Genomic DNA, 47,668 nt, shown 5'->3' with positions numbered 1-47,668 from the left:
TTCGCATAATCTATATTATGTTAAATCAATTATCTGGAAAGAAGCCTAGCCTTGAGGTTTGCTGATTTCATGCTGCTCCTCCGCCGCGCTGTCTATCTCGACAACGCGGCTTCTTTTCCGCTGGCTATTTGTTTTGTAGCACCACACTACGGATGTCGACGGCCAGCTGGCGTACCCGCTCTTCGCTGGTATCCCAAGAGCACATGAAGCGTGCGCCGCCGACACCGATGAATGTGTAGAACATCCAGCCGCGGTTCCTCAACGCTTCTAGCGCCAAGGGCGGAATGCTTACGAAGACGCCGTTCGCTTCAACGGGAAACATCAGTTCTACGCCCGGCACGTCGCTGATCAGTTTTGCGAGCAGTTGCGCGCTGTGATTGGCGTGCTCGGCATATTTGATCCAGGCGTTGCTCTCCAATAACCCAACCCATGGTGCGGACAGAAAGCGCATCTTGGACGCCAGCTGGCCGGCTTGCTTGCAACGGTATTCGAAGTCTTCGGCCAGGTCCCGGTTGAAGAACAGGATCGCTTCGCCCACGGCCATACCATTCTTGGTACCACCGAAACAGAGCACGTCTACGCCCGATTTCCAGCTCAAGTCGGCCGGCGACAGGCCGAGAAACGCACAGGCATTAGCGAACCGTGCACCATCGATATGCAGATGCAGCCCAAGCTCTTTGCAGGTATCGCTGATCGCACGGAGTTCGTCGGGCCGGTAAACGGTGCCGATTTCGGTGGCTTGCGTAATGCTGACCACACGCGGCTTGGGGTAATGGATGTCCTTTCGCTTGAGTGCGACTTCTCGAATCGCCGCCGGGGTCAGCTTGCCCTCCTCGGTCCGCGCCACCAGCAATTTGGAGCCGTTGGAGAAGAACTCCGGCGCGCCGCATTCGTCGGTTTCGATGTGTGCAATGTCCCCGCAGATAACGCTGTGATAGCTCTGGCACAAGGATGACAGCGCCAGGGAATTAGCCGCCGTGCCGTTGAATGCGAAGAACACTTCGCAATCGGTTTCGAACAGCTGGCGGAAATGATCAGCGGCACGCGCCGTCCACTGATCATCGCCGTAAGCCCGGTCGTGCCCTTGGTTCGCCCGGGCCATGGCATCCCAAGCCTCAGGACAGATCCCCGAATAGTTGTCGCTGGCGAATTGCTGATTGGCGGTGGTCATTTAAGCCTCTTTTGGGTTGCTGCCTCAGCGAGTGATCGGCAAGAAAATAATGGTGTAAAGCCCCAGAACGCCAAGCATAAAAACCGAAGCGCCCAGCCACAGAATCGAGGCCGCATCGGCATGAATGCGCCCACTCTTCAGCCCGCTGGCACTACGTGTGTAGCGACGTTGCTGAGTGGCCCAGATGTACAGTGCCGTAATCAGCGATACCGCTAACAGCATGCCGACGAAGGCTCCGTGATAGGGCATCCAGCGCAAGAAAAGCGCGCTGACGGCGAGCATGGTGAGCAAGGTCCGCCCCCATGCCAACGATGTGCGTTCCGGCTGCAGGCCGGGGTCTTCGTGCAGTGGCGGACGTGGCAGTTTGGGCTTCAGGCGTCGACGAACGGATATGTACATGTTCAGCCGCGAAGCGCGATGAAACTGATCAGCGTCAACGTGACGAGCGTGCCGCCAATCGACAGTATCGGAATCAGCAGCGGAAACGGCAAAGGCTTGTTGTGGCGCATGGCGCGCTCGATGCTCAGCCAGCGGATGCAAGCCGTTGAGCTGATGAACATGGCCAGCAGCAACAGCGAGATCGACAGGAGCTTGCGTATCTCAAGGGAAAAGACGTCGCCGGTAAAGGCCTCGACTGCCACACCGCCAGCCAGTAGCGCCAGCGATGTGCGGATCCAGGCGAGAAAGGTTCGCTCGTTTGCCAGGGTGAACCGGGGATCGGGCTCCCTTCCGCCAGATAGCAACCGGTGGCTCCAGCGACTTCGTTCCGTCAAGTGATGTGTCTCCCATGGGATTTGGACCAGGCTCATTCAAACAGAAACGTTACCGCCCTGCAGGTTCAATTGTGGTGATTTGAACAACGTGCCAGCCACATCCAGTCACAGCGAAGGCGCGAGTTCTCATGCTACTGTGCGCCATCGAAAACCGCCTTGGAGAGATTCATGCTGCTTCGTCTGGTCACCGCTTTCGTACTCGGCACCGCCGCCCTGCCCGCCATGGCAAACGACCATGCCCACACCCACCATGCAATGACCGGTGCGCCTGCCGTTACGCAAGCATGGTCCCGCGCCATGCCGCCGAGCGCGCCAACTGGCGCCGTGTATTTCACGTTGCGCAATCCGGGCGATAAGCCGGATCGGCTCATCGGCGTGCAGACCCCCCGTGCGGAGAAAGCCGAATTGCATACCCATGTCCATAAAGGCGAGGTCATGCGTATGGAGCGTATCGACGCGGTAGACGTACCTGCCGACGGCGAAGTTGAGTTCAAGCCGGGCGGCAATCACGTCATGCTGTTCAAGCTGAGCGAACCGCTGGTAGCTGGCGAGCAGTTTCCTCTTACGCTGATATTCGAAAACGCTGGTGAGGTGGCCGTCGAGGTTAGCATTCAGCACCAGGCCCCGGAGTCGAACGACAACGGGCACATGCATCACTAAAGCCTTGGCGAATCGGCGCGGCGGGTTTCGGTCCTGCCGCGTCCGTCGATAGAACCACCCTCTTCTCTTTGTCCGTTAGAAATCGGCTGAAGTTGATTGCGGACGACGCAGCATCCCGATCAGAAACCCGTTGGCGTACGCATGGTGACGAACTCTTCGGCTGCCGTCGGGTGAATGCCGACGGTATCGTCAAAGATGCGCTTGGTGGCGCCCGCCTTCAGCGCTACAGCCATGCCTTGCATGATTTCGCCCGCGTCCGGCCCGGCCATGTGGCAGCCCAGTACCTTGTCGGTGTCGGCATCGACCACCAGCTTCATCAAGCTGCGCTCGAGGCTGCCGGTCATCGTCAGCTTCATTGGACGGAAGCGACTTTCGAATAACACGACCTTATGGCCCTGTTCGCGGGCCTCTTCTTCTGTCAGCCCGACCGTTGCCATGTTCGGCAGGCTGAAGACCGCCGTGGCGATGGTGTTGTAGTTGACCGGCCGGTATTCATCGGGCTTGAACAGTTGACGCGCCACCGCCATGCCTTCGGCCAGCGCGACGGGGGTCAGTTGGATTCGCCCGATTACATCGCCAATCGCCAGGATCGAAGGCGTGGACGTTCGGAACTGCTCGTCAACCGCGATGAACCCCCGCTCATCAAGCGCGACGTCGACGTTCTCCAACCCCAGTCCTTCGAGCATCGGCCGCCGTCCCGTGGCGTACAGGATGCAGTCCGCCTCAAGAGTGCGCCCATCTTTCAGCGTGGCGAGCAGGCTGCCATCGGCCTGTTTCTCGATGCGCGCGATGTCGGCGTTGAACTGCAGGTCGATGTCCTTCTTGATCATCTCGTCCTTCAGGTGATCACGCAGCGAGCCATCGAAACCACGCAGGAACAGCTCGCCCCGGTACAGCAACTTGGTATCGGCACCACAGCCATGGAAGATCGATGCGAACTCGACGGCAATGTAGCCGCCGCCTACCACCAGCGCGCGGCGCGGCAGTGCGTCGAGGTAGAAGGCTTCGTTGGAGGTGATGGCGTGCTCGCGACCTGGAATCTCCGGCACGAAGGGCCAGCCGCCAGTCGCGACGAGGATATGTTCGGCGCTGTAGTGCCGGCCTTCGACTTCAACCGTATGGGCGTCGATCAAGCGTGCGTGCGCTTGCAGCAAGGTGACGCCACTGTCGGTCAGCAGGTTCTTGTAAATGCCATTGAGTCGCTGGATTTCATGGTCCTTGTTGGCGATCAGGGTTTTCCAGTCGAAGGTCGCACCATCGATCGTCCAGCCATAGCCTTGGGCCTGGCCGATGTCTTCGGCATAGTGGGCTCCGTAGACCAGCAATTTCTTCGGTACGCAGCCGACGTTTACGCAGGTGCCGCCCAGATAACGGCTTTCGGCGACCGCGACGCGGGCACCGTAGCTGGCAGCGAAACGTGCCGCGCGGACGCCGCCGGACCCTGCGCCGATGACGAAAAGATCGAAGTCGTAAGCCATGAACTGTTGTCTCCCTTGTAGAACGGACAGCATAACCCAGGCCGTTGGCCTGATTCACCGGAGGACTGCCGCATGCCCCCTACCCTGACCCATCTCGCACTGCACGTTCCCGATCTGGATTCCTGCATCGCTTTTTATGAGCAGTTCTGCGGAATGCATGTGTTTCACGAGCGCGCCGGAAAAGGGTCGCGCATCGTCTGGATGGCTGAGCCTGGAAAGGAGCGCGAATTCATCTTCGTAATCATGCCGGGAGGCCAGAACCGTAAGCTGGCTGAAAATGATTACAACCATTTTGGCTTTGCACTGGCGAGTCGCGCCGACGTCGATGCGATTGCGGCATGCGCCAGGCAGGCCGGCTGCCTGATCTGGGAGCCACGTGACGAGCCCTATCCGGTCGGTTATTACTGCGGTGTTCGTGATCCGGCTGGCAACTACGTCGAATTCAGCTACGGCCAGCCGTTGGGTCCGGGCGCCGAGGATATGCCAGCACCGTAAAACGCAAAGGCCACCCGAAGGTGGCCTTTTGGCATGGCGTAGATCAGAACGCCTTGCCAGTGAGGTAGAAGTTCTCGTAACAGAAGTTGGTCGCGGCAATATAGCCTTCGGCGCTACCGCAATCGAAACGCTGACCCTTGAACTTGTATGCCAGCACGCAGCCATCCTGAGCCTGACGCATCAAGGCGTCGGTGATCTGGATTTCTCCGCCCTTGCCCGGCTCGGTCTGCTCGATCAGGTTGAAGATGTCCGGCGTCAGGATGTAACGGCCGATGATCGCCAGATTAGACGGCGCGTCTTCCGGCTTGGGTTTCTCGACCATGTGGCTGACACGGTAGATGTCGTCGCGGATCATCTCGCCGGCGATCACGCCGTACTTGCTGGTTTCTTCCGGCGGCACTTCCTGAATGGCAACGATCGAGCAGCGGAACTGGTTGTACAGCTTAACCATCTGCGCCAGCACCGGATCGCCATCGAGGTTGATGCACAGGTCGTCCGCGAGGACCACTGCGAAGGGCTCGTCGCCGATCAGCGGGCGACCGCTGAGAATGGCGTGGCCAAGCCCCTTCATTTCCACCTGACGGGTGTATGAAAAGCTGCATTCGTCGATCAGTTTACGAATGCCGACCAGGTATTTTTCCTTGTCGGTGTTGCGGATCTGATGCTCGAGTTCGTAGCTGATATCGAAGTGATCTTCCAGGGAGCGTTTGCCACGGCCGGTAACGATCGCGATCTGGCTGAGCCCGGCTGCCAGTGCCTCTTCTACCCCGTACTGAATCAGGGGTTTGTTCACTACCGGCAACATCTCCTTGGGCATGGCTTTGGTCGCAGGAAGGAAGCGCGTGCCATATCCGGCCGCAGGAAAAAGGCATTTCTTGATCATGTGAGTCCTTGAGAAGATTGTTCCGGTTGATGCACTGCGCCTGGATCGGTCAACAGCCATACCCTGCACGTCCTGCCGCCAGCGGCTGACTAGAGGCTACGACCACCGAAACGGCGAGGGGTTCGCACGTTTTTACTGGGCCAGTTCGAGCCCAAGGTCTGCAACCAAACGACCAGCGGTTATTGACTTGCGCACCGCCATAGCTTGATCGGTGACGAGTCGCTTGCCAAGTAGGCGAACGAGACCGGTATTAACCGCGTTTCACGTTCGAGTTGTTGCACAACTTGATGAAGCCAATGCGACGCCGTCATGGAAATCGTCCGTGACGTCACCTGGTTGAACCGTACCTCGGCACGCCGTGCTGCCTTCTTGATCTAGGACAGCCTGCTCGCGGACTAGAATCGGGATAATCGCGCCATGAGGTCGCAGCCGTTGACGACGCCCCACCGGCTATCTCCCCCTATCAACCGCAAGGTGAAACCAGACATGGACCAAACGCCGAGCTTTAACCGCGCCCTGGTCGAGAAGTATGACCGTCCGGGTCCTCGCTATACCTCCTACCCCACCGCGCCGCAGTTTCATCAGGCTTTCGCCATGGACGACTATCGCAGCGCCGCGAAGGCAACCAACGAGGCCGCGACGCCCAAGCCGTTGTCGGTGTATATCCATATCCCGTTCTGCAAGAGTCTTTGCTACTACTGCGCCTGCAATAAAATCATCACCCACAAGACCGATCGCGCGGTCGAGTATCTGGAATACCTCAAGCGTGAAATAAAGATGCAGGCCGCGCTGTTCGATCGCTCGCGCAAACTGACCCAGCTGCATCTGGGCGGTGGCACGCCGACCTACCTCACCAGCGAACAGCTGGCCGACCTGATGGCCGCGCTGCACGACGCTTTCAACATGGACGACAGCGACGATCATGAGTTTTCGCTGGAAGTTGATCCGCGCACCGTCACGCCAGCGCAGATCCATCAGCTGCGCGCGCTGGGCTTCAACCGCCTCAGCTTCGGCGTGCAGGACTTCGATGAGCAGGTGCAGATCGCCGTCAACCGTATCCAGACCGAAGAGCAGACCCGCGAGTTGGTCCAGGCTGCCCGTGACGCGAATTTCAAGTCGATCAGCGTCGACCTGATCTACGGCCTGCCGTTGCAGACCGTGGACAGCTTCAACACCACCCTGAACAAGATCATCGACATCCGCCCCGACCGGATCGCCGCATACAGCTACGCGCATTTGCCTGATCTGGTTCGCGCACAGAAGCTCATTCGCCCTGAAGATATGCCGCCGCCGGAACGCAAGCTGGAGTTGCTGGAGCTGACCATCAAGCGTCTGACCGATGCCGGGTACGTCTACATCGGCATGGATCATTTCTCACTGCCAGAAGACGAGCTGACCCTCGCCCGTGCCAACGGCACGCTACAGCGCAACTTTCAGGGTTACTCGACTCATGCCGATTGCGACCTGATCGGCCTCGGCATTTCGTCCATTGGCAAGGTCGGCGACAGCTACAGCCAGAACGTGAAAGAGCTGTCGCAGTACTACGCACGTTTGAACGAAGGGCTGCTCCCGGTGCATCGCGGCTACAAACTGAGCGAAGACGACCGTCTGCGCCGCGACGTGATCATCTCGCTGATGTGTCACGGCCATATCGACTTCGCCGAAATGGAAAAGCGCTACGGCATTGTCTTCCACGATTATTTCGCCGACTCGCTGGCCAAACTCGCTGAGCACGTCGCCGACGGTCTGGTCGAAATCCGTGACGATGCCGTGGTGCTGTTGCCCCAGGGCCAGCTGATGATGCGCAACGTCGCCATGGCCTTCGATGCCTACCTAGGCGGCGAACAGCGGGGACGATTCTCGCGTACCGTCTGACGAATCCTGCCTGCGCCTCCTGCGTCAGGAGGCGCGCCCACCCGCGCGAACCCCTCGCGCTGTCCATGCTCACCATGATCGAACCACTGATCGTCCCGGCGTTGCCAAATTCGGCGGCAACTGTATAAATACCCAGCTCGACGGGCGATGTTGCCCGCGCTTACCGAACCGGACGTTCGATGCGCCAGGCCCTGGAAAACCCCTTCTATTACCTCGACAACTTCTGCCAGGTACTCGCCTGGGTCGGCGAGCGTCACGGCGACCTGCTGGACGACGACGAACGCGCGTTCCTCGATCGTTTCCCACAGATACCTCAGACCTCGCAAGCCCTGCTGGTGCGCATGGTGATGCGTAAAGGCACGCTGTTTCGTGCCAGCAAGTTGCGCTATGAGGAGATCGGTTGTCCGTTGCAAGCTTCGACCGTCTTGATCGAACACGGCTGGATCGAGGTCGACCCAGTGCTGGATCTCGTCCAGCTGTTCGGTCTGCTGAAGAAAGACGAGCTGCTTCGCGTGTTCGGCGGCACCGTCAACGGACAGCGCAAGAGCGATTTGCTCCAAGCCTTGCTGGCTGAACATGAGCAGGCAAAACCCTTCGCCAGCTGGTGCGACATGCTCGGTGATGCCGCTTTCGGTCTGACCATCAGTGACCTGTGCGACCGGTTGCGACTGATGTTCTTCGGCAATATTCATCAGGACTGGTCCGAGTTCGTGCTTGCCGATCTGGGGATCTTCCGTTATGAGCAGGTCGCCTTCTCCCCCGCTTCTCGTGCGTTCCACGCGCGCGCCGACGTAGATGCCTACTTGCATCTGCACCGTTGCCGCGAACGTTTCGATTCAGGTGAAGCGGTCGAAACCGTGCTGCTGGATATCCCGGCGACGCCATACGCCAACGACTGGCTGGAAAACCGCCGCGGCAAGCTGCTGCTGAGCCTGGCCCGGCAATGCGAGCGCAACGGTGATTTGTCCCTGGCGTTACAGCTGCACGCCGCCAACCGTTACCCCGGAGCACGCGAGCGAACGATCCGCGTGCTGGAACGCTGCGATCAGCCGGAAGCCGCGTTGCAACTGGCTCTGGCCGCTCAGGCCGCGCCTGAAAGCGAGCACGAAGCCCAGCAACTGCAACGCATTCTGCCGCGCCTGCGGCGGACCCTGGGTGAACCCGCTGCGCGCCGCGCCAGCATTGCCCAGCCGGAGCGAATAGACCTGATCTTGCCCAGGCCAGACGGAATGAGTGTCGAGCACGCGGTGCGCGAACACCTGACACACGACGATGCACCCGTCTACTACGTGGAAAACGCGCTGATCAATTCGCTGCTGGGCCTGCTCTGCTGGGAAGCGATTTTCGCGCCCGTGCCCGGGGCTTTCTTTCACCCCTTCCACGCCGGGCCGGCAGACCTCGCTCGGCCCGATTTTCATGCCCGCCGCGCCGAGTTGTTCAGTGAATGCTTGAGTAAGCTCGGCACGGACGAATACCGCGACTGCATACGCCGGGTGTATCAGCAGAAGTTCGGCCTGCAGTCGCAATTCGTCAGCTGGGGGCTGTTCGACGACACGCTGCTGGACGTGGCACTCGATTGCATCCCCGCCGAGCATTTGCGCGCCTTTTTCCAGCGCATCCTGCAGGACGTGCCCAATCACCGCAGCGGGCTGCCGGATCTCGTTCAGTTCTGGCCCAGCGAGCGACGCTACCGGCTGATAGAAGTAAAAGGTCCCGGCGATCGCCTGCAGGACAACCAGAAACGCTGGATCGATTTTGCGTTGCGTCACGCCGTGCCGATTGCCGTCTGCTATGTGCAATGGGCCGAGGGCGACCGTTGAGCTATCGAGTCGCGGTCCGCGCGCTGTGTGAATTCACCGCCAAGACGGGCGATCTGGACCTACGCTTCACGCCCTCTCCCACTGCGCTGGAAGGGATGGCCGGGCACGCCACGGTCACCGCTCGCCGAGCAGAAGGATACGAGCGCGAGGTGGCGTTGGAAGGGACGTACCTGGATTTGCTGGTTCGAGGCCGCGCCGATGGATACGACCCGGTGAAGAATCAGCTCGAGGAAATCAAGACCTACCGCGGCGACCTCTCGCGCCAGCCCGCCAACCATCGCCAGTTGCACTGGGCTCAGGCCAAAATCTACGGCTGGTTGTTGTGTGTATCACGGGAGCTGACCTCGCTGAATGTAGCGCTGGTGTACTTCGATGTGGTGAGCCAGAAGGAAACGCTGCTGGTCGAAACCTACAGCGCGACGCAGCTCCAGACGTTCTTCGAATCCCAGTGCCATAGCTTCATCGCCTGGGCCGAACAGGAGCTGGCTCATCGGCATGAACGGGACCAGGTACTGAGCGAACTGAAGTTCCCATATATCGAGTTTCGCAGCGGTCAACGGCAACTGGCCGAAGCGGTATACAAGGCGGCGTGCACCGGCACGCATCTCATGGCGCAGGCGCCGACGGGCATCGGCAAGACGCTCGCCACGCTGTTTCCGCAACTCAAGGCGTTCCCCGGTCAGCAGTTGGACAAGCTGTTCTTTCTTGCGGCGAAGACTTCAGGACGGCAATTGGCGCTGGATGCGCTGAGCAGCCTGACGAAAGATGCGTCATCGCTGCGTGTATTGGAACTGATCGCACGCGATAAGGCCTGCGAGCACCCGGACAAGGCTTGTCACGGCGAGTCCTGCCCGCTCGCTCGCGAATTCTATGACCGTCTCCCGGCGGCGCGTGCCGAGGCGGTGACGCGTCCGATGCTCGATCAGAACGCACTGCGCGAGACAGCGCTGCGCCACCAAGTCTGCCCTTACTACCTCAGCCAGGAGTTGGCCCGCTGGGCCGATGTGGTGGTGGGCGATTACAACTATTACTTCGACATGAGCGCCCTGCTCCACAGCCTGACGCTGGTCAATCAATGGCGCATCAGCGTGCTGGTGGACGAGGCTCACAATCTGTTGGAGCGCGGCCGGAGCATGTACACCGCAGAGCTCGATATCAGGCACTTCAAGGGCTTGAAAAAAACAGCGCCTGCCGTGCTCAAGACACCGATCGAGCGAATCCTACGCAGCTGGGGCGACCTACATCGCCCGCAAATCGCTACTTACGAGGTTCAGCCGGAACTGCCGCAAAAACTCATCGGCGCGCTGCAACAGGCTATCAGTACAATCACGGATTACCTCGGGGAACAGCCGGCCGGCATCGATCCCGCCTTGCAAAGCGCGTATTTCGACGCGATGCACTTCTGTCGTTTAGCCGAGTCGTTCGGGCCACATTCGCTTTTCGACTGCACGTTGCTGCCACAACGCAGCGTTCATGGCGGTCGTAGCTCGATTCTCTGTATTCGCAACCTATTACCGGCGCCTTTTCTCGGCCCGCGTTTTCGAGAGGCACGATCCTGCGTGCTGTTTTCGGCCACGCTCAACCCGAGGCCGTTCTATTCCGACACCCTGGGGCTGCCGCCGAATCATGTCTGGATCGATGTCGAATCGCCCTTTCGAGCCGAGCAGCTAGAGGTGCGTCTGGCGCGCCATATCTCCACTCGCTTTCTGGACCGCGCCGCCTCGCTGCAGGCCATCGTCGATCTGCTCGCGCAGCAGTATCACCAGCGCCCCGGCAACTACCTGGCGTTCTTCAGCAGTTTCGATTACCTGCAACAGGTGACCAGGCTGCTCGCGGCGCAGCATCCGGATCTGCCGTTCTGGGAGCAGACGCGCGGCATGCCCGAAACGGCTCGCAGCGCCTTTCTTGAGCGCTTCACCGAGGAGAGTTGCGGGATCGGTTTTGCGGTTCTGGGCGGCGCCTTCGCCGAGGGCATTGATCTGCCTGGGAGCAGGTTGATTGGCGCCTTCATCGCGACGCTAGGTCTGCCGCAGATCAATCCGGTGAATGAGCAGATGAAGGCTCGAATGAATGAACTGTTTGGCGCCGGCTACGACTACACCTACCTCTACCCCGGCTTGCAAAAGGTCGTACAAGCTGCGGGCCGAGTCATCCGTACTACCGATGACCAGGGCGTCGTCCATCTAATTGATGACCGCTTTGCACGTCCAAACGTCAGACAACTTCTGCCCGCTTGGTGGAACGCTATTTCTTGATGCCCTTTAGATTTAGATCCCTTCACAGCGCGTCTGGGCCGCAAGGACAGCGCTGCGCCCGCCCTTGCAGCTTAAAAAACCTCCGTTAGACAAAAGTCTCACGCCTTACATTTCTTTACAGATTGCATTGACAAGCATTCGGCTGTCGCCATAATCCGAAATGTCATATGACGACTGATAACAGATATGCGTCAAGACATGCGCCGCCTGCGTGCGGTCGCGCTACATCCCGTCTCGCCTATCGCCGTACGGCTAAGCGGGGCGGATACATCAAAAAAGGGAGCACAACAACAATGACCCCACGCAATCCACTGTCCGCCGCCGTCTTCGCGGGCACGCTGTCGCTGGCACTTGGCATACCCGCTGCTGCTCACGCAGCGGAAGGCTTTGTCGAAGGCAGCAAAGTCACCTTGAACGCACGTAATTTCTACATCAACCGCAACTTCGTCGATCCGGCCTATAACGGTGGTCAGAATAAGGCCGAAGAATGGACGCAGAGCTTCATTCTCAACGTTCAATCCGGTTATACGCCCGGTCCGATCGGCTTTGGCGTCGATGCGCTGGCCATGCTGTCGGTGAAGTTGGACGGTGGTGGTGGCACTTACGGAACCGCACTGCTCCCGACGCACGGCACAGGCGATGATCGTCACCCCGCCGATGATTTCGGCCGCATCGCCGTAGCTGCGAAAGCCAAACTCTCGGAAACCGAAATCCGTGTCGGTGAATGGCAGGTAGTCGTACCGGTATTGCGCGCAGATGACGGGCGTTCGCTGCCGCAGACTTTCGAGGGCGGCATGATCACTTCCAAGGAGATCAGCAACCTGACGCTGTACGGCGGCCAGATGCGCCAGAACAGCACCCGTGATAATGGCAGCATGGACGACATGACATATCGCGACGGACTGAACGGCATCACTGCAGAGTCGGATCGCTTCAACTTCGCTGGTGGCGAATACGCCTTCACCGATCAGACCAAGGTCGGCCTGTGGCATGCCCGCCTCGAAGACATCTACCAGCAGAGCTACGTCCAGCTGCTGCACACCCAGCCCATCGGTGACAACCTCGCCTTCACGGCGAATCTCGGCTACTTCACCGGCAAGGATGAAGGTAGCGCGCTGGCCGGTGACCTGGACAACAAGACCTATTCCGGTCTGTTCGGCCTGCAAACCGGTGCCCATACCTTCTACGTCGGCCTGCAGAAAGTCAGCGGTGATCAGTGGATGCGCGTCAACGGTACCAGCGGCGCTTCGCTGGCCAACGACAGCTTCAACTCCGCCTACGACGCTGCCGATGAGCGTTCCTGGCAGCTGCGCCATGACTACAACTTCGCAGGTGTTGGCATTCCTGGGCTAACTCTGATGAACCGCTACATCAGCGGCGACAACATCACTACCACAAGCGGTGACGAAGGCAAGGAATGGGGTCGCGAGTCCGAACTGGCTTACACCGTGCAGAGTGGTGCGCTCAAGAACCTGAACATCAAGTGGCGTAACTCCAGCATGCGTCGGGACAGCTCGTTCAGCACCAACGAGTTCGACGAGAATCGTCTGATCTTCAACTATCCGATTTCGATCCTGTAAGCAGCATTCACCACGCTGGACGCAACACTCCTCGCTCCTGTTGCGGAAACTTTGCCCGTCCTTGTGACGGGCTTTTTTCGTCCAGGTGGACGGAGAAACGGGTGGGAAGTCTTGTTGGAGCGGCTGCACCTTTCGCTGAGGCGTGGCGCCGGGCGGCTGAATCCCGCCGATGATCTTTGCCGCCTGCATATGGCGCAGGGCTTACGCTTCGGCCGAGACGATAAGCAGCCCGCTTCTACTATCGCGAGCGGCTCGTCCTTTCGACGCTGATCCGGCAACCGATTCGCATGACTTCGCCGGGTGCCAGGGTGCGCATTCCGTTCGCCATCGGATCGCTCATGCCGAGCGCGTTGTTGGCGTGGGAAACCGGTTCCATCGCGAAAAAACCCATTTCCGCAGGCGGGGTGAACACCACCAGATGCCTCATTTCGCTCGTCATTGTTAGCTCGATACCTTTGCCCGGCCAACCGATCCGCGCCGGCCCATTCCAACCGACGAAGCAGTTGTCCAGGTTCTGTGACTCCAGGCGCCGTGGCTGCTGAAAATCCCACTGGGCCGGCACTTCCTTCAACTCAGCTGGCAAGTTTCGCTCATCGCTCAGCCAAACCGACTGCGCGGAGAATTGCAGCATGCACGTGTCATGGCGGGCGAAATACGGGTGCCAGCCGAGGCCAGCCGGCATCGATCGCGTGTCGATGTTGCGCAGGCTCAGGCGTAAATCGACGCCCTGCTCGTCCAGGCGCAGCTCATGTTCGAGCTCAAAGGCGAACGGCCAGTCCAGCGCCGCTTCGCCGTCGGGTCGATGGGTGAAATGCAGGTTCAGGTTGGCGCCGCCCTGTTCGGTCACGCTCCAGGCGCGCTTCCAGGCAACGCCATGAATCGGCAATGGGTGTTCGGCAGACAGGCTGCGCAGTGGATAGCGTTGGCCTTCGTGCTCGAAGGCAGCGTCACCGATCCGATTGGAAAAAGGTGCCAGCACGAAGCAGCCGGTGCGGCGCACGTTATTGGTACCGTCCCAGGGGCGCAGCAGATCGATCCCGTCGTAGGCCAGGCGCGTAATCGCCCCGCCCAGCGGCGGGCAGATCGACAATCGTAGCGGCCCTCGTTGCAGGTGCGTTTCGAACAGATCGGGCGGCGGGCTTTGCATGCTGAGGCTCCTGGGATTTGTCATGGAACGGTTCAAGTCTGCAGGGCCGAATTCATTCGGCCGCAGAGGTGCAGGGCCGAACAAGTTCGGCCCTGCACTTCCGAATTTCTTATTAAGACTAAGCCATTAATATAAAAGACAAATAATTATGGAACGGCCCAGGTCCGTAGGGCCGAATTCATTCGGCCGCAGAGGTGCAAAGGCCGAACAAGTTCGGCCCTACAGATTCCCGAATCCCGTCCTTCAACCCCGTCGCGACGAAGATCCGAACGCACCGGTTGCGCGCGCTCACACAGCCGTTACCAACTCTCCACGTTCGATAAACGCATGCAGATTAGCGAATAACAGTTCTTCCATCGCTAATCGCGTTTCCGCAGTGGCACTACCGATATGCGGGAGCAGGACGACATTGGGTAGCTCGAACAAAACCGGCGGCACCTTGGGCTCTTCAGCGTAAACATCGAGCCCCGCGCCGCCGAGCCGTCCCTCAACTAGCGCCTCGACCAGCGCCGGTTCGTCCACGACCGAGCCGCGGGACACGTTGATCAGGATGCCGTTCGGGCCAAGCGCGTCCAATACGTCCCGATCGATCAGGTTGCGTGTGCTCGCCCCGCCCGGGCAAGTCAGCACGAGAAAATCACTCCAGCGCGCCAGCTCGTTCAGACTCGGCTCATAACCGTAAGCGCTGCCATCGACCGGTCGACGATTGTGGTAACGCACCTGCATGTCGAAACCACTGGAACGCTTGGCTACCGCCTCGCCGATGCGGCCAAGGCCGACGATACCGAGCCGTTTGCCGCTGACACTGGTCGCCAGCGGCAAACCGCCGGAAAGCCATTCGCTTGCGCGGACAAAGCGGTCGGCACGCGACATCTGCCGCGCACAGTCGATGATTAGCCCGAACGCCAGATCCGCCACGCAATCGTTGAGCACGTCCGGCGTATTGCTCACAGGAATGCCGCGTACCCGCGCCGCCGCCACGTCGATGGAGTCATAGCCGACCCCGAAGCTGATGATCGCCTGCAGGTTGGGCAAGCGTTCGATCAGAGCCGCCGAGCACCCGAAACGCGGAGGTCACCACGACCTCGATGCGGTGACCCTGACGATCGAGCAACGCATCAGCGTCCTGCTCCCAGATGCGCAGTACCTCATGCTCGGCAGCCAGGCTGCGGTTGAAACGTTCGGTAAGGGGGCCAAGCTGGAGAATGCAGGTCACGGGCTACCTCGATAGTGAGCGGTGGCTCGCACGATATCTGCGACACCTATGGCCGCTTCGATCTTGCGAAATAAGAGCATTCGGCAGTGTACGTATCTTCCGCCTAGGTCACCGTAGGGGCGAATTTATTCGCCCTGATCCAGTGCCGAGCTTTGGTTGAACAAGTTCAACCCTACATAGGCCGTGCAAATGTTGCCTGTAGGGGCGAGCCTCGCTCCCTCCGCGAAGCTCTTGGCCGAACGAGTTCGGCCCTACATCAACGTATGCTAAGTGCGGGAGTCAGGTGATTGGTGCCGGGTTGAACAAGGTGATGTCGTTGTGAATCCTGTGCCGCTCGGCCCAGGTCTTCTTCCGGCCGCTGGCGACATCCAGATAGTAGTGGAACAGCTCCCAGCCCAGCTCCTCGATGCTGGAACGCCCAGTGGCGATGCGCCCAGCGTCCACGTCGATCAGGTCTGGCCAGCGCTCGGCCAGCTCGGTACGGGTCGAGACCTTGACCACCGGCGCCATGGCCAAGCCATAAGGCGTACCGCGCCCGGTGGTGAACACGTGCAGATTCATCCCAGCTGCCAACTGAAGCGTGCCGCAGACGAAGTCACTGGCCGGTGTCGCGCAATAGATCAGGCCCTTACCGCTGAAGCGTTCGCCTGGGCCGAGTACGCCATTAATGGCGCTGCTGCCGGACTTGACGATGGAGCCCAGAGATTTCTCAACGATATTGGACAGGCCGCCCTTCTTGTTGCCCGGCGTGGTGTTGGCGCTGCGATCCGCCGCGCCGCGCTCCAGATATTGGTCGTACCAGTCCATTTCACGCACCAGCGCTTCGGCCACTTCCGGCGTTTCGGCGCGTGAGGTGAGCATGTAGATGGCGTCGCGCACTTCGGTCACTTCGGAAAACATCACCGTGGCGCCCGCGCGGATCAGCAGATCCGAGGCGTAGCCCAGCGCCGGATTGGCGGTGATACCGGAAAAGGCGTCGCTGCCACCGCATTGCATGCCGAGGATCAGCTCGGAGGCCGGTACGGTTTCGCGCTGGCGGCGATTCAGCTTTTGCAGCCGCGTTTCGGCCAGGGCCATGATCTGTTCGATCATCTCCCCAAAGCCGGTGGTGGACTCCTGCAGGCGGTAGAGCCAGGGCTCGCTGAGATCGACCGAGGCGTCGCCCTCGTGCATCACCTGCTCGGCCTGCAGCTTCTCGCAGCCGAGGCTGATAACCAGGGCTTCGCCGCCAAGATTCGGATTGCGCGCCAGATTGCGCACGGTGCGGATCGGGATGTAGGCGTCCTTGGCGTTGATCGCCACGCCACAACCATAGCTGTGCGTCAGCGCGACGACGTCGTCGACGTTGGGGTATTTGGGCAGCAGCTCCTTGCGGATGCGCGCGACCGCATGATCGAGCACGCCGGTCACGCATTGCACAGTGGTGGTAATGCCGAGCACGTTGCGCGTGCCTACGGTGCCATCGGCGTTACGGTAACCCTCGAAGGTGAAGCCTTCGAGCGGCTCGAGCCGTTGTGGCACGGCGTCTGACATTGGCAAGCTGTCGAGGGGCGGCGCCGAGGGCATGCGCAGCTGGGTTTCCTTGACCCATGATCCGCAGGCGATAGGTTCGAGCGCGTAACCGATGATCTGCCCGTAACGGCATACCGGCTGGTCAGGGGCGATGTCCACCAGCGCGACCTTGTGGCTTTGCGGCACCGATTCGACCGTGACCAACCCATCTGAGAAGCGAGCTCCGGTCGGTACGCCACCATCGTTGACCACCACGGCCACGTTATCCGCCTCGTTCAGACGAATATAACGAGGTGAATCTTGGTGTTGAATTAGTTCGGCGGTTTCGTTCATTTAAGTCTCCGGTATGGCCCCGGTTATTGTTTTCGGTCGCGTTGCGGAGGCGTTCGCGAGCAAGCTCGCTCCTACGGTTGCAGTGCCGTTCTTGTAGGAGCGAGCTTGCTCGCGAAGCGGCCTGCATGGGCTCGAATCAGCGCACCATGCACGGTCGCTTGTTGTTGAAGGTCCAATCCGAAATCAGGAACTGCATGGCGATGGCATCGTCGCGTGCGCCAAGTCCTTTCTCCAGATACAGCTCATGGGCTTTCTGCAGCGCATCCATGTCCAGCTCGATCCCCAGCCCTGCCTTGGCCGGCACGGCGACCTTGCCACCAACGATCTGCAACGGTTCACGGGTCAGGTATTGGCCGTCCTGCCAGATCCAATGGGTGTCGATCGCGGTGATCTTGCCCGGCGCCGCAGCGGCCACGTGGGTGAACATCGCCAGCGAAATGTCGAAATGATTGTTGGAATGCGAGCCCCAGGTCAGGCCCCAGTCATTACACATCTGCGCCACACGCACCGAACCGCTCATGGTCCAGAAGTGCGGATCTGCCAGCGGGATGTCCACCGATTGCAGCTGAACGGTGTGACCCATCTGTCGCCAATCGGTCGCGATCATATTGGTCGCGGTTGGCAGGCCAGTGGCACGACGGAATTCAGCCATGACTTCACGACCGGAATAACCGTTCTCGGCGCCACTCGGGTCTTCGGCATATGCCAGCACGCCGTGCAGGTCTTTGCACAAATCGATGGCCTCGGCCAGCGACCAGGCCCCGTTGGGGTCCAGCGTAATGCGGGCATCGGGGAAACGCTCAGCCAGCGCACGGATCGCCTTGACCTCTTCGCTGCCCGGCAGCACGCCGCCCTTGAGTTTGAAATCCTTGAAGCCGTAACGCTCGTAGGCCGCTTCGGCCTGACGTACGACCGTCTCGGGGGTCAATGCTTCTTCATTGCGCACCCGGAACCAGGCGTCGCTGGCATCCGATTCGTCGCGGTAGCCGAGGTCAGTCTTGTTGCGATCGGCAATGAAGAACAAATAACCGAGCATCTCGACTTCGTCGCGCTGTTGCCCATCACCGAGCAAGGCCGCAACCGGCACGTTGAGATGCTGGCCGAGCAGGTCCAGCAATGCCGACTCGATTGCGGTAATGGCATGAATGGCGATACGCAGATCGAAAGTCTGCAGGCCGCGGCCCGCGACGTCGCGGTCGGCGAACGCCTTACGGGCCTGATTGAGCAGACCATTGAAATTGCCGACCGACTGACCGACAAGGATGGCACGTGCATCTTCCAGGGTCTGGCGAATCGCCTCGCCACCGGGGACTTCACCGACTCCGGTGTTGCCGGCGCTGTCTTTGAGAATGAGGATGTTGCGGGTGAAATACGGACCATGTGCGCCGCTCAGATTGAGCAGCATGCTGTCCTGACCGGCGACCGGAACCACCTGAAGTTCGGTGACGACCGGAGCGCCTCGATTCGCAGAGTTGTTCATACGCTTCTCTCTATTGTTCTTATGGTCCGCTGCGCGAAAACGAATCTGCCGCCATGGATGCAACTCGCCAAGTTGCATCACATGAAGCGGCACGGCTGATCAGCCGATGTAGGTGGTCTTCACCGTCGTGTAGAACTCCTGGGCATAGCGCCCTTGCTCACGCGGGCCGTAGGACGAGCCTTTGCGGCCACCGAACGGCACGTGGTAATCCACGCCGGCAGTCGGCAGGTTGATCATCACCATCCCGGCCTGGGAATGACGCTTGAAGTGATTGGCGTACTTCAGCGAGGTGGTGCAGATACCGGCAGACAGCCCGAACTCGGTGTCGTTGGCCATCGCCAGGGCTTCGTCGTAATCCTTCACGCGGACCACGTTGGCCACCGGTCCGAAGATCTCTTCACGGCTGATGCGCATGTCGGCGGTGCTGTCGACGAACAGTGTCGGCGCGAGGAAGTAACCTTCGGTGCCGCACTTGACGCGTTCTCCACCACAGGCCAGGCGTGCGCCCTCTTCCTTGCCGATTTCGATGTACCGCAGGTCTTGTTCCAGCTGGGCCTCGGAAACCACCGGACCGACGTCCACGCCCTGCTCCAGGGCCGAGCCGACCTTGATCTTCTTGATGCGCTCGATCATGGCTTCGACGAAACGGTCGTAGATGCCTTCGGTGACGATAATGCGGCTGGACGCGGTGCAGCGCTGGCCGGTCGAATAGAAGGCGCTCTGGGTGGCCAGCTCGACGGCGGTGTTGAGGTCGGCGTCATCGAGGATGATCTGCGGATTCTTGCCGCCCATCTCCAGCTGAACCTTGGCATGACGGCCTACACAGGTCGCGGCGATGCCACGTCCGACACCAACCGAGCCGGTGAAGCTGACGCCATCGACGCGTTTGTCGTTGACGATGGCTTCGCCGACTTCACGGCCCTTGCCCATCACCAGATTGAACACGCCTGCCGGAAAGCCTGCGCGGGAAATGATTTCGGCGATGGCCCAGGCGCAGCCAGGGACCAGATCAGCCGGCTTGATGACCACGCAGTTGCCGTAAGCCAGCGCCGGAGCGATCTTCCAGGCCGGAATGGCGATGGGGAAGTTCCAAGGGGTGATCAGGCCGATCACGCCCAGTGGCTCACGGGTCACCTCGACGCTCACGCCCGGACGGACCGATTGCAGGGTTTCGCCGGCCTGACGCAGGCATTCGCCAGCGAAGAACTTGAAGATGTTACCGGCGCGAGCCACTTCGCCGATGGCTTCGGGCAATGTCTTGCCCTCTTCGCGGGCCAGGAGCGCGCCCAGCTCTTCGCGGCGGGCAAGGATTTCCAGACCGACTTTCTCAAGCGCATCAGCGCGTGCCTGGATGCCCGACGTAGACCACGCCGGGAATGCCTTGCGTGCTGCTGTGACGGCGGCCTCGACCTGTGTAGCGTCCGCCTGGGCGTATTCGCCGATGACGTCCGAGAGATCGGATGGATTGATGTTGGCCTGATAGTTCTTGCCGGTTACCCACTGGCCATCGATGTAGTTGTCGTAACGTTTTACGTCTGCCACGGAGCTCTCTCCTGCGTGAGGTCCGCCGACCGCGCCATGCCAATGGATGGCGGGCGCCGGCGGCGGGTGGGGCGAGTGATAGATCGGGCTGGACCGTTATTGAGCGCCCTGCTTTTCGACCAAAGCGGCGAGCGCTTCGTATTCTTCAGGTCGCAGCTCGGTCAAGGGTGCGCGAACCGGGCCGGCATCGTAACCAGATATACGCGCGCCGGCCTTGACGATGCTGACCGCGTAGCCCTTGCAACGGTTGCGGATGTCGAGATACGGCAGGAAGAAATCATCGATCAGCTTACCGACGGTTTCGTGATCCTCGCGGGCGACGGCATGGTAGAACTCCATCGCCATCTTCGGAACGAAGTTGAACACCGCAGATGAATAGACCGGAACGCCGAGCGCCTTGTATGCCGCGGCATAGACTTCGGCAGTCGGCAGGCCACCCAGATAGGTCAGACGCTCGCCGAGACGACGACGGATGGACACCATCAGCTCGATATCGCCCAGGCCGTCCTTGTAACCGATCAGGTTGGGGCAGCGGTCGGCCAGTTGCTCGAGCAGCGGCGCAGTCAGCCGGCAAACGTTGCGGTTGTAGACCACCACACCGATATTGACCGACTTGCACACCTCCTCGACGTGTCTGGCGACACCTTCCTGGCTGGCTTCAGTCAAGTAGTGAGGCAGCAACAGCAGACCTTTCGCCCCCAGACGCTCCGCTTCCTGGGCATAGGCGATGGCCTGACGAGTCGGGCCGCCGACACCAGCGAGGATCGGCACCTGCCCGGCGCAAGTATCGACAGCGGTCTTGATGATGTCCGGATATTCCTGAGGTGTCAGCGAGAAGAATTCGCCAGTGCCACCCGCAGCGAAAAGCGCCGTCGCACCATAAGGCGCCAGCCATTCCAGGCGCTTGATATAACCGGCACGGTTGAAGTCGCCCTGCTGGTCGAAATCGGTGAGCGGGAAGGACAGCAGACCAGAAGAGAGGATGGCCTTCAGTTCTTGTGGATTCATTGTTCGAGCATCCTAATGAAACTAATCGGTATGAGTGGGGCCGCAGCCTTGGAGATAGGTTATCGTACAACTATTATGAATGCTAGCCGTTTATAGAAAGTTTCTCGAGCGGCTCATGGCAGCGCCTCTGAACGACATGGAGCGACCGGTACACGTCCGATGATGCTTCGATGGCAAAGCAGTACCAAAACGCAATAAAGGCTGCTTAACCGATGAATCGCAAAGATCCTGTTTGGGACGTTTCAATTGTTTGACATCCACCCAGAGCGCTGCTAAAAAACCAATCAAGTCATACGACAACGTATAACAAAAACTGAGCTCAAGAGCCATGAATCACTCCCACCCTCCTCTAGCGATCAAGCTGTCTCTTACGCGTCGAGTTCCGTTTGCGGGATCGATGAGCTCTGCACTGTTCGCTTCTCACGTTACAGATCAAATCGACCTCACTGTCAGTCCGTGCTGCCCCGCTGCTGCAAAGCTGGCACGGAGACGCTCGGCCCTCGCGATACACAACTGATCAACCCTCGCTCACAACAACAATCAAGGAGCTATGCAGCAGATGCTAGACGCAAAGACGGCGACCCCAGCTGTCACTGAAATGCAGGTCATTCCGGTGGCAGGTTACGACAGCATGCTGCTCAACCTCTGCGGCGCGCACTCTCCGTACTTCACCCGCAATCTGGTGATCCTCAAAGACAGCGCCGGCCGCACCGGTATCGGTGAAGTGCCGGGAGGCGAAGGTATCCGACAGGCGCTCGAACGTACCAAAGCGATGGTGATTGGTCAGCAGATCGGTCGCTACAACCGGGTGCTGAATATGTTGCGCCATGCCATCGCCGGCGGCTCGGCGGGTGGCCCGCAGACCACTCAGCATCAGGTGTCCTCTGAGGCGGAAGCCGCCGTTTTGAAGCAGCCACACGAGATTAATTTGCGGCTGGACAACGTCATCACTGCGGTCGAAGCCGCCCTCCTCGACCTGCTCGGCCAACACCTCGAAGTGCCTGTGGCAGACTTGCTCGGCAGTGGGCAGCAACGCGACAGAGTGCCGATGCTGGCGTACCTCTTCTATATAGGTGACCGTAATCGCACCGATTTGCCCTATCTCGCTGGCACCGGTTCGGCCGATGACTGGTATCACATCCGTCATCAAGAGGCAGTCACTCCCGAGTCCATCGTTCGGCTGGCCGAGGCCGCCGCGGCGCGTTACGGCTTCAAGGATTTTAAACTCAAGGGCGGAGTGATGCGCGGCAGCGAGGAAATGCAGGCAATCGCCGGCATCAAGACGCGCTTCCCCGACGCACGTGTCACGTTGGACCCCAATGGCGCATGGTCCCTGGCTGAGGCCATCGAACTGTGCAAGGGCCAGGCCCATATCCTCGCGTATGCCGAAGACCCTTGCGGCCCGGAAAATGGTTATTCCGGTCGTGAAATCATGGCGGAATTCAAGCGTGCGACCGGTATTCCGACCGCCACCAATATGGTGGCGACCGATTGGCGACAGATGGGGCATTCGTTCCGCCTGGATGCCGTCGACATTCCGCTGGCCGATCCGCACTTCTGGACCATGCAAGGTTCGGTTCGCCTCGCTCAGCTATGCGAGCAGTTCGGCCTGACCTGGGGTTCGCACTCCAACAATCACTTCGATGTTTCCCTGGCGATGTTCACCCACGCCGCCGCAGCCGCTCCCGGAAAGATCACTGCGATCGACACCCATTGGATTTGGCAGGAAGGCCAGGAGCGTCTGACTCGCGAGCCCCTGCAAATCGTCGGTGGCGAAGTGCAAGTGCCGGACAAGCCGGGCCTTGGCATCGAGCCGGACATGGATCGGATCATGGCCGCGCACGAGCTTTACAACAAGGTCGCCACTGGCGCCCGTGACGACGCCATGGCTATGCAGTATCTGGCGCCAGGCTGGAAATACGATCCCAAGCGACCCAGCCTGGGCCGTTCATGACCCCAACGCGAGCCGAGACCAATCTGCGCCGTGGGCTGATGCTGTCGGATGGCGACTTCATGGGCTTTTTAACGAATCCGGTTTCAGCCAGTTTTCTGTTGTTGGCGCTTGCGTCGGTGCTATGGCATCTGGTGACCGCACTGCGCCGCCAAACTAGTGCCGTAACAAAGTTGCAGAGCGCCTGAAAACAAACTCCTGGTGCTGCCGAGACACAGGGCTCGACCACCGACCGCGCCCTCTGGCGCGGTCTTTCGTTTGGTGACTGCCGACTATGATTTGCCGATGCTCGGTCAGGTGGGCACGTCAAGTGAGCAGCTCTCGTCGTCATACAACTTAAGTGGCGTGTCGGAACTTTTCCGCTGCACACCGATGGGCTGGCTAACACGACTTTGGTGGGATGTGAAAACGCCGTACGGATAGTTAGCGTGGTGGCCGGCGCCATAGGCGGATTGCTCGCAAGTGCGCACAGAATGGATATTTCGCGAGCTTCGGCACTAAATCGTCGGAAGAATATTTCATAGATCGTTTGCAGAGGCGTTATTGGCACAGCGGGTTGACAAACGCCTACGGCGCCGCAAATAATCGAGCACAAGTCATCTGACAACCGATGACATCAAAACAATAAGCGACAGGCAGACCATCATGACAAGCAAGACAACTACTGCCACACCCTTCAATCGCCTCCTGCTAACGGGAGCGGCAGGAGGTTTAGGCAAGGTGTTACGCGAAACGCTTCGCCCTTACGCCAATATCATTCGCCTCTCCGATATCGCCTCGATGGAACCCGCTGCCGGACCTCACGAAGAGGTGGTGACCTGTAACCTCGCCGACAAAGCCGCCGTACATGCTCTCTGCGAAGGCGTCGACGCCATTGCGCATTTTGGTGGGGTATCGGTCGAGCGGCCTTTCGAGGAAGTTCTCGAAGGCAACATCCGAGGCGTGTTTCATATCTACGAAGCCGCACGCAAGCACGGCATCAAGCGTGTCGTCTTTGCCAGCTCCAACCATGTGATCGGATTCTACAAGCAGACCGAGAAGATCGACGCTAGCGTGGCGCGCCGTCCGGACAGCTATTACGGCTTGTCGAAATCCTACGGCGAAGACATGGCCAGTTTCTATTTCGATCGCTACGGCATCGAGACCGTCAGCATCCGCATCGGGTCTTCCTTCCCCGAGCCACTCAACCGCCGAATGATGGCCACCTATCTGAGCTACCGCGATCTGACCGACCTGATCGAGCGTTCGCTGTTCACCCCGAACGTAGGGCACACCGTGGTCTACGGCGCATCGGCGAACCGTGACGTCTGGTGGGACAACCACATGGCGGCGCATCTGGGCTTCGAGCCCAAGGACACGTCCGAGGTGTTCCGCGAAAAGATCGAAGCGCAACCACCCTACGCTGCCAATGATCCTGCCTTGATTTACCAGGGCGGCGCCTTCTGCGAAGCAGGCCCGTTCGACGATTGATTCTTCCCGCCACGCCGAGAACAACGACAAGAGAATCGCCATGGCAAACCAAGCAGAACTGATAGTCGATGCGCAGAACGCCACCGGGGAAAGTCCGGTCTGGGTCCCGCATGAACAAGCGCTCTACTGGGTCGATATTCCTAACCGCCAACTGCTGCGCTGGAAGGCGGCGGATGCCAAGGTAACCCGTTGGACAGCCGACCAGATGATCGCCTGTATCGCTCGCCGTGAGGGTGAAGGCAATCGCTGGGTCGCCGGCATGGAGAACGGCTACTTCGATGTTACTCCGCAGGACGACGGCTCCCTTCACGCCACGCGCCTGGCCGGAGTGCAGCATGGTCACGGCAATATGCGTTTCAATGATGGCCGCTGCGACCGCCAGGGGCGCTTCTGGGCGGGAACCATGGTCATGGATATGGCCGCCGGCATTTCCGCCGGCGCGCTGTATCGGCTCGACGGTGCCGTCGACAGTGATCCGCTCAGTGCACGTCTGAACGATTTCATCGTACCCAACGGACTCGGCTTCAGTCCGGATGGCTGCACCATGTATCTGTCGGATTCTCACCTCAGCGTTCAGAGCATCTGGGCTTTCGATTACGACATCGAAAGCGGTACGCCGAGCAACCGCCGGCTGTTCGTGGACATGAATCAGTATCCCGGCCGTCCGGATGGCGCAGCCGTCGACATCGACGGTTGCTACTGGATCTGCGGCAACGACGCAGGCCTGGTTCATCGCTTCACACCGGACGGTCGTCTCGACCGCTCGCTCGAAGTGCCGGTGAAGAAACCTGCCATGTGCGCCTTTGGCGGTCCTGGCCTGGACACCCTGTTCGTCACATCCATTCGCCCAAACGGTGACCTCTCCGACCAGCCACTGGCTGGCGGCGTATTCGCGCTGCAACCCGGCGTCGCCGGACTGGAGGAACCCCGCTTCCGCTAACGCTTCACCCACCAAGGACAGGCCGCAGTCGCCCGACCTTGTCGCTCGCAACGCTGCAACATCAACAACAACAAGATGGAGATTCAAATGAACTTCAAACGCAAGTTGCTCATCGCCGCGCTTCCCTTCGCCCTGTGTCTGCCGGGCCTCGCACAAGCCGCGACCACCTTGAAAATGGCCGAGGTCCATCCAGCAGGCTATCCGACCGTCGTGGCCATGGAGAATCTGGGCAAGAAACTCGAAGACGCCACCGATGGCGAGCTGAAATACCGGATGTTCTCCGGCGGCGTACTGGGCTCGGAAAAAGAAGTGGTCGAACAGCTCCAAATCGGCGCCGTCCAGATGACGCGCGTCAGCCTCGGCACGCTCGGTCCGGTGGTGTCCGACGTCAACGCCTTCAACATGCCGTTCGTGTTCCGCGATCACGAACACATGCGAAAGGTCATTGATGGCGAAATCGGGCAGGAGCTTCTCGACAAGATCACTGAATCCGAATTCAACATGGTCGGTCTGGCATGGATGGATGGCGGCGTCCGCAACATCTACACCAAGGAGCCGGTACGCAGCATCGAAGATCTCAAGGGCATGAAGATCCGGGTGATTGGCAACCCGCTGTTCATCGATACGCTGAATGCCATGGGCGCTCAGGGCGTGGCGATGGATACCGCGGAAATCTTCAGCGCACTGCAGACCGGCGTCGTCGACGGTGCCGAAAACAACCCGCCGACGCTGCTCGAGCACAACCATTACCGCACAGCCAAGCATTACACCCTGACCGGTCACCTGATTCTTCCCGAGCCTATCGTCATGTCCAAGACGGCCTGGAACAAGCTCACCCCGGAGCAACAGGAACTGGTGAAGACGTACGCTAAGGAAGCGCAGCAGGAAGAGCGCAAGCTCTGGGATGAAAAATCCGCCAGCAGCGAAGAAAAGCTCAAAGCCGCAGGCGTGGAATTCATCGAAGTCGATAAGAAGCCCTTCTACGATGCCACCGCCCCGGTACGCGAAAAGTACGGCGCCGCCTACACCGATCTGATCAAGCGTATCGAAGCCGTCCAGTAATAGGTCGTTCAGAAGAACCTCGCGACGCCGGCCCGCAGCCGGCGTCGTGCTCGCGGTGAAGCCTCATGAAAAATTCCTTACTACGCGTCAATGACGTGATCTACCTCAGCTGTATCTGGGTTGCCGGTTTGTCCATTATGGCCATGGCCCTGATCATTCCATGGGGCATTTTTGCCCGCTATGTACTGCGCACTGGTGCCGGCTGGCCCGAACCAGTGGCGATACTGCTAATGGCCATCTTTACCTTCGTCGGCGCGGCGGCCAGCTATCGTGCCGGTGCGCACATGGCGGTCACCACTTTGACGGATCGCATGCCCGCTTCCTGGCAGCGTTACATTGATCTTCTGGTTCAGTTCCTGATGGCCGCAATCTGCCTGTTCATGCTGATCTGGGGCATCAAACTGTGCGTCGCCACCTGGAATCAATATATGAGCACCTTGCCAACGCTACGCGTGGGCATCGCTTACTCACCCATTGCCATCGGCGGCTTCCTGAGTCTGATCTTCATCGTTGAGAAGCTCTGCTTCGGCGATCAACGCCATCGTCGCTCGGTCAATTTCGAGCTTTTCGAAGACAGCAAGGAAACACTCTAAATGGATGCGCTCATACTGGTAGGCAGCTTCATCGTCTTGATTTTCCTGCGCGTCCCGGTCGCTTATTCGCTGGGCCTGGCTGCGCTGGCAGGCGCCTGGTGGATCGATATTCCCTTGCACGCAGTGATGATTCAGATTGCTGGCGGCATCAACAAATTCTCCTTGCTGGCTATTCCGTTCTTTGTGCTTGCTGGCGCCATCATGGCCGAAGGCGGCATGTCTCGGCGCCTGGTGGCCTTCGCCAGCGTGCTGGTTGGCTTTGTCCGAGGCGGGTTGTCGCTGGTCAATATCATGGCCTCGACCTTCTTCGGCGCTATCTCGGGCTCTTCGCTGGCCGATACGGCCTCGGTCGGCTCTGTCCTCATTCCAGAAATGGAACGCAAGGGCTATCCCCGTGAGTTTTCCACCGCCGTGACCGTGAGCGGTTCGGTCCAGGCGCTGTTGACGCCACCAAGTCACAACTCGGTGCTCTACTCGCTGGCCGCTGGTGGCACCGTTTCCATCGCCTCACTGTTCATCGCCGGTATCGGCCCAGGCTTGCTGCTCAGCGCGGTGATGATGGGGCTTTGCCTGATATTCGCCAAAAAGCGTAACTACCCCAAGGGCGAAGTCATTCCACTACGCCAGGCACTGAAAATCTGCGTCGATGCGCTCTGGGGACTGTTCACCATGGTGATCATCCTGGGCGGCATTCTCAGCGGTGTTTTCACCGCGACCGAGTCCGCGGCGATCGCAGTGCTCTGGGCATTCTTCGTGACCATGTTCATCTACCGCGATTACAAATGGCGCGAACTGCCCAAGCTGTTGCATCGCACAGTGCGGACCTTGTCGATAGTGATGATCCTGATCGCCTTCGCAGGTGCCTTCGGCTACATCATGACGTTGATGCAGATCCCCTCGAAAATCACATCGATGTTCCTGACCCTGTCGGACAACCGCTACGTGATCCTCATGTGCATCAACTTCATGCTGCTGGCACTCGGTACGCTGATGGATATGGCTCCGCTTATTCTCATCCTCACACCGATCCTGATGCCCGTGATCACCGATATCGGGGTCGATCCGGTGCATTTCGGCATGATCATGCTGGTCAACCTCGGTATCGGGCTGATCACCCCGCCGGTGGGAGCGGTGCTGTTCGTCGGTGCCGCCATTGGCAAGGTCACCATCGAAAACACCATCAAGGCGCTGTTACCCTTCTATGCCGCGCTGTTCCTGGTGCTGATGGCCGTCACCTACATTCCGGCAATCTCCCTGTGGCTGCCGAGTGTAGTGCTGTAACGCGACGCCGCCCGCCCTGTTCGCAGGGCCGGGCGGTCTCACCGCTCAATGTTCACCTACGCCAGCCTATAGGGCTGGCGTTTGATTATTAGGATCGGAACTCGACATGACTGCTATAGCTACTCCCGACGTACCCGTAACTTTTCCGCGCCATATCGCAGTGTTGATACTCGTCTGCCTCGGCTGCGGGTTCGCCGGTAACCATGTCGCGGCGCGGGTTGCCTTCGATGACGGCGCGGGCGTGTTGTTGGCAATCCTGTTGCGTTCGGGCGGTACGCTCATTGTTCTGGCCGGGCTGGTTTTCTGGCAGCGACAGAGCATCCGCCTGGCGCCCGGTGCCTGGCGCTGGCAGTTGCTGTTGGGCTTGTTGATCGCCACTCAAAGCATCTGTCTGTATTCAGCCGTGGCGCGGGTTCCTGTGGCATTGGCGCTACTGGTGGCCAATGTGTTCCCGATCCTGCTGGCCTTGCTGACATGGGCCTTGGGAGGGGCGCGCCCCACAGCGCGCACTGCGTTGCTGATGGGCTTGATACTGGTCGGCCTGATATTCGTCCTGGAAGTGCCGGCACGCCTCTCTTCCAGCGAAGACGCAGGACCAGAATGGATTCTCGGGGTCGCGCTCGCATTCTGTGCCGCCAGCGTTTTCGCTCTAGCGCTCTGGATCACCGACCACAAGCTGTCGCAGGTACGCGGATCGGTGCGCAGCCTGTTGACCATGCTGATCGTATTCAGCAGCGCCAACCTTGCCGGGGCCAGCGGCCTGCTGCCTGGCGGGCTGTCGTTGCCGCAGAGTGGCACCGGCTGGACAGCGCTGGCAGTGCTGGTCGGGCTCTATGGCGCGGCATTCATTACGCTGTTCGTTTCCGTGCCAAGACTCAACATGTCGCGCAACGCACCGGTGATGAACATCGAACCCTTGGCGACCTTGATCATGGGCTGGCTGGTGCTCGATCAGATGCTCGCGGCGGGTCAGATTCTCGGTGGCGCCATCGTCATCTTCGGCATCGTCATGCTGACTTACCGCAAGGATTGATCCAGCAATAATCCCTTTTCTTTTATATAAAGAAGGCCGCATTCGCGGCCTTCTCTTCTTACTGCAGCGTTCAGCTGCCTGTCGCTACCATCCCGCCTGGTTCCCGGCTCGCTCCTGATGTTTGCTTGGTCCTGGCGATGCGTTCTGCACGCTGCCGCATGACGATATCCAGCGCACGGCTCGGCAGAATGTCGACATCATCGAACGTGATCAACTGGCCCGGCTCGATTGCACGCTTGAGCACTGTCTTGCGCAATAGTCCAATCGGCACGTGATGGGGATTCTCGTCGAGCTTCACCGCCTCGCCACGGAACTGGAAACCGCCAATGCCGCGCTCGATCAGCTCACCCGGGCGCATCGTGCGCTTGGCAATTGCAGCCACACCGAGCGTCGGTGTAGTTGAATTGTTCAGCAGCGCGCCACCGCCATTGAGCACACGGCGTACGGTTTTGCCAACCTCGAGTGAGCACAGGTGGAACGGGCGCACCAAGGTGTAATAAGGACCCGGCCCGAGCTTGAAGTATTCGAGGGCAGCCTGTTGGTTATCGTCATGTCGGCAGACCAGAAACACACCCCCGGCCGAGTATCCGGAAGGAATCACGTAGTCAACGAAGGGTTGGCCGAGACGATCAGCCATCATGCCCAGCACGTTGCCGGTTTCGGTCAGGTTGGTCGAAGCCATCCCGCCCAGGCCCTGTTTGGTAATGCTTGCGCCCAAGCCGTTCCCGACGATCACCTGTTCGATCTGTACCTTGGTGCCATCGGTAAAGGACGTCGTCTGGTCGATGCTGATGCCTTGGCGCTTCGACCAGAACATCATGTCTTCCAGTGTCGGATTGTGATTCAGATAGCCCTTCATGTTGCCGTATACCAGCGGCTTGAAACCCATCATCAAGGCTTCTTCATGCAACGCCGCCAGCGAGCCCGGCTGGTCGCCTTCTGCCTCTGTGAGCAAGCCCTTCCCAGCCAGATAAGAACCTGTCGTCACCTGTAGCTCGGCGTTTACCGTAACGACTGGCAACCCTGCTTCGAACGCACGCTCGATGACTTCCGTACCGTGGAAAACATCACCGCTGCATTCGATGATCAGGTCAGCCTCGTCGATAAGCTGATCGATGGAATTGGTGAGCCGCTCAGTAAGCGGAAAGTCGGTGAACGAACTCAACGGCCGCCGCGTCAGCACGCGAGAGACATGCATGTCCTGATAGTGCCGGTCGAGTAGGCGGATGAGGCAGTGGGCGATCATTCCTGTGCCCGAAATACCGATCTTTTTAGGAGGAGAAAGTGGCATGAGCGAATCCATTCAGTTTGGCAATGAAAACTAAGACCACAACGGCATAGAAAGATTTTGAGGGAAGCAAACAAAATCTGGCCTATCGCCATCGCGATAACAATGCGGGCACATCAGCATGAGGAAAATAAGGGGAGGAACAGCTAGCAGCCAATTGACATTGGCGCAGAGTAATAAGAGATGAGTGGGGTTTATTGTCGCCAGTAATCAGTTGCTAGAGAGACGGCGTTGCACCGCCTCTCTAATGACCTTTTATTTGAGTGCGGCGATAGCTGCGTCGTAATTCGGCTCGCTACCGATTTCCGGCACCAATTCGCTATAAAGCACCTGATCCTGCTCATCCAGGATCACGACCGCGCGTGCGGATATCCCGGCGAGCGGGCCGCTGGCGATCAACACGCCGTAGTCTTCGAGGAACTCGCGGCCACGCATGGTCGACAGATTCACTACATTTTCCAAACCTTCAGCACCGCAGAAACGCTTCTGCGCGAATGGCAAATCCGCGGAGATGCATAGCACCACGGTGTTGGCCAGTTCGTTGGCCTGAGCATTGAACTTGCGTACCGATGTGGCGCAAGTCGGCGTATCGATACTCGGGAAAATGTTCAAAACCTTGCGCTTACCGGCAAAGCTCTCCAGCGTGATATCTGACAGATCACCGCTTACCAGGCTAAATGGCCTCGCTTTCTGGCCGCCCTGTGGGAATGTGCCAGCGACCTGGATCGGGGCGCCTTTCAGGGTTACTTCAGTCATGTGAACTCCTCTCAGTCATGGGCCGCAAGACTGCCCTGCGGTCCAGTTTGCTTAAATCGTCTGCTTGCGGGCGAAGTATTCCTTGGTCAACTTGACCACGACAGGGCTAAGCAGAATCAGCGAGATCAGGTTGGGAATCGCCATCAAACCGTTAAGGGTATCTGCCAGCAGCCAGGCGAAGTCGAGCTGTGCGATCGCGCCGAAGGGCACTGCCAATACCCAGACGACGCGGAATGGCCAGATCGCTTTGGTGCCCATCATGAATTCCCAGCATTTTTCGCCGAAGTAGCTCCAGCCCAGAATGGTGGTAAAGGCGAAGACCACCAGAGCGATCGTCAGTAAGGCGCCGCCAAATCCAGGCATGGCCGATTCAAAGGCTGCGGCAGACAATGCCGCGCCGCTTTCGCCGCTGGTCCAGACGCCGGAACAGATGATCGCGAGACCGGTAATGGAGCAGATGATGATGGTATCGATGAAGGTACCCATCATGCCGATCATTCCGGAGCGCACAGAGCTTTTAGTAGTGCCGGCCGCTTGGGCAATACCTGCTGTCCCCAGGCCTGCCTCATTGGAAAAGATACCGCGCGCTACACCGAAGCGAATAGCGGCCATAACCGCCGCACCGGCGAACCCGCCAGTGGCTGCGATGGGTGTAAAGGCGTGGGTGAAGATCAGATCGAAGGCCGCCGGGATATCGGAGGCATGGACCACCAACACGACGATACCGGCAATGATGTAGGCAACGCACATGAAAGGCACCAGTGCAGCGGCCACGGCGCCAATGCGCTTGATACCGCCGAGAATCACCAGACCAACAACCACCATAGTGACCAGACCGGTGACCCACAGCGGCACCGAGAAGGTGGTTTCGAGCGCAAGCGCCATGCTGTTCACCTGCACCATGTTGCCGATGCCGAAGCCAGCCAGCCCACCAAAGATCGCGAATGCCCCACCGAGCCACAGCCACTTCTTGCCCAGACCATTCTTGATGGCATACATCGGGCCACCGACATGCTCGCCGCGGTCATCCTTCTCGCGGTAATGCACGGCCAGCACCACTTCACAGTACTTGGTCGCCATGCCCACCAGCGCCGTACACCACATCCAGAACAGCGCACCCGGCCCACCGAGGAAGATGGCGGTGGCGACACCAGCAATATTACCGGTACCGACGGTGGCCGCCAGACAGGTCATGAGTGCCTGAAATGGACTGATCTCGCCCGTGTCTTCATCGCCCTTGACGCGTCCGCGCCAGATCAGGGCGAAACCGGTGCCGATACGCACCAGAGGCATGAACTTGAGCATGACCATGAGGAAGAAACCAGTGCCTAGAATCAGCACCAGCATGGGCGGTCCCCAGACGAGACCGTTGACGCTATTGACTAGGTTTTGCAGAAATTCCATTCAAAGCACCCTTATTGATTATGTTAGACATCCTTGCCCGAGCGGCCCGCATTGGAGCGCAGTAGAAGCACAACGCCAGAAGGCATCACTGCCGTCTTCTACCACTAACCGAAACGACCCGGTAATGACCCTGAACTTCATGTGCTGGGTGACTACCGACAACTTGCAGGGCCCATGCCAAGGCCTCTGTAATAGCTGCGACACAAGGAGCGACCGAGCGATCCTACCACCACCACAAGCGCTTGGCGCGACGTCGATTGCACGCGATTCGCGCAGCATCGAAAAGACGCTGGAGGGCTTGTAGATCGACCGTTGAGTCACGCCGACTTGCCGGTTACATAAGCCCACCAGAGTAGCCTAAGGCGGCACCGCCGCCAGTCCACTCAATATATTTTTCAAGAAGCGGATACCGCACCGTGACGTTAGAAATTACGTCGGTAGAAAACGTCAAGGGAGCTGGCCAACCCGCTTGCGGCTTCGAGAAAAATGCGTTTGGTCAGTTGATAGCGCAGGGCAACGGTGTTGGCCGACTCGAATACGCCCACACCATAGCGAAGCGTCAGGCGATCGGTCAGGCGCCCGCTGGCGACAACACTGGTCTCCGTGCCGCTTCCTTCGGTGTCGAGCTGGAAATCCTGAATGCCCAGACGTTGCGCAACGTTTCCGGTGATCGATGCACTGCCAGCCAGGCCAAGCCCAAGGGCAGCCTGCGCCAACATATTGTTTTCACCGGCATCAGTTCCCAGCGGCCTTCCCAGCACCAAATAGGACAACGCCTGTTCCTGGCTCATCGCCGGTTCAGCGAACACATCGACCCTTGGCTGCTCGGCGCTGCCGGTGATGCGCAGACCGGCGATGACATTGTCCGAGTCGATCCGCCGTATCGCCTCGATATTCAGGAATGGCTGGGACAGGACGCCGGTGAACAGCAGCTGCGCGCGGCGAATGGTCAGACGTTGACCATAGGCTCGATAACGCCCGTTGTTGAGATTGAGCTCGCCACGCGCGTCGAGGTTGTCGCCGATGTGCAGATAACCCGCCAGGTCCGCGGTGAGACCAAAGCCGGAGAATCGCAGACGATCCTGGCCCACCTCGACATCGATATCCATGCGAATGGCCAACGGCGTCTGCGCGTCCTCGGCTTCCGTGCCGACGATTACGGCGTCCTCGGACACCCTGACCGTCGAAGGAGGCAGGTCACGAACCTGGATATCGCCACGGGGCACCAAGACCTTTCCACTTACCGCCAATTGGTCACCGGCCAGCTCCAACCGTAGATCCGGCTCGACTTCCAGTTCGGCATAGGGTTCGACGATAACCGGAAGCCGGCTGCCGCTGATGCGCATGTCCAGATCCAGCGCATCCGTCCAATTCAGGGTGCCGGCGATCTCCCCTCTTCCCTGCTCACCGCTGCGCCAGTCACCGTCGACTCGTACGCGCTCACCCTCGATGAGCGCGTGAATCTGCAGCTGCTCGAAACTGACTGGCAACTCACTGCCGGCAATCTCGGCGTCACTCAAGCTCAGCTCGCCGTTGACCTGCGGCGCTTGCAAGCTGCCGGACAACTCTCCACGCCCGTTCAGTTGCCCGTTCAACCGTTCGACCTGAGCGACGAAGGGCCTGGCTACGGATAGATCGAATTCGCTCAGAAGGAAGCTTCCCGAGATGGCTTTCTCTGCGGTACTCGGGTCGACCTGCAGGCTCACATCGAGTTCGCCGAGCTCGCCACCCTCGAAGCGCAAGCGGCTATTGACACGTTTGGGCGTCAGTTCGCTGTTCAAAGCCAGGGTCGCGTAAGGGAAATCAAGCCATCGGTCGCCATCACGCATGCGCAACGTGCCAGGGCCGGCGTCGATGCGAATGGTGCCGCTAGGGCCGGCGGCGGGCAGGTCCAGCGACAGGTCAGCGTTGACCTCGCCCTGCCAGTTAAGGTTGTGCGGCATGTGCTCGGCAAGCGATTCGAGCGGAAAGTCGCGTAGCCGATACCGCAGTCGCGGGTCGGGCAGAAGCCGCTGATCTTCGGCGCACAGCGTGGCGGGACCTGAACCGAAGCAGTGCTCGCCAAAGGTGATCCGACCGTTGGCCAGCCGCTCCAGCGATGCGGGTCGCTGAAGCGACCACTGCTGGCCTTGAGCATCCAGCTCAGCCCTCAGCAAGCGCCCTCGCCAGTCTTCGCCGTTCAGCCCGCCATCCAACCTCAGAGACAGGTCCAGCAATGGTCCCTGTAGTTGCAGATCGGCCTGGTGCGCCTGTTGAGAGCCTTCGCCTGCCACCTGTAGCTGGCCCAGTTCGGTATCGCCTGCCCGCAACCCATCGGCGACAAGTCGCAGTTGGCCACGTTCGCCTTGTTCAAGACGGGCAGCCAGCTCCAAACGTTCTATGCGGTTTTGCTGGAATGCCACCTGACTGCCCTCAAGGGTCAACGTGCCCTCGGGCATTTGCGGCGTACCGGCCAGCTTGAGGTCGCCGGCCAACTGCCCCTGCAGATCAGGCCAGAGTTGCGCCAGTCGGGTCAGGTTGAGTTCAAGATTCGCCTGCAGCGTTTCGGCCCAGCGCCCGCTGCCCTGGATTCGATTGTCGCCGAGGCGCAGGTCGACGAGCGGAACATCCCAGGCGACGCCCTGCCCACTCGCCTCCAGCTGTAGTTTCAAGGGTTGCTGACGCAACGCGCCAGCGAGATCCAGACGCGCTTCCGCCTGCAGCTGCTCATCGCGCATAGTGCCACGGCTGCTCAACGTGCCGGCCAGCTGGCCCGGCAACTCGGCCACCCAGTAGGACGGATCGAGCTCGCTCATATCCAGGCGAGTGTTCCAGTCGATGCCGTCCGCGAAACCCACGCTGAGATTACCGGCAGCTCTGCCCTGCCCGGCCTGCAATTCCAGCTGCGGTAGATGCACGACTTCGAGGTCGCCGCTGACAGGGCTTCGCAACGTGAAGTCACCGGATGGCCCGGTCAGCGCCGCATCGAAATTGCCCAGGTAGTTGCTGTCGTCGTACTGGATTTGCGCATCGAGAGTGCGCAACGCCACGGGCGGCTCTTCGACGTCCGGATAAAGCCTGCGCCAGGGGAAATCGCGCCACGCCAGCTCGGCTTCGCCCGTCATACCCTCCTGCCAATCGGCCTGCCCACTCAAGCTGATCCGCTGTCCTTCACCGGCATTCAGCTGAAGCGCTTCGACCTCGGCATGTTTGGCGTCGACCAGCGCGTTCAGCACAATGCCCACCGCACCGCCCTCGCCTTGCAAGCGTCCGTCACCAACCAGCCGATAGCCTTGCTCCAGATCCCCCTCGGCGCTGAGCTCAAGGGTGTCCAGCCGCAGTGCATCGGGCAGTTCAGGGCTCGCCTTGAAGCGCTCCACCACCACCCGTAGCTGCGCCGGCAGCTCAGACGCCAGCGGGCTTAACTGGCCGCTGAGCCTGGCATCGAGGTAACCCTGGCTTTCGACATTCAAATGCAACTGGTCGCGCAGCTCGCCGTTCATCGCAAGCATCAACGCCCAGGGTTGCGAGTCAGGTGAACGGATTGCAGCCGTGCCGCTCAACTCCAGCGGCCACTCACCGTTCGGTTGCAAGCGGCCGGTCAGATCCAGCGAAAGGTCATCGCGGCGTACCTGCAGGGCATTGATGTCCAGTCCTTCCTTTCGCCAATCGGCGCGCAGCTGCAGACTTCGCAGCTGTTCGACATCATTCAGCCGAAGCTCGCCGATTTCTATGCGCTCGATCCGCAGCTCCAGCGGCAGTTTGATGTCCGGCAGGCTGAACGGCTCGCTTGGCGCGTCGTGCTCAGGCGCTGGCGGAAATTGCAGATCGATGTCGCCGACGACCAGCTCCTCGATGCACAGCGTCATGCGCAACAGGCACAGCGGTGACCACGCCATTCGCGGCGCATCCACCACTGCACGATTGGCGCCCTGTTGCCATGTCAGCCGTTCCGCCTGCCATTCACCACCCAGACGTCCGTGAAATTGCTCCACTTCCACTCCGGGAATCTTGCCCAGGACCCAGCGACTGCCCGTGTGGGTACCCAGCACCGCACCTACGGTCAGCAGAATCAGCAGCAGTAAAGTCACTAGGCCGAGCATTACCCAGCCGACAATTTTCGCGGTACGCCTCAAAGCTCCGGCCCCATGGAGAAATGCAGCCGCACGCCGCCGTCACTGTCCAACGGATTGGCCAGATCGACACGAATCGGCCCGACCGGCGAAACCCAGCGCACGCCCAGACCTACGCTGCTTTTCAGCGACGGAAGCTCTAGCGAGTTGAACGCATTCCCTTGATCGATGAAGGTCGCAACGCGCCACTTGTCAGTGAGCGAATATTGATACTCAGCGCTGACGGCCAGCTGATAACGGCCGCCGATGCGGTCGCCGTCCGAGTTGGTCGGCGACAGACTTTGATAGTCGTAACCGCGCACGCTTTGATCGCCGCCAGCGAAATAGCGCAGTGACGGCGGCACGTTAGTGTATTCGTTGGTCCAGTTGCCACCGACCTGCACACGACCAAGGAAGCGATGGCGGTCCGCGAGGGTGATCAGGCCTTTCACAGTGGTGTTTGCATGGATCAGATCCGCGTCGGACAGCAGGCCTTCCTTCGCCGCAGCCAGCTCGAACTCCAAGCGGTAGCCACGGCTTGGGTCGATACGGTTGTCGCTGCGCAGGTAGCTGTAGGAGATGCCCGGCATCAACAGCGTGCTGACGCCCGTATCATCGCCCAGCTCATACTGTTCATGGCGCCATTTGAGCGACCAGACCCGCTGCCAGCCACTGGGCAGCTTCCGATGCCACTCGGGGCCAACTGTCAGCAGCTCACTCAGGCTGTCGTTGTCACCCAATTCCTCGTACTGGTAGCCGGCCGCATAGCGCAGCTTGTCGGTCAGCGGCGGGTCCAGCGGCACGTCGTACCAGAGCCCTACATTCTGACGCGGAGCCGAGAGTTCGGTCTCGACGCCGTAACTGTGGCCCTGGGGGTTGACCCAGTGACGGAGGAAATCCAGACGCATGCGCGGTCCCACGTCGGTGGAAAATCCCAACCCCAGCCCGAGGGTTCTGGGATCGCGCGTGGTCAACTGCACCGCGACAGGAATGCGCTGCTGTTGGGCATTAGCCGGGTTGGCATCGACCCGTACCCCTTCGAAATACCCACTGGACTGCATCGCCTGGTTAAGTTCGGCCACCAGCTCCGAGTCATAGGGCGTGCCCGCCTGGAACGGCACCATCCGCGCCAGAAGATCCGGGTCGAACGGTGAATCGCCTTCGAAACTGACATTCCCCAGCACATAACGCGGGCCGCTTTCGAACACCAACTCGACATCCGCGGCATTCACCGCAGGATCGATGGTCAGGCGTTGGCTCGTGAAGCGACCGTCGAAATATCCGTAGCGCGAGGCCTGATTGAGGATCTGCTGCTTGGCCTCCTCATACTGCCCATGGTTGAGCACGTTGCCGGTCCTGAGCGTGTTACGGGGCACACGGAAGGTACGCAGCTCGCTTGCTGGCCCATCCACGCGCAGGGTGATGTTGCGCAGTCGAACCGGCTCGCCGGGTTCTATCCGCAGCATCAGCTGAGGATTTTCGCCACCACTGACTTCGGATTCGATTTCGCCGTTGTAATACCCCAGCGCCTGCAATGCCTTTTCCGCCTGTTCCTGGGCGATACGGCTGTAGCGCAGCAATTCACGCTCGTTACGGTCGCCCAGGTCGCCGATGTAGTTTTCGACGTTTTCACGTAACGCACGGTTGGATGGCTCGACCCTGACATCGAGCTCCGCTGAATGAACGCCAATGGACAAAAACGAGACTAGGCCGACGGCAACGAGCCGGCCAATGGAGGACATACGCATGGCGAGCGATGCTAGCACGATAGACACCGATGCTCGACTCGGCGTGGATGCGTGTAGCACGGCACATACAGCGTTAGGTTGAACATCGGAAAACTTCGTTGGAAAACCACCGGTTTGGACTATGCGCAACGCGCAAAAATTCGCCGTTATCCTCGACTGGCTTCGACCTGGCGCGGCGAGGGATGGAAGAACACGTGTTCGACCACCGGCCCGATCGCGACCTGACCGATTTCCTCATAGCCCTGCCGCTCATAGAAGTTCAGGTAGCGTGGATTGCCGGTGTCGACCACCAGCCCCTGCGAGGCCGTGTCCACGGCACACCAGTTATGCAGCGCCTCAAGCAACTGCTCACCGTAGTGCTGCCCTTGAAACTGCGGATGAACAGCCATCAATGGCAACACATGAAAAGCGCCCGGCGGCAGGCAGCCGAGCACTGCCGCGTGGTAATCGAGATACCGCCGGGTGCAGCGAAAGCCCGCGGTCATCAGCATGCGCATGCGCCAGACCCAACTCTCGGTGACATCCAGGCGACGCTGCGGCGGCGCGATCAACGCCACGGCGATCAGCCGATCATCCCCCAGCAACCCCAGCGCGGGCTGGTCCTGCAGAAAATGTTGATTGACCAGCTCACGGACGGTGGCGCGTACACGCTGGTCGTACCCCGGCCGGTCGGATTCGAACAGGTAGGCATAGGTGGGTTCGTGACGGTAAGCGTTGTACAGAAGCGAGCGCGCCTCCCTGGCATAACCACTGTCCAGCATTCGTATTTCAGTAGGCATCGGCATGACGGTTCTCTTTCTTCTATATGTTGTAGAGCGCTGAGTTCACGTTAGCACCCGCGTCGCGGTCGTGCCGCTTATTGGCGACCGGCTGATACGACTCGCACCGCAAAGCCCGAACCGATTAGAATCGCGGTTTTTCCGGAGCCCGCACCCATGAAGCTCGTTTCCTTTAATATCAACGGCTTACGCGCACGGCCTCATCAAGTTTCTGCACTTATCGACAAACATCAGCCGGACGTTATCGGTCTGCAGGAAACCAAGGTAGCGGACGAGCAGTTCCCTCAGGCTGAGATCGAAGCCCTCGGCTATCACGTGCATTTCCATGGTCAGAAAGGCCATTACGGTGTCGCCCTGCTGTCGCGACAGGCGCCGCTGGAAATCCACAAAGGCTTTCCTGGCGATGGGGAAGAATCGCAGAAGCGCTTCATCTGGGGCCGCTTCGCCGATGCTAATGGCCAGCCGGTGACCGTCATGAATGGCTATTTCCCACAGGGTGAAAGCCGCATCCATCCGACCAAGTTTCCCGCCAAGACGAAGTTCTACGCGGATCTGCAAGCCTTGCTGGAAGAGCGTTTCACTCCCGATCAGTCGGTAGCGGTCATGGGCGACTTCAACATCTCGCCTGAAGATTGCGACATCGGCATCGGCGACGTGAACGCCAAGCGCTGGCTGCGTACAGGCAAGTGCAGCTTTTTGCCGGAAGAACGCGAATGGTTGGCACGACTGAAGAGCTGGGGTTTGCAGGACAGCTTCCGTACGCTCAACCCAGAAGTCGTTGATCGCTTCAGTTGGTTCGACTACCGCAGCCGTGGTTTCGAAGACGACCCGCGTCGAGGGCTGCGCATCGACCTGATCCTGACCACAGCCGCCCTGCATCAGCGCGTCATCGACTGTGGTGTCGACTACGATATCCGCAGCATGGAAAAGCCCTCCGATCACTGCCCGGTCTGGATTGAGCTGAACTGAGCCGACGGTTCGGCTCGCATCTTCCAAGTACAGCGATCGCGTTGCGCAAAGATATGTCTACTGAGACACAGATCGACATCGCCCAGGTTTGCCGTCACATAACGGTAAACAAAGCGTCTTAATCTCCCCGCTTCTTTGAAAGGGAGATTCGCTGCATGGCACCTTTTACGTCCGCACGCACCACACGGAAACAGGTGTTATGCCTGGCGTTTTTCGCCCTGTTCTGTGCATCTCCCCTCTCAGTAAACGGAGCCGTGCCGGCGTTACCTGCAAAGGATCAGCCGGTACTGAGCATCCATGGATCGAACACCGTCGGCGCCAAACTGGCGCCCATGTTGATCGCCGGTCTGTTCGAGGCGCAGGGGTTGCAGTCGATAAAGATCGCTTCCACCAGAAAAAACGAGCAGCGGATAAACGCAGTCGACAGCAAAACCGGGCGCACGCTGTACGCCCTGGTTGCCGCTCACGGCACAGGCACTGGCTTTGCCGGACTCGGAGACGGTTCCGCCGATCTTGCCGCCGCATCGCGCCCCATCAAGGACAGCGAATACGACAGCCTGGCCAGCCTCGGTGACCTGCGCAGCGCACAGTCCGAGCAGATCATCGCCATCGACGGTTTGGCGATCATCGTCCATCCAAACAACCGAATCGCCTCACTCAGCGTCGCGCAAGTCGCGGGCCTGTTCGCTGGCGAGATTCGCAACTGGCGCGAGCTGGGCGGCGATGATCTGGCTGTCGAACTGCACGCACGCGACGATCAGTCCGGCACCTATGACACCTTCAAGGAACTGGTACTCGGCACGCAGGACAAGAAGCTCGCCAGCAGTGCCTTGCGTTATGAATCCAATGACCAGCTTTCCCAAACGGTTATCGGCCGCCCTGGTGCTATCGGCTTCGTGGGCCTCGCCTCGGTGGGAAGCGCCAAGGCGCTGGCAATTGCCGACGGCAACTCACAACCCATGCCTCCGTCCACCGCGTTGGTCGCGACAGAAGACTATCCGCTGTCGCGTCGTCTGTTCCTCTACGCCAAGCCTGCCGCCCAGTCGGACTGGACACGGGCCTATCTTGACTTTGCCCATAGCGCCGCCGGGCAGACCATCGTCGAAAAGGCCGGCTACGTCGCACAGGCAATCACTGCGATAAAGCTGCCGGCCCAACCCGACATGCCACAGCTTTACCAAGACCTGGCCAACGATGCCCGGCGGCTGACCGTCAACTTTCGTTTCGACGAGGGCAGCGCGCGGCTGGATAACAAGGCTCAACGCGATATCGGGCGCCTGATCGATTATCTCCAGCGTGCTGACAAGCAGATGAACGCCGCAGTGCTGGTGGGTTTCGGCGATGCACGAGGGGACTCGGCACGTACCGAGCTTCTATCCAAACTCCGCGCGATGGCGGTGCGTCGCGAATTAGCGCGCGGCGGAATCTTGGTGAAAGATATCAATGGGTTAGGTGATCAACTTCCAGTGGCCCCTGATACACCTTCAGGTCGCGTCAAGAACAGGCGCGTAGAGGTTTGGGTCTATTGAATGGCCCCCTGCGCCAGCAAAATCGTATCGGTCATTTGCCTGCCGCGTACTGTCCAGCCATCCATGCCGCCGTTAATCTCAATGGATCACCTGTGACGGGGGCACCATCATGTATCTGGTTTGTGGCGAAGCCTTGTTCGACGTCTTCGCGGCGCCGGCAAGTACTCAGCGTAATCGTCTGAATCTCGAAGCCATTGCCGGCGGTTCCCCGTTCAACGTGGCGGTCGGCCTCGCAAGGTTGGGCACGCCCTCTGCCTTGTTCACCGGTATCTCCCGCGATTACCTGGGCCGACAGTTGCGGCAGATACTTGAGGACGAGGGCGTTGACCTGCGCTTCCTTGTCGACTTCGATGCGCCGACTACGCTCGCCATGGTCGCGCTTGGTGCGGACGGCTCGCCGGTCTATAGCTTCCGAGGTGAAGGCTGCGCCGACCGGCTGCCACGCGACGAGCACCTCGCCCCGCTTGACGAGGCGATTCGCGGCATTCACGTCGGGTCCTATTCCCTCGTTACCACACCGATGGCCGACACTCTGCTCGCGCTGGTGCGCCGTGAACGCGCGCATCGGCTGATCTCGCTCGACCCCAACATCCGTCTCAACGTCGAACCGGACCTGATGCGCTGGCGCGAACGCGTCGAAGCATTCGCCGCGCTTGCGCATTTGATCAAGGTCAGCAATGAGGATCTGACGCTGCTCTACCCCGCTCACACGCCCGAAGACATCGCGCAGCGCTGGCTACAAGGCGGCTGTGAGCTGGTGTTGCTGACTCGCGGCGCAGAAGGTGCGCAGCTATTTAGCCGCCGCCATGGTCGATTCCAAGCCCCGGCTGAAGCTGTCACGGTGAGCGATACGGTCGGCGCTGGCGATACCTTCCAAGCCGCGCTTCTCAGTTATTTATCTGCGTCTGGTCTGGATTCTGCGACTGACCTGGTAAGGGTCGAGGCAAGCCAGCTCGAAACGTTGCTGCGCTTCGCTACCAAGGCGGCCGCCATCACCTGCTCGAGGCGTGGCCCCGACCTGCCCTACCGATACGAGCTCGACTAATCGCCGTTTGGCCGTTGCATCGGTAGCGTCTATAACATCCTCGACGACTTCAGGACGACGGAACCTACATGAGAGCGTTGAAGATCTCCGACCCCTCCTACGAGCTGATGGACGACCACCACGGCAACTCGCTGATCTACCGGGAGCACGGCTTCCCCTGCCATCTGGTGCGTTGGCATAACCACAAGGAGTACGAGCTGCACCTGATCGTCGCCAGTACCGGCAAGGTCTTCGTTGGCGACTACGTAGGCAACTTCGGCCCGGACAGTCTGTTTCTCACCGGCCCGCATCTGCCGCACAACTGGATCAGCCAAGTCGATGAAGGCGAAATCGTCGCCAAGCGAGACATGCTGGTCAATTTCACCGATGAGTTGTTCGAAGCGGGCCACAGCGTCTTTTCAGAGCTGCGCAGCCTGGCGCCGATGCTCGAACGCTCGCGCCATGGCATCGAGTTCCGCTGCCGACGCACCATTACTGAGGCCGGTCGGTTGATGCAGAGAGTGGCTGACAGCCGCGGCGCCACCCGTCTCGGATATTTCCTGATCATGCTCGAGCTACTTGCGAGCTGTGACGACTACCAGCTGCTCTCCGGCACCACCTCGGTGCAGCTTGGAGATGAGAACCATGCCGACCGCACCAACATGGCGGTCAACTACATCTTCGATAACTACATGCGCGAACTGCCGCTCGAAGAAGTCGCCGGCCATCTGGGCATGAAGCCCACCTACTTCTCGCGCTTTTTCAAGCGCGCCACCGGACGTTGCTATGTCGAGTTCGTCAACAGCCTGCGCATCAGCAAATCCTGCGAGCTTTTGCTGGACAACGAAAAGCCGGTCACCGACGTCTGTTTCGAGTCCGGTTTCAACAACCTCTCCAATTTCAACCGCCGCTTCCAGCAACTCAAAGGCATGACGCCGTCGTGTTATCGCCGGCTGGTCGAACAGCGGCTGACGGCGCAGAACCTGGCCGGCTGATACGCATCGTCATCGCTTCGCGGTGTCGCTTCCCGACTGCCGAGGCGCCGCTTGCGCTGCCTTTCTGTATAGGTAACCCCGCTGCGCCGTGCTCTTCACCGTTGTCGAGCCGCATATCACTACACCCAGCACGATCAGATGAAAGTACAAAAAAGTATCGAACGAAGTGCGGTCAGGGCTTTGTAACCACCTCGATGCGAGCGTTGTAATGCTCGCGAGACGCTCGTACGCAGTACACGAGCAACAACAAAAACAACAAGCGCTTCCACCGCCCTGGCCGTGGAAGAGGAGTCCAGGATGAAAATCGTCAAACTGCTGCTCGGCACCACCTGTATTGCGATGATCGGCGCGACCCACGCGGCCGAAACCCTCACGGTCGCCACCGTCAACAATGCGGACATGATTCGCATGCAGCGCCTCTCCCAGACCTTCGAACAACAGAATCCCGAGATCGATCTCAACTGGGTCGTACTTGAAGAAAACGTACTGCGCCAGCGCCTGACCACCGACATCGCCACCCAGGGCGGGCAGTTCGACGTGCTGACCATCGGCATGTACGAAGCCTCGCTGTGGGGCGACAAGGGCTGGCTGGCACCGATGACCGACCTGCCCGCCGATTACGATCTCGACGATGTATTCCCCTCGGTCCGCGAAGGCCTGTCGGTCGACGGCACGCTCTATGCGCTGCCCTTCTACGCCGAAAGCTCGATGACCTACTACCGCACCGACCTGTTCGAGCAGGCCGGCCTGCAGATGCCGGAACGTCCAACCTGGACCCAGATGGCGGAATTCGCCGAGAAGCTGCACAAGCCGGATCAGGACCAGTACGGTATGTGCCTGCGCGGCAAGGCCGGCTGGGGCGAGAACATGGCATTGGTCACCACCGTCGCCAACGCCTTTGGCGCGCGCTGGTTCGACGAGCAATGGCAGCCTGAATTCAACGGTCCCGAATGGACCAAGGCCGCTGCCTTCTATGTGGACTTGCTGAGTAACTACGGGCCACCGGGCGCGTCCAGCAATGGCTTCAACGAAAACCTTGCGCTGTTCAACACCGGCAAGTGCGCCATGTGGGTCGATGCCACGGTGGCCGGCTCCTTCGTAACCGACACCTCGCAGAGCAGGGTCGCCGACAAAGTCGGCTTCACCTTCGCGCCGCAGGAAGACACCGATAAGGGCTCGGCCTGGTTGTATTCCTGGGCACTGGCCATTCCCAGCAGTTCGAAGAAGCAGGATGCGGCCAAGACCTTCGCCGCCTGGGCGACTTCCAAGGATTACGCCAAGCTGGTCGCCGAGACCGATGGCGTCGCCAACGTGCCGCCGGGTACTCGCGAATCGACCTACAGCGCCGAATACATGGCCGCCGCGCCCTTCGCCGAAATCACCTTGGAGTCGCTGAAGCAGGCCGACCCCGCTTCGCCGTCGGCCAAGCCGGTTCCATATGTCGGCATCCAGCTGGTGACCATTCCCGAGTTCCAGGCCATCGGCACCCAGGTCGGCAAGATGTTCGCCGCCGCCCTCACCGGGCAGATGCCAGTGGAACAGATGCTCACCGCCGTGCAGCAGTCGACCACGCGCGAGATGAAGCGCGCGGGCTATCCCAAGTAGGCAGCCGTTACCTCCCATTGAGGGCTCGCTGAGCCCTCATCGGCCCTCCTTCATCCGGAGCACGACCATGGCTACCACAACCACTGCCTTGCCCAAGGCTCCCGACACTCTCACGGACAGCGAACAGACCGAGCGCGCTCGCCGGCGACTCGGTCCTAGCTGGTTCCTCGTCAGCCCGTCCGTCGCGTTACTGCTGTTGTGGATGCTGGTGCCGCTGTCGATGACCGTCTATTTCTCCGTCATCCGCTACAACCTGCTCTATCCAGGCGAGAAAGATTTCGTCGGGCTGGAGAACTTTCATTACTTCCTGACCGATGCCGGTTTCATGCCCGGCATGACCAATACCCTGATCCTGGTCGGCAGCGTGCTGCTAATCAGTGTGGTGCTCGGCGTGTTGATCTCGGCACTGCTGGAAGCCGCGGACTTCGCCGGGCGTGGCATCGTCCGCGTGCTGTTGATTTCGCCGTTCTTCATCATGCCGACCGTCAGTGCCCTGGTCTGGAAGAACCTGATCTACCACCCGGTCTCGGGCATTCTCGCCGCCGTCTGGAAATTCTTCGGCGCGCAGCCCGTGGACTGGCTGGCGCAGCATCCGCTGGCCTCCATCGTGATCATCGTCTCCTGGCAATGGCTGCCCTTCGCCATCCTGATCCTGATGACCGCCATGCAGTCGCTGGACCAGGAGCAGAAGGAGGCGGCGCGCCTCGACGGCGCCGGTCCCATCGCCATCTTCTGGCACCTGACGCTGCCGCACCTGGCCCGGCCGATAGCGGTAGTGGTAATGATCGAAACCATCTTCCTGCTCTCGATATTTGCCGAAATCTTCACCACTACCAGCGGCGGCCCCGGTTACGCCTCCACCAACCTCGCCTACCTGATCTACAACCAGGCGCTGTTGCAGTTCGATGTCGGCATGGCGTCGGCGGGCGGGTTGATAGCAGTGGTCATCGCCAATATCGCGGCGATCATCCTGGTGCGGATGCTCGGCAAGAATCTCACCGAGAAATACTGAGGACAGACCGATGCTGACGCTGAAACAAAGTCGCCGCCTCAACACCCTGCTGGTTGGCGTGCTCGCCTGGGCGGTGGCGCTGCTGCTGTTCTTCCCGATCTTCTGGATGCTGATGACCAGCTTCAAGACCGAGATCGACGCCTTCGCCACGCCGCCGCAATTCATTTTCACGCCGACGTTGGACAACTACGTGCACATCCAGGAGCGCAGCGGTTACTTCAAGTACGCCTGGAACTCGGTGACCATCTCCTTCGGCGCCACCATCCTGGGCATGCTGATCGCCATCCCGGCGGCCTACTCCATGGCCTTCTTCGAGACCAAACGGACCAAGGGCACGCTGCTGTGGATGCTCTCTACCAAGATGCTGCCGGCGGTCGGCGTGCTGGTGCCGATCTACCTGCTGGCCAAGCAGTTCGGCCTGCTCGACAGCCGCACGGTGCTGATCGTCATCTACACGCTGATCAACCTGCCGATCCTGGTCTGGATGACCTACACCTACTTCAAGGACATCCCCCGCGACATCCTCGAAGCGGCGCGCATGGATGGCGCCACCCTGTCGCAGGAAATGCTTCGCGTGCTGCTGCCCATCAGCAAGGGCGGGCTGGCGTCCACCATGCTGCTGTCGCTGATCCTGTGCTGGAACGAGGCCTTCTGGTCGCTCAACCTCACCTCCTCCAATGCCGCGCCGCTGACGGCGCTGATCGCCTCCTACTCCAGCCCCGAGGGCCTGTTCTGGGCCAAGCTTTCGGCCGTATCCACCCTGGCCTGCGCACCCATTCTGATATTCGGCTGGATCAGCCAGAAACAGCTGGTCCGTGGCCTGTCGTTCGGCGCAGTGAAATAAGCGTCGCGATTGAACAGAGAAGAACAACAGAGGAATCGAACATGGCAGATCTGAAAATTCACAGCC

Annotated in this window: 36 protein-coding genes and 1 pseudogene; 20 read left to right on the top strand and 17 right to left on the bottom strand. The window is 59.9% G+C overall.

Annotated features, from left to right (window positions below; all coding sequences use genetic code 11):
* Positions 1-124 precede the first annotated feature (124 nt).
* The 3 genes from NA647_RS18675 to NA647_RS18665 are packed head-to-tail and all read right to left on the bottom strand — an operon-like array spanning position 125 to position 1,980.
* Positions 125-1,171: a threonine aldolase family protein gene (locus NA647_RS18675; RefSeq protein ID WP_256059038.1), complete on the bottom strand. Its 1,047-nt coding sequence runs from the start codon at positions 1,169-1,171 to the stop codon at positions 125-127.
* Positions 1,172-1,195: 24 nt separating this feature from the next.
* Complete coding sequence (locus NA647_RS18670; RefSeq protein WP_256059037.1) at positions 1,196-1,570, bottom strand: DUF202 domain-containing protein; 375 nt, start codon at positions 1,568-1,570, stop codon at positions 1,196-1,198.
* A gap of 2 nt (positions 1,571-1,572) precedes the next feature.
* Entirely contained in the window at positions 1,573-1,980 is a 408-nt protein-coding gene (locus NA647_RS18665) for a YidH family protein (RefSeq protein ID WP_423836494.1), read from the bottom strand.
* Between the two features lie 132 nt (positions 1,981-2,112).
* Between NA647_RS18665 and NA647_RS18660 the strand changes: the two genes are divergently transcribed.
* The gene (locus NA647_RS18660) at positions 2,113-2,604 is read left to right on the top strand and encodes a copper chaperone PCu(A)C (protein ID WP_256059035.1); all 492 of its coding nucleotides are present in this window, start codon (positions 2,113-2,115) and stop codon (positions 2,602-2,604) included.
* A gap of 119 nt (positions 2,605-2,723) precedes the next feature.
* On the opposite strand, the gene gorA is transcribed toward NA647_RS18660, so the two are convergent.
* Positions 2,724-4,082, bottom strand: a complete 1,359-nt coding sequence (gene gorA, locus NA647_RS18655) for a glutathione-disulfide reductase (RefSeq protein ID WP_256059034.1) — start codon at positions 4,080-4,082, stop codon at positions 2,724-2,726.
* A 72-nt stretch (positions 4,083-4,154) separates the two neighbouring features.
* Between gorA and NA647_RS18650 the strand changes: the two genes are divergently transcribed.
* Positions 4,155-4,577, top strand: coding sequence for a VOC family protein (locus NA647_RS18650; RefSeq protein ID WP_256059033.1), 423 nt, complete (start codon positions 4,155-4,157; stop codon positions 4,575-4,577).
* A 43-nt stretch (positions 4,578-4,620) separates the two neighbouring features.
* Here the strand turns inward: NA647_RS18650 and galU are convergent, their stop codons facing one another.
* On the bottom strand, positions 4,621-5,460 hold the full coding sequence (galU, locus tag NA647_RS18645; RefSeq protein ID WP_256048557.1) for a UTP--glucose-1-phosphate uridylyltransferase GalU: 840 nt from the start codon (positions 5,458-5,460) through the stop codon (positions 4,621-4,623).
* A 486-nt stretch (positions 5,461-5,946) separates the two neighbouring features.
* On the opposite strand from galU, the gene hemN reads away from it, so the two are divergent.
* From hemN to NA647_RS18625, 4 genes are all read left to right on the top strand, one after another.
* Positions 5,947-7,335, top strand: coding sequence for an oxygen-independent coproporphyrinogen III oxidase (gene hemN / locus NA647_RS18640; protein WP_256059032.1), 1,389 nt, complete (start codon positions 5,947-5,949; stop codon positions 7,333-7,335).
* Positions 7,336-7,514: 179 nt separating this feature from the next.
* Entirely contained in the window at positions 7,515-9,155 is a 1,641-nt protein-coding gene (locus tag NA647_RS18635) for a VRR-NUC domain-containing protein (RefSeq protein ID WP_256059031.1), read from the top strand.
* Positions 9,152-11,410 (top strand): ATP-dependent DNA helicase, encoded by a 2,259-nt coding sequence (locus tag NA647_RS18630; RefSeq protein WP_256059030.1) that lies wholly within the window; start codon positions 9,152-9,154, stop codon positions 11,408-11,410. The genes NA647_RS18635 and NA647_RS18630 overlap by 4 nt, the downstream gene beginning before the upstream one ends.
* Positions 11,411-11,703: 293 nt before the next feature.
* A complete protein-coding gene (locus NA647_RS18625; protein ID WP_256059029.1) occupies positions 11,704-12,990 on the top strand; it encodes an OprD family porin in 1,287 nt (428 codons plus the stop codon).
* Positions 12,991-13,228: 238 nt separating this feature from the next.
* Here NA647_RS18625 and NA647_RS18620 read toward each other — a convergent pair whose 3' ends face one another.
* The 6 genes and pseudogenes from NA647_RS18620 to kdgD form a co-directional block, all read right to left on the bottom strand.
* Positions 13,229-14,137, bottom strand: a complete 909-nt coding sequence (locus NA647_RS18620) for an aldose 1-epimerase (protein WP_256059028.1) — start codon at positions 14,135-14,137, stop codon at positions 13,229-13,231.
* Between the two features lie 288 nt (positions 14,138-14,425).
* A pseudogene (locus tag NA647_RS18615) lies at positions 14,426-15,353 on the bottom strand (2-hydroxyacid dehydrogenase).
* 279 nt (positions 15,354-15,632) lie between these two features.
* A complete protein-coding gene (garD, locus tag NA647_RS18610) occupies positions 15,633-17,198 on the bottom strand; it encodes a galactarate dehydratase (RefSeq protein WP_256059027.1) in 1,566 nt (521 codons plus the stop codon).
* 136 nt (positions 17,199-17,334) lie between these two features.
* The gene (gene gudD, locus NA647_RS18605; RefSeq protein WP_256059026.1) at positions 17,335-18,678 is read right to left on the bottom strand and encodes a glucarate dehydratase; all 1,344 of its coding nucleotides are present in this window, start codon (positions 18,676-18,678) and stop codon (positions 17,335-17,337) included.
* A 99-nt stretch (positions 18,679-18,777) separates the two neighbouring features.
* Positions 18,778-20,220 carry an aldehyde dehydrogenase family protein gene (locus NA647_RS18600; RefSeq protein WP_256059025.1) on the bottom strand — a complete coding sequence of 481 codons (1,443 nt, stop codon included), beginning with the start codon at positions 20,218-20,220 and terminating at the stop codon, positions 18,778-18,780.
* 96 nt (positions 20,221-20,316) lie between these two features.
* A complete protein-coding gene (kdgD, locus tag NA647_RS18595) occupies positions 20,317-21,228 on the bottom strand; it encodes a 5-dehydro-4-deoxyglucarate dehydratase (RefSeq protein WP_256059024.1) in 912 nt (303 codons plus the stop codon).
* Positions 21,229-21,787: 559 nt separating this feature from the next.
* Here kdgD and NA647_RS18590 point away from each other — a divergent pair.
* The 7 genes from NA647_RS18590 (at position 21,788) to NA647_RS18555 (ending at position 29,558) form a co-directional block, all read left to right on the top strand.
* On the top strand, positions 21,788-23,182 hold the full coding sequence (locus NA647_RS18590) for an enolase C-terminal domain-like protein (protein ID WP_256059023.1): 1,395 nt from the start codon (positions 21,788-21,790) through the stop codon (positions 23,180-23,182).
* A gap of 642 nt (positions 23,183-23,824) precedes the next feature.
* Entirely contained in the window at positions 23,825-24,649 is an 825-nt protein-coding gene (locus NA647_RS18580) for an NAD-dependent epimerase/dehydratase family protein (protein WP_256059022.1), read from the top strand.
* A gap of 40 nt (positions 24,650-24,689) precedes the next feature.
* Entirely contained in the window at positions 24,690-25,589 is a 900-nt protein-coding gene (locus NA647_RS18575; RefSeq protein WP_256059021.1) for an SMP-30/gluconolactonase/LRE family protein, read from the top strand.
* 87 nt (positions 25,590-25,676) lie between these two features.
* Entirely contained in the window at positions 25,677-26,651 is a 975-nt protein-coding gene (locus tag NA647_RS18570) for a TRAP transporter substrate-binding protein (RefSeq protein ID WP_256059020.1), read from the top strand.
* Between the two features lie 65 nt (positions 26,652-26,716).
* On the top strand, positions 26,717-27,244 hold the full coding sequence (locus NA647_RS18565) for a TRAP transporter small permease (protein ID WP_256059019.1): 528 nt from the start codon (positions 26,717-26,719) through the stop codon (positions 27,242-27,244).
* On the top strand, positions 27,245-28,525 hold the full coding sequence (locus NA647_RS18560) for a TRAP transporter large permease (RefSeq protein WP_197444972.1): 1,281 nt from the start codon (positions 27,245-27,247) through the stop codon (positions 28,523-28,525).
* A gap of 106 nt (positions 28,526-28,631) precedes the next feature.
* Complete coding sequence (locus tag NA647_RS18555; RefSeq protein ID WP_131648750.1) at positions 28,632-29,558, top strand: EamA family transporter; 927 nt, start codon at positions 28,632-28,634, stop codon at positions 29,556-29,558.
* A gap of 70 nt (positions 29,559-29,628) precedes the next feature.
* Here NA647_RS18555 and NA647_RS18550 read toward each other — a convergent pair whose 3' ends face one another.
* The 6 genes from NA647_RS18550 to NA647_RS18525 all read right to left on the bottom strand — a co-directional run bounded on the left by NA647_RS18550 (position 29,629) and on the right by NA647_RS18525 (position 39,630).
* Positions 29,629-30,804 carry an NAD(P)-dependent oxidoreductase gene (locus NA647_RS18550; protein ID WP_256059041.1) on the bottom strand — a complete coding sequence of 392 codons (1,176 nt, stop codon included), beginning with the start codon at positions 30,802-30,804 and terminating at the stop codon, positions 29,629-29,631.
* A gap of 297 nt (positions 30,805-31,101) precedes the next feature.
* Positions 31,102-31,602 (bottom strand): thiol peroxidase, encoded by a 501-nt coding sequence (tpx, locus tag NA647_RS18545; protein ID WP_256059018.1) that lies wholly within the window; start codon positions 31,600-31,602, stop codon positions 31,102-31,104.
* Positions 31,603-31,653: 51 nt separating this feature from the next.
* Positions 31,654-33,006, bottom strand: coding sequence for an alanine/glycine:cation symporter family protein (locus NA647_RS18540; RefSeq protein ID WP_256059017.1), 1,353 nt, complete (start codon positions 33,004-33,006; stop codon positions 31,654-31,656).
* A gap of 422 nt (positions 33,007-33,428) precedes the next feature.
* Positions 33,429-37,088 carry a translocation/assembly module TamB domain-containing protein gene (locus NA647_RS18535; protein WP_256059040.1) on the bottom strand — a complete coding sequence of 1,220 codons (3,660 nt, stop codon included), beginning with the start codon at positions 37,086-37,088 and terminating at the stop codon, positions 33,429-33,431.
* 29 nt (positions 37,089-37,117) lie between these two features.
* Complete coding sequence (locus tag NA647_RS18530; protein ID WP_256059016.1) at positions 37,118-38,845, bottom strand: autotransporter assembly complex protein TamA; 1,728 nt, start codon at positions 38,843-38,845, stop codon at positions 37,118-37,120.
* A 146-nt stretch (positions 38,846-38,991) separates the two neighbouring features.
* Positions 38,992-39,630 (bottom strand): GNAT family N-acetyltransferase, encoded by a 639-nt coding sequence (locus NA647_RS18525; protein ID WP_256059015.1) that lies wholly within the window; start codon positions 39,628-39,630, stop codon positions 38,992-38,994.
* 150 nt (positions 39,631-39,780) lie between these two features.
* Between NA647_RS18525 and xthA the strand changes: the two genes are divergently transcribed.
* The 7 genes from xthA (at position 39,781) to NA647_RS18490 (ending at position 47,602) form a co-directional block, all read left to right on the top strand.
* Entirely contained in the window at positions 39,781-40,593 is an 813-nt protein-coding gene (gene xthA, locus NA647_RS18520) for an exodeoxyribonuclease III (RefSeq protein ID WP_256059014.1), read from the top strand.
* Between the two features lie 155 nt (positions 40,594-40,748).
* Entirely contained in the window at positions 40,749-42,122 is a 1,374-nt protein-coding gene (locus NA647_RS18515) for a substrate-binding domain-containing protein (RefSeq protein WP_256059013.1), read from the top strand.
* Between the two features lie 109 nt (positions 42,123-42,231).
* The gene (locus NA647_RS18510) at positions 42,232-43,167 is read left to right on the top strand and encodes a carbohydrate kinase family protein (protein WP_256059012.1); all 936 of its coding nucleotides are present in this window, start codon (positions 42,232-42,234) and stop codon (positions 43,165-43,167) included.
* A gap of 68 nt (positions 43,168-43,235) precedes the next feature.
* Entirely contained in the window at positions 43,236-44,141 is a 906-nt protein-coding gene (locus NA647_RS18505; protein ID WP_256059011.1) for an AraC family transcriptional regulator, read from the top strand.
* A gap of 297 nt (positions 44,142-44,438) precedes the next feature.
* Positions 44,439-45,746 carry an ABC transporter substrate-binding protein gene (locus NA647_RS18500; protein WP_272889764.1) on the top strand — a complete coding sequence of 436 codons (1,308 nt, stop codon included), beginning with the start codon at positions 44,439-44,441 and terminating at the stop codon, positions 45,744-45,746.
* A 67-nt stretch (positions 45,747-45,813) separates the two neighbouring features.
* Positions 45,814-46,758, top strand: a complete 945-nt coding sequence (locus tag NA647_RS18495; RefSeq protein ID WP_256059010.1) for a carbohydrate ABC transporter permease — start codon at positions 45,814-45,816, stop codon at positions 46,756-46,758.
* A gap of 10 nt (positions 46,759-46,768) precedes the next feature.
* Entirely contained in the window at positions 46,769-47,602 is an 834-nt protein-coding gene (locus tag NA647_RS18490; protein ID WP_256059009.1) for a carbohydrate ABC transporter permease, read from the top strand.
* Positions 47,603-47,668: the final 66 nt, after the last annotated feature.

Origin of the sequence: Stutzerimonas stutzeri (genome assembly GCF_024448985.1) — a bacterium.
In the GTDB taxonomy this organism is placed as follows: Bacteria; Pseudomonadota; Gammaproteobacteria; order Pseudomonadales; family Pseudomonadaceae; genus Stutzerimonas; species Stutzerimonas stutzeri_AP.
The sequence above is the reverse complement of the archived record's forward strand: the minus strand, read 5'-3'. Positions and strand labels throughout refer to the sequence as shown.

Bases quoted from the DNA above. Each gene is read 5' to 3' on its own strand.
- NA647_RS18675 (WP_256059038.1), bottom strand. From the start codon at position 1,171: ATGACCACCGCCAATCAGCAATTCGCCAGCGACAACTATTCGGGGATC.
- NA647_RS18670 (WP_256059037.1), bottom strand. From the start codon at position 1,570: ATGTACATATCCGTTCGTCGACGCCTGAAGCCCAAACTGCCACGTCCG.
- NA647_RS18665 (WP_423836494.1), bottom strand. From the start codon at position 1,980: ATGAGCCTGGTCCAAATCCCATGGGAGACACATCACTTGACGGAACGA.
- NA647_RS18660 (WP_256059035.1), top strand. From the start codon at position 2,113: ATGCTGCTTCGTCTGGTCACCGCTTTCGTACTCGGCACCGCCGCCCTG.
- gorA (WP_256059034.1), bottom strand. From the start codon at position 4,082: ATGGCTTACGACTTCGATCTTTTCGTCATCGGCGCAGGGTCCGGCGGC.
- NA647_RS18650 (WP_256059033.1), top strand. From the start codon at position 4,155: ATGCCCCCTACCCTGACCCATCTCGCACTGCACGTTCCCGATCTGGAT.
- galU (WP_256048557.1), bottom strand. From the start codon at position 5,460: ATGATCAAGAAATGCCTTTTTCCTGCGGCCGGATATGGCACGCGCTTC.
- hemN (WP_256059032.1), top strand. From the start codon at position 5,947: ATGGACCAAACGCCGAGCTTTAACCGCGCCCTGGTCGAGAAGTATGAC.
- NA647_RS18635 (WP_256059031.1), top strand. From the start codon at position 7,515: ATGCGCCAGGCCCTGGAAAACCCCTTCTATTACCTCGACAACTTCTGC.
- NA647_RS18625 (WP_256059029.1), top strand. From the start codon at position 11,704: ATGACCCCACGCAATCCACTGTCCGCCGCCGTCTTCGCGGGCACGCTG.
- NA647_RS18620 (WP_256059028.1), bottom strand. From the start codon at position 14,137: ATGCAAAGCCCGCCGCCCGATCTGTTCGAAACGCACCTGCAACGAGGG.
- garD (WP_256059027.1), bottom strand. From the start codon at position 17,198: ATGAACGAAACCGCCGAACTAATTCAACACCAAGATTCACCTCGTTAT.
- gudD (WP_256059026.1), bottom strand. From the start codon at position 18,678: ATGAACAACTCTGCGAATCGAGGCGCTCCGGTCGTCACCGAACTTCAG.
- kdgD (WP_256059024.1), bottom strand. From the start codon at position 21,228: ATGAATCCACAAGAACTGAAGGCCATCCTCTCTTCTGGTCTGCTGTCC.
- NA647_RS18590 (WP_256059023.1), top strand. From the start codon at position 21,788: ATGCTAGACGCAAAGACGGCGACCCCAGCTGTCACTGAAATGCAGGTC.
- NA647_RS18580 (WP_256059022.1), top strand. From the start codon at position 23,825: ATGACAAGCAAGACAACTACTGCCACACCCTTCAATCGCCTCCTGCTA.
- NA647_RS18575 (WP_256059021.1), top strand. From the start codon at position 24,690: ATGGCAAACCAAGCAGAACTGATAGTCGATGCGCAGAACGCCACCGGG.
- NA647_RS18570 (WP_256059020.1), top strand. From the start codon at position 25,677: ATGAACTTCAAACGCAAGTTGCTCATCGCCGCGCTTCCCTTCGCCCTG.
- NA647_RS18565 (WP_256059019.1), top strand. From the start codon at position 26,717: ATGAAAAATTCCTTACTACGCGTCAATGACGTGATCTACCTCAGCTGT.
- NA647_RS18560 (WP_197444972.1), top strand. From the start codon at position 27,245: ATGGATGCGCTCATACTGGTAGGCAGCTTCATCGTCTTGATTTTCCTG.
- NA647_RS18555 (WP_131648750.1), top strand. From the start codon at position 28,632: ATGACTGCTATAGCTACTCCCGACGTACCCGTAACTTTTCCGCGCCAT.
- NA647_RS18550 (WP_256059041.1), bottom strand. From the start codon at position 30,804: ATGATCGCCCACTGCCTCATCCGCCTACTCGACCGGCACTATCAGGAC.
- tpx (WP_256059018.1), bottom strand. From the start codon at position 31,602: ATGACTGAAGTAACCCTGAAAGGCGCCCCGATCCAGGTCGCTGGCACA.
- NA647_RS18540 (WP_256059017.1), bottom strand. From the start codon at position 33,006: ATGGAATTTCTGCAAAACCTAGTCAATAGCGTCAACGGTCTCGTCTGG.
- NA647_RS18535 (WP_256059040.1), bottom strand. From the start codon at position 37,088: ATGCTCGGCCTAGTGACTTTACTGCTGCTGATTCTGCTGACCGTAGGT.
- NA647_RS18530 (WP_256059016.1), bottom strand. From the start codon at position 38,845: ATGCGTATGTCCTCCATTGGCCGGCTCGTTGCCGTCGGCCTAGTCTCG.
- NA647_RS18525 (WP_256059015.1), bottom strand. From the start codon at position 39,630: ATGCCGATGCCTACTGAAATACGAATGCTGGACAGTGGTTATGCCAGG.
- xthA (WP_256059014.1), top strand. From the start codon at position 39,781: ATGAAGCTCGTTTCCTTTAATATCAACGGCTTACGCGCACGGCCTCAT.
- NA647_RS18515 (WP_256059013.1), top strand. From the start codon at position 40,749: ATGGCACCTTTTACGTCCGCACGCACCACACGGAAACAGGTGTTATGC.
- NA647_RS18510 (WP_256059012.1), top strand. From the start codon at position 42,232: ATGTATCTGGTTTGTGGCGAAGCCTTGTTCGACGTCTTCGCGGCGCCG.
- NA647_RS18505 (WP_256059011.1), top strand. From the start codon at position 43,236: ATGAGAGCGTTGAAGATCTCCGACCCCTCCTACGAGCTGATGGACGAC.
- NA647_RS18500 (WP_272889764.1), top strand. From the start codon at position 44,439: ATGAAAATCGTCAAACTGCTGCTCGGCACCACCTGTATTGCGATGATC.
- NA647_RS18495 (WP_256059010.1), top strand. From the start codon at position 45,814: ATGGCTACCACAACCACTGCCTTGCCCAAGGCTCCCGACACTCTCACG.
- NA647_RS18490 (WP_256059009.1), top strand. From the start codon at position 46,769: ATGCTGACGCTGAAACAAAGTCGCCGCCTCAACACCCTGCTGGTTGGC.